A 49,458-nucleotide genomic window follows, 5' to 3' on the forward strand; every position below is an offset into this window, starting at 1 on the left:
ATTTCGATCCGCACTATTTGCACCAAGACGAATTTTTGTTAGCTCACTTTTTAATATGTCATGAAGATTTTTAGAAACAACTTCTGAAATATAATTCAATGACCATTCTGTATTTTTTGATGCTTGATGTTCCATACAAATTTTCGATATGGCATCACCAGGATGTGTAATATTATTCTCCTCCATATACTCTTGAACATAATGATGAACGTTTTCACTCAATGATAACTTCATTCGTACTTTTTCATTCCCCATAATCTACCCCCTTTCGTTTTCATATGCATTTTCCCTTTGCATCCGCTCATAATACTTTTGGTTTTTCCAACTTTCATATTCACTTTTAAAAGCACGCTCCACTTTCTTCATGGAATACTGAATAGATACATTCTGCTGAAATTTTTGAAACGGATTTGATTTTTTCATGTGATGGATTCTCTTTTGTTCTTTATCGTACGCCTTCATTTCTTGTAAAAAGGCATTCCCCATTCTTTTATACAAGTCATTAATTTTATTCGTCTTGTAATTTTCATATTGCTTCTTATCATACTTGCCTTCCCCGTATGCTTCTTTAAAAACTTGCACTTCTTTATCTAACTTTTGGAGAAACTGATCGTAATCTTTTTTATGATGATGTTGAATATATCGCCTGCTTAATTCATCAATTTCTGGCTTCAATGGCTGAATCGTATTGTAGCTATATTGCCACTGTCTTTTATCATTTGGTAACTGTTTATAAATTTGTAAAAACAGTGGCTTCAAATGTTGATTGCGCCACTCAAAAACCGAATCTTCTTTTTTACTTCCCACCATATTGTTTCGAATCAGATCATTAATTTGTTTTTGTTCCTGCTTACGATCTAACAGATTATTTACAACTTTTCCCCTCATCGCATCCAATGTTTTTGGTTTTCTTTTTCCACGTTCTCTCGTTGGAAATGGTTCAACAGTTGCCACATGAATATGAATGTTATCCGTGTTAAAATGAATGGCCGCGGACCAGGTAGAACTTTTTTCTAATCCCTCTCTTTTTTGCATTTCTTTCATCGCAAGCCTGGTTACATCCATTAACTTTTTTTCATCTAAAGTCTTTGTTTTCGAATCATAAATGCCTTGTTCCTCTAGCCAAGGATTATGAAATGAAATGACATCTTGCCACATAATACTTCCATTTTCGTGAGCGGTTTTAAACATTTCCTTTAAGGCTTTTTTCTCACTTTCTGTTAAACGATTTGCGTGTTCCGTAAACAGTGCCGATGTCTTTTCTGGATTCCCCATATATTCTTGATACATTTCAAACATTTTCGGATTTAGTTTCACTTCACTTTGTGCTTCTTCCCGGTCTACATACTCAATATAGTTCTGAAAGGCATCAGAACTCGTTAACACAAATTTTGTTTTTAAAATAACACCAGGTGTGACTGAAGATTGAACAGGAACCCCATTACTCATTTTCAACATCCTGCATCATCATTTGAATAAACTCATTCATTTTTTTCATTTCGCTATAACAATCACTCATCATATGGATGTTCTTTTCAATGAGATTTTCTAATTCCATTTCCCTTTTATTTTGTTGCTGAAAAAATGCCAACATTTCAATTTGAGCTTTCAAAAATTTCTGCCTGGATAATCCTTTCCTTTTTGCGATTTCATCTATTTTTTTTAAGGCAACTGGATCTATATCTCTTATTTTTAGATGCACAATTTTCGCTCCTTTCTGCAATTGTGGATAGGGAACCAAAAATAGTAAGAAGAGCATAAGGGGTTTTTGCCCCCACCGAGGGTGTGGGGCTAGGCGGAGCCTAGCAAAACGATGGGGGCAAGGAAAGAGGTTGAATGTCCCCATTACGTCCCCATATTTTTTGTTAATGTCTCCATCACGTCCCGTTATTTTTTCTAAATGTCCCGTCCGTGTCCCCTTGTTTTCCCTCAATGTCTCCATCATGTCCCTATGTCTTTGTTTAGTTTTTATTAATTTCTTGTGCCTTTTGCTCTAATTTTCGGATCTTATCTCGTGCAATTTTTTGTTCTCCTTTAAACAATTCAACGTTCTTTTCTGATGATTTTATTTTGGACTCTAAAAATGATATTTTCGATTGAGTTTCCGTTTTTTCCGCTTCGGTTTGGTACTTCATTTCATCTTTTAGTTCTTTCACTTTCTCAAAAACTGTCTTCGCATTTTCTTCTTCAAGCTTGATTGCTTTTCCGTAATTTTCAATCTTTGTTTCAATATCTTTTTTGTCTCTATCTATAAAATCTATCTCATATGTTTTTTTATCTTCAGCTAACAATTCATCATTTACTTTCGTTTTTCTTTGATCGGTAAAAATCGTCTGAACAAGTTTATTTGGACTTTTTGTTGATGCATTTTCTTCTTCGTATTCATTAGCATTTTGTGTGAATTTACGAATATCCATTTGTTCTTTTTCACTGTTTTTATTGTAAATATCGAAAGCTAATGCTCCCCAATTTGGAGATAATTCTTTTACTTCAATCACATAATTTCCGTTCTCTTCATACAACACTTTGACAGGTAATTGAACACCCGGCTTTGCTTTTTCTTGTGCCTTAAACGTAAATCCTGTTTCCTCATATCCTTCTATCCGAAAGCGAATTTGTATAAAGTTTTTATGCGGATTGTATTCCCTTTGCTCTACAATCAATTCCCCCATCCCTGACAACTTGATTACTTTATTCGTTTCCGTATGGAATAGTTTTTCATCGTTCGGCATGTAGATTTTAGATGTCAAGAAAGCAAAAAAACCTAAAAATAGAAAGCTGATAATTGCTAGGTAGATCCACGACTTATTTCTTCTCAAATTGATTCTTTCACTCTTCTTACTAATTGCACCTATCACACTCTCACCTCACCTTTTTTGTTATAAAACTTTCATATTGAGCTCTTCTACACTTGTCACTCGCCATGTTTCCTTTTCCTTTTTTATGATGATTCGCAACACATTTTTAACTTTTTCTTCTCGATTTTGCGTTGAATCCGTCGTGACATTTATAAATTCAGCTAACACATTCACTTCCTCTTGATCGGGTTCATTCTCTTGTAAATAAAACTTCATTTCGATTGGTTTCGTTTTATAGGTATCTCCTAACTCATACTTGTCAGTGGGATAGAATTGTTGTAAAAGTTCTTCACTCATAATGGATTTTGCTTTTTCTTTCCGCTCATTATAGCCTTCTTTTTCTCGATGAAAGGATAATTGAATAAACGTTTCGGCTGTCGATAAATACGCTCTTCTTTGTTGTTCTTGTGCGGAAGGAAGTACCTTATCCAGCCGTTTTTTTAAGTCTTCATTCTGTCTTGTTAGTAATTCAGATGATGTATTACGATTAGCTCATTCTATTCGGAAGGGTACTGTATCTGCTTCTCTTATTATGGGAAAGCTCGGTTCTTACGCTCGGCAAAATAGTTTGGCTACAGCACTTCGTGAGATGGGAAGGATTGAAAAAACAATTTTCATCTTAGATTACATCTCAAGTGAAACATTAAGAAGAAAAATTCATCGTGGATTAAATAAAGGTGAAGCTATGAACTCTTTGGCTAGATCTATTTTTTTCGGCAAACGTGGAGAGTTGCGTGAACGTGCGCTGCAGGATCAACTTCAAAGAGCTAGTGCATTAAATATTATTATTAATGCCATTAGTATATGGAATACGGTATATTTAACCAAGGCGATAGAGTATAGAAAAGAGAACGGTGTCTTGCAGGAAGAGCTGTTACATCATATTTCACCGCTTGGATGGGAACATATCAACTTCCTTGGTGAGTATAAGTTTAAATTTAAGCAATCAACTACATTAGAATCATTACGACCACTCCGAAGATAAAACATAAAGGCCGAAATTCCTTAACGTAGGAAAACTGGTTTTTTATCTTCCAAAAAATGTATTAGCGTGGGTTTTATGTCATTTGGTTGGCGGGACCCCAATAAGGAAGAAACAAATCGCTCCCATCTTCTCTGCTTTCTCCAGATAATCCAATTGGTGCTGCGCAATGTTCTTTAAATCAAATCGTGTAGCATTCCCCGTAGACTTCGCTTCAAATGCAATAGCCCTTCCTTTATACACACCGTCATAGTCTACTGTACTTTTAGCTTCATAGAATCCATTTAGTACACGGCCACCTTTACTCTTTAACACCTTCACAGGGGTTGAACGCTTGTTTATAAGCGCCACTCCACCTCTTTGATACATTTCATTCACTAGATTAATAAGCTTTTCAAAAGCCATTCCACGGTTTCCTTGTCCCATTTTTATTCCTCGCTTTCTATTAGTTGCGATAGGTAAGACTTTGAAGTTATCTCCATCTTTTCCCCCGCTTAACACTGTACGTGCGACTTTCATCGCATACAGCGTCCCATCTTATTCTTTTATACTAAAGTAACTAGATTACAAGCTTTACGGAGTTTGTTTATTTTCTTCAATTGTTTATCGTTCAATTGAAGTATTCTCATATACGTTCTAATCGTCTCTTCATTTGTAGCGTGAATCAGTCTGTGGACAAATTCATGTACAATAATTAGGTTATTGAACTCGTCAGTTCCTCCCATACCTTTCGGTACTTTGTGATGACAGTGCGCTTCATCAGCTAACAAAAAGATTCCTGTAACAGCACATTTTCCATTTTGCATAGAATATCTCGACATTCTGTTATCTGTATACTCCACACTCTGCCCTTTAGTGGATGATAGCAACATCTTCTGCATTTCATTGGCAATGTTACCTTTTAGGCTTTTGATGAGTTTTTGTCTTCCTTTTATAGTGTAGTTACATATGTCTTGACTGAAACTTTGAGGGAATCGTGTTTGTATGTCCGCTAGTGGATATACATGATTACCTGCTATTTCAAAGGTTCTATAATTATTCCTGTGAGTTCTTTTGTATAATGCGTTTGCATTGGTAGGAATCTTATATTTCCCTATTGATTTTAGACGATTAAACAAGGTTTTCGAGAGACGAAAGGCTATTTCAGCAAAGTCTATAGATACATGTGTTGCAATTTTGTAATAGTTTTTTATGCCAAGCACGTAAGAGTTATAGTCCTGTACTGTTTTCCCTGATGGATTCTTTTGAATTGCTTTAATCCTTGTTTTTGCTTTTTCAAGGATATCCTTTTTCTTTTTCGCGCTTACATGTGTGTTTGCTACATATCTTTTGCGCTTTTTAACGAATTTAATAGAGAACCCCAGAAAATCCGAAGATTTTCTTTTTAGGTTAGTTATAGTTGATTTTTCATTAGATATGTTAAGGTTTAATTGATTCCCGAGATAACCTTCCACTGCATGGAATATTTTAGTTGCAGATTTGTGATTGTTTGTAAATATTTTAAAATCATCCGCATACCTAACTATATACATTCTCTTCAATTTTGTTTTTGATAGATGATAGTTTTTATTTGGTAGTGTATATGGTTTTCTTGTTTTGATATTATCCCACTGACTAGATATCCACCAATCTAAATCATTCAATACAACATTACTTAGTAATGGGCTTAGAATTCCTCCTTGCGGAGTTCCTTTTGTAGGAATGCCTTCTCCTTTGATTGGTGCTTTTAACATTTTCGAGATGATTGTCAGTACTCTTCTATCAGTTATACCTATGGTATATAGTTGTTTTAGTAATTTGGAGTGGTTTACGTTGTCAAAGAAACCTTGTATATCAATATCAACTACGTGACTATATCCCCCACGATTCATCAAGAATTGACACCTAGCCATCGCATGATGCGTTGACCTATTGGGTCTAAACCCATATGAATGCTTGTAGAATTTCGCTTCGCATATTGGCTCTAGAACTTGCTTGAGCATTTGTTGAATGAATCTATCTCTCATTGTAGGTATTCCTAATGGGCGTTTCTTTCCATTTGGTTTAGGTATTTCTACCCTACGTACCGTGTTTGGCTTGTAGTCTACAAGAGCATTTCTTATGTTATCAACGAAAGAATCTACATCTTCCATTTTATAATGGTCGATTGTGATACCATCTGTTCCTTCAGTTTTAGAGCCAGTGTTAGCCTTTATGTTTCTATATGCCAGTAGAATATTTTCTTTTGATATGATGTGTTTATATAAATTTATACCTTTAGTAGCATTGTTTTTGCTACGTTGATATAAATCATCAAACACTTTTTGTATATCGTAATATTCTGCATGTCGTAATGTTGTACTCACCGATGTGTTAATTCCCCTTTCTTACGAAAAGTCCCATCATCTTACTCGATCCTGTGAGTTACATCTAGTAAGTTTAGTTTTCAAAGAACAAGACTAGGGACTATCCCTCCACATTCGTTACATGTTTCGTCGGTACTGTGTCCCCACCTTCACAAGAATGAAGCAATTTCGGTTCGTTAGAACCTTATATACATCTGTCCGCTAGTAGGCGTTGGTGACAGTTTCTTGCTTACCACGTTCCGATTGACCTAGCTATACATATATCCTTAGGTGCTTGCTGTAAGCCTGTTATCTTTACATCATCATCGTTAGATGTTCCGAATTTCATATCCTTTAATCTTACTTTTCGGTAGATAACATCGTCATTGACGACATACATATTTCTTATGTATTAATAATTTAGACCCGTATATTCGCAAGTTCGCCAGTCCGTTAATTTGGACATTCTCACCATAGATATTTTGTAGCATCCCGACCTATCCATTACCATATGATTTCTCACTTAGGTTTTGTTCAGCCGACTTCACCTAGCTTCATACAATTTGTGACTACTATCACGCCTTGCATGTAGGAGTATTAGATAAGTAGTTTCAGCTCAACCTGACGGCTTTCATTCCTACTTTCAGTCAGTTGTTGTTATCAAATTGATAACCCTCCTATTTCGTGTTTACACACTTATAAGGAAACGTGTCGCGCAAAGGATTATTTTGTTTTAAATCCATTTACTATTTGCTAAAATTCAGTAAAAAAACATCATGTTAATAAAGGAGCAATCATGAAGCACACTATCAACTTATGGTCTTTTATTTTTTCGTTTATTTGTGTTGGTTTACTTATCCTATACTTTGAAAATGAATCTATTAATACAGCGATGAATTGGAGTTCTACCGACCCAATAATTTTTTTACTGATATTAACAGGCTGGACCTTCATTGGTGGCCTTATAGGAATGAATACGCCAACTACTGCGAAAACAACGATTAGAAGTATAATTACAATCACACTTACATTGTTCTTACTTTTTTACTTAATATTAATAGTGTGTTTTAAGTATCTTTAATCGAATCGTAATTATTAAATTCATTTTTTGGATTTAAATGGGATAAAACTCAATATTCCGTCAATACTGTAGACAACCCATTCTCCAATTCCTCTGGAGCAGAGCAGTTAGCTTTTGCTAGCTGCTCTTTATTATGAATACTAATTAATTACCCCAAGCGCATTTCAGAAAAGCTTCATATTCGAAGAACCTTTTGTTCTTCTAGAAAGGGTACGCTGTGCTTTCCCTAACTTTTCTTCTAATGTACGGAAGAATTTAGAATTCTTGTATATTGTGCCATCAGAAAGAATGGCAAAATCTTTTAATCCAACATCGATTCCACAAGTGGATTCAGTTTTAGGCATTTCTTGTACGTTTGTTTCAACAAGGATAGATACAAAGTATTTACCACTTGGGTTACGACGAATCGTTGCATGCAAGATATGCCCTTCTACTTCACGACTTTTAGCAAAGCGAATAAGGACAAGTTTCGGTAATTTTATTGTGTTGCCTACAATTCCAATATTTCCGTTCGTTTGCTTAGTTGTGTAGGATTGAACTGTATTCTTTTTAGACTTGAATCGAGGCATATCATTCTGTTTCTTGAAAAAACGTGAAAAAGCATCTGCGAGATTTTTTAATGTGGATTGAAGAGTGATACTATCTACTTCTTTTAACCAAATCGTATCCTGTTGCTTCTTTAATTGAGTAAGCTTGGCAGAGCAAGAGGTATAGGTTAACCCTTTTCCAGCTTCTTTATAAGTATCATTCCAAAGAGCAAGGAAATGGTAATAAGTGTGTTCTTGTAACTCATATAACACCTTCCTTAGTAAACCAGTTTTTCATAAATATATATAATATTTACAATTATGCAAATATCTAGAAAGTAGATTCCCAAATTTGGGAATCTACTTCAAAAAAGTTCTTCAACAAAAGCGCCCGTTTGTTGAAGATTAATTTTCATTATGCTTTTTGTGCCGAATCCAATGCTTTTTTTAATTCGTCCGGTTTTTGAGTGCCAATTACCACTGTGTTATATTTCAACTTTAACTCAATACCTTTCTTTCCATTCATGTTATAGGCTTTTTCACCCTTAAGGTTAAAACGAATTCCCCATCCTCCAAATCGTTTTAGTGGACTGTAAGTAATACTTTCATAGTGACGTATATTTTTGAAAAGGTACTGCTTATATTGAAAATGAAAAGGAACATAAAGACCTTTTTCACGGACCTCAATGATCAGTTTCAATACCCCAAGCATTAATACAGGAAAGGCAATCCCAAAAAACAACCACAAAACAATTAACACACCATTAGGAGCTGGTTTATCTCCAAACGGGGTATCAAGGATAATTTGTTGAATGAATCCATACCACATCAGTGTGGCGATCCCCAATATGAGTATCCATACCCAAATTTGTTGTGGTCGTTGAACTTCACGAAAGATAACGTGTTCTTGTTGTTTCATTAATGATTGTCACCTCCTAAATGGCTTATTTATTTGATATAATTTCAAGATATTTTTTTCAAAAATCTGGCCCGATGTTTGATTTTCTTTAAATGAAGGCTTGCAGCTTGAAATTAATTATGTTTGAAGGTCTTGTTGAGGTATTTGCCATCCTTGCTTATCTGTTTTTTTATAAGTATTAGGGAACTTCCCTGATCGAAGCCACCTTTTAATGTTGCTTTAAAATAAAGTTTGATCATTTCCTATCTATATTGCTCCACAATCGCGCCCGATTGTGGAGCAACGAAGGTATAAGATAAGATATCAAAAGCTTCTTTAAAAATTATTTTGCCAAAATACGCATTAACACTTCCACATCCGGTAACCCATATTCTTCATCCCCCTGTTCCTGAGTGAGAAGACTGATGACGATGGTAAAATACCAGCTAAGCAGCTTACGTGGTTCTCCTGGGGAAAATTCACCAGATTTTTGTCCTTTAATGAAGACTGGAACCAGCAGATCGGTTAGACCATTAGTAGGAAGATGTTCAAAGATCTGGGTGACCCTTTCTGGGACATCATCATCCTTACGGGCCCGTTCAATGAGCATAAAGGCGTATTTACTATTTTCATCCAGCATGTTTTCAGTTAAATTTTTAATTTGTTCAAAGGGTGTTCCAGGCAAGTGTTGAACATTCTCGAGTTCCCTGCTCGCTTCTTCCATCAATTCTTGTATGAGTGTAATGAACAATGCTTTTTTTGAATTGAAATACCGGTAAATTAGTCCTTCGCTAATACTAGCTTCCTTAGCAATCAAGCTCATTTTTGTTCCTGTGTACCCTCGGCGGGCAAACACTTTAAGTGCTGCTTGCTTTATCTCCTCCCTGCGTTCGTCACGGATTTGATCAAGCCGCTGTCTGTTTAATGGAGACATTCATTCCAACCTCCGAATCTTTGAAAAATGTTATATTCATTGTACCATCAGACTGGTAAAATTATTGCTTCTACAATGAGGAGATAGACGCGGGTGCCAAAGGACAAACTCTCTCTATCAATTCCTCAAGAAACTGATCTGCACGGGCAAAACAAGCGAGATGACCAGCGTTCTTGATTAAAACAAATTCTTTGTACGGAGCTTCAATCTCGTCGTAATATGCTTTAGCCAGCTCAGTAGGTGTTAAAATATCTTTATCTCCTTGAAAGATAAAGATTGGCACCTCAAACCGCAGTCCGAGTTTTTTTAAATCAAAGGCCATTAATTCATCAAATAGCTGGTCAAGAGAAAAATTCATACCTTTAAAGATATCTATTATATCTTTAATTTTATGTTCCGGGGATGAGAGCATTGAGGGCAAAATCAGGTCTGTAATCATATTGGGAACATCCTTTATAGTTTTAACTCTCAATCGATTTATCATGTCGTAGTCTTTACGACTCCACTGGGATATATCCGATCCCATTTTTTCAAGCAATTGAACCCCCTTCGTATTACCTGCTGTACGAAGAGTGTTGACTGTTAACCTGTATAAAAGGTCTTGTTTTTGTGGATCTGAGGCATTCTGATCTGTTCCGACATAGGCATGAAAAAGATCTGGTCGAAGCTTTGCCATCATGATACCAATCAGGCTGCCCACAGAGCTTCCGATGAGAATTACTTTTCGATGACCGAGTTTATCGCGCAAGTATTCTGCTACCTCTATCCCATCCTGCGCGAGGCAGTCGAAAGTGATGGTTCCGCTACCGTCTTTACCGTTTTTTCCAAAAGTCTTTCCTGCTCCACGCTGATCCCATTGAACGATAATAAAGTGCTTCTCCCATGAACGCAACAGTGGACTGAAGATGGAATAGGTCGAAGCCGGACCGCCATGAATCAATAACAAAACGGGGTTGTTCCGATTTTCACCACGAATCGTGATCCACTGATCGATACCGCCAATTTTAACGTAACAGCTTTCTACTATGCTGTTTGCTGTGCTGATTTGAAGTTCTTTGGCATTCTTGCTCTGATTACGCTTCCGCAAAACGATTTCCCGTAGGATATTTGTTTGGCTCATTTGAACATGCCCTCTTCCTTCTTTTAATGAGTGAGCGACTCACTCATTATCATATTGAGGTATTTTATGGAAATAGTCAATAATAAATTTTCATCAAAATATCTGATAAGATTTCTTTATAGATTCTTCACCACAGAAAATTTAATTCAACATCGTCCTCCCACGTTAGTATCCTAACTCCATTAAATGGCCCGATTGTTGAATAACATGACTGGCGTTTTTTAAACAACTTTATTACCTCTGTACAGCTGCGCTTAGAGGAAGGAGATGAATGGCTGAAGTTCGTTAAAATCATTGCAAACAGCTAAAAAAGTGATTGCTGGAATAGAAGTTATGCATATGATCAAAAAAGGACAAACTCTCCAAGGTGAGAAGTTTGTCCAAAACCATGATTTCTTTAGTTTAACAATAGAAAATTCAATTCCGCTAGGAATCTTTCGTTCTTTTTTCATATCCCACTATTTTTGCATGAGAACCAACAATAGTGAATTAGAATAATGACTTAATACTTGCTAGGACAGTAAGGATACCTATAATAATGACAAATACATTGCTCGCTTTCCCTCTATATTTAGCTAGTACTGGCACTTTACGAATTGCATACATTGGTAATAAACATAAGATGGCAGCAACTAACGGACCGCTAAGAGCATCAATGAGTCCAAGAATACTTGGATTTGCATAAGCAACATACCAGCATGTTAATACGACAAAAGTAAGGATCATTGTCTTAACTGTTTTTTCTCCTATATCTTTCCCACGTTTTTTACTGGACTTGATAATCATGTCACGCATTACCTCATATGCTCCTATATAATGGCCAAGGAAGGACTTTGTTATGGCCGTAAAAGCAATGATAGGAGCTGCAATAGTGATTATAGGCGAATTAAGCTCATTCGCAAGATAGGATAGGATTGACAAGTTCTGTTCTTTTGCCATCATAAGATCATTTGGAGTCAAACTCAAGGTACTGCTCCAAACAAAGAACATAACAACAACGAATGTCATGATATAACAAACTTTTTGTATTTGAGCACACTTAGCATCAGTAGCGTCTATTCCATACGTAGCTCTCTGTTTCATAACGAATGACGAAATCATAGGAGAATGATTAAACGAGAACACTATGATTGGTAGTATCATCCATATCGTTCCGAAATATCCTGTTCCTGTTGAAGCAGTAGAAACACTTGAAAAACTAAGCATTGACGTATTCCACTGTGGAATCAAAGATATTGCGATAAAAAGTAGAGAAGCTATGAAAGGATATACTAGCATGCTCATTATCTTTACAGTGATATCTTGACCAAAATTTAGTATAGCGATAAGACCGAGTACTAATACAAGCGATAAAATGGCCCTTGGAGGCTCCTGCATGTGCAATTGATGCACCATAAAACTACTTGCAGTATTTGTAAGTGCAACCGAATACATCAGCACGATCGTATAAATTGAGACGAAATATACTATGTTAAAAATGATACTTGCCTTATTTCCAAAATACTCTCTTATTGTACCTGTAATTCCCTCATCAGCAGAATTTGAAGCGTATATCATTTTAGCAAGCGCCCTATGTGAGTAATACATAACAGGATATGCAAGTATGGTAATTAACAGTAATGATAATAAACCACCTGAACCTGCATTAATAGGTAAAAAGAGTACTCCTGCTCCAATTGCTGTTCCAAAAAGGCTCAATGCCCAGGTAGTATCCTGTTTATGCCACTTTTTAGGGTCTGGATATTTCTCATTTTTTACTGATGTATTTTCAGCTTGAAATTCTATTTTTTTTGCAGTATTTCCATTCATATAATAATTCCTCCTTGTATCCTATTCTTACGTCTCTTTTTAGGGCTTAGGAATAAGACCATTCTTGAAAAACGAATTGCTTACAAGGTGCGCCACATCGTGTGCCCTTCTTCTAAGTTGATCAAAATCGAAAAATTCGCTAGTTATCAACCTGATGGGTTTATTAGCGCTTACAAAACATTTTAATTATATAGTAGTATATTATAGTGATAATGCCTCTCAATATACAGACATCCTTAGGAGAACAATAGAGAATAAAATTGTTAACTATTTCACAATATTGCCGATAACTGTTTATTGATTTGATTGTTTCTCTCCAAAGATTTTATTTTTAATGGCAATCCCTGTAGGTGTGGCCGCAATTCCGCCTAAACCTGTCTCTCTTAATTCGCGAGGCATCTGTCTTCCAACTCTATACATCGCTTCAATAACTTCGTCAGCATTGATGATATTGTTTACGCCGGCTAATGCGATGTCCGCTGCTGCTAGAGCATTTGCCGTTCCAATGGCGTTTCTCTTTACACAAGGAATTTCTACCAAACCAGCGACCGGATCACAAACTAAACCGAGTAAATTTTGTAATGCGGTTGAGAAAGCTTCAGAAGATTGCTGTGGCGTTCCTCCGGCAGCTTCTACCGCTGCTGCAGCCGCCATTGCTGAGGCACTGCCTACTTCAGCTTGACATCCTCCGTACGCTCCTGAAATACAAGCGTTATTTGCGACTATCGTTCCAAATAACGCTGAAGTGAATAGAAAATGGATCATATCTTCATGACTTAACTGCAACGTATCTTTAATACTAAATAGGACTCCCGGGATTGTCCCACTCGCACCTGCTGTTGGAGTTGCACAAATAGCCCCTAATGCAGCATTTACTTCATTAACACCGATGGCACTTTGAATCCCTAACACCATCAAATCTCCAGAAAGAGTTTTCCTATTTTCTCGATAGTTTTTAATTTTAACAGCATCACCTCCGGTTAAACCGGTCGGAGAAAATACCCCGTCGCCTTCGATACTTTTATTTATGGCATTTTCCATAGTCGCTAAATTTCTTTCCATTTTACTCCAAACTTCTTCATAAGACGTTTTAGTTTGTTCGATTTCCTGTTCGATTGCTAATTCATAAATTGGCTTTTGGCTTTTATTAGCTGCATCCACAATTTCTTTTATGATCATATACATATTTTTTCACTCCTTAATGTAACTATAGAATAATGAGATTAGCTATATTGCTTAAATTTCCTAATTCCTTCTGAACATTACCAGGCAATAGAGAATCCAAAGCGAATGCATATAAATATTTTCCGTTTTCTTCTAAACTATGAAAGTTGTTAATTTCCACATCATATTGTTTAAAGATCCTGCGTAAGACAAATTCAAAGTCAGCTCTTTCGGAAATCGCAATAATAACTGGCAATGGCCCCTGCAGATCCAAGCTAAATCCGTCAATTTCAACATGTTTGACTTCAATTAATCCACCGCCGACCGAAATACCCATCGTTCTTATACCTCGGCTTTCATCCTCTAAATATACATCTGCCGTATTTGGATGACCAGCAGGACTATCCCCCGCTTTTTCAATAAAGGTAATGTCAATTCCTTTAGATTCTGCTATTTTAATAGCATCTGGCACTTTGCTGTCATCGGCAGCAAATCCTAATATCCCAGCAATAATTGCAAAATCAGTTCCGTGTCCTTTATGGGTTTCAGCAAATGATTCATAATACCTTACCACGACTTTTTTTGGAAGACCTTGAAATAATTTATTGGCAACTGTTCCAATAGCCAAAGCACCTGCAGTATGTGAACTTGAAGGACCTATCATTACCGGCCCAATCACATCAAAACAACTTTTGTATTTAACAACCTTTTTTTCTTTAATAGATGCTATATTCATGTTCATATAAGCACCCCCATAATTTATTATTTTTAATTGCAGTTGAATCTAAGTTATTAGAATGACCAATTCAAAATAAGATCCAATTGATAACGCTTTCATTTTTCGTGTTAATAAATTTCCCTTCTGATCACACACCTTTCTTAGAGTAATCGTATCAATATGTCCAATTTTAGAAGGTTACTTGCAAGGTCTTTAGAATTTTTGCACTAGAACTAGGTTTGATATTTTCTCTAGAGGTAATAGATTATCTCTCGACGCCCTCATTATAACTTGTATATTTATGAGTTTAATATTTTTTTATTTTCCGAAAGATTGAATAAACAGAATCTTGAATGGATAATAAATTACACTTGGCATGTAGCAATTGTGTCCATTGTTTGAAGCTGTATTAGTTAGTAGAAAAGCAAAAATAACACAGAGTTCCTTTTATTAACACCTTGATTATATTGGAAAATCATTATAAAGATACGTATACTTTCCTTTGTTGAAACATCTTATTTTAGACGTGAAAGCTGTTGCAATAAATGATTAATGTAGATGGAAAGGAATAAATTAATGAAATATAAAATATTTTTCGGATATTTATGATGCATTTTGCATCTATATACATTTTCAGAAAAAAGGAACTTCTTTTTATATTTGAACATACCAAATTGAGTAAGAGTAATAGAACGATATTCTTTAAAACTTTTCCTTTTTGGATAGCCAGCATCCTTTTTAAAGAACTTTTTATAGGCTTTTTCCAAGCGCGCAAACACTTCCTGAAGAGGCTGCGAAGGAACCTCTTTTAAGAAATGATATATCTTTTTATCAAGTTTTTGCTGATCTTGTAATTCATACCGTGTTAAGTCTTTTTTGTTTTGTTTATAATATCGTTGTTTATCTAGCAAAGCCGAGTTATATTGCTGACGACAAATGGAAATCCATCTCTCTAATGTATGTTGTTGTTCTTCTGTAGGATGGATTTCAAACCTGGAGTTCAATTTCATTATGCCGTCACCTCCGAATGTTTGTTCTTATGCCTCTATAATAAACAAATTGTACGATGCTTTACCACCCAGAAGTACTTTTGTTAGGTCGGGCCATTCATCTCCCACCTACGCTGCGCTTAGAGGAAGGAGAATTCTAGCTGAAGTTTGTTAAAATAGTACATGTGTGTTAACTTTTCCTAAAGAAAAAAATGAATACCTTTTTACAAATAATGGAAAATTTCATTACACCTTGATGGAGTAAATCCCCCTTCACTTCCTCTATTTAATTCTTTGGGGAGGATATATTTTCCTGATGATAATCATAACCTATATCAGAATTTCATTTATTATAGGAAAATTCAGAAAGGAGTGATTGTGATGGGTTTCCCACCTCAACAACAAAGTAAACCTGGCATTGAATCATTAATGATACCTAGACCTATATTTGATAACCCCGATTACAAACCAGCTGGTAAACTTATAAATAAGGTAGCGCTTATAACTGGTGGGGATAGTGGAATTGGGAGGGCTGTCGCTGTAGCCTTCGCGAAAGAGGGTGCAGACATAGCAATCTTATACCTAAATGAACATAGTGATGCAAAAGAAACGGAGTTCTATGTCAAAAAGTATGGCCGTAGTTGCATTACCATTCCAGGTGATATTGGGTATGAGCAGCATTGCCAACAAGCAGTAATGCAAACAATTCACCAATTTGGTCGTATTGACATTTTGGTGAATAATGCCGGTGTACTATACATAAAGAACGGTCTACTTGATGTAGATTCAAACCAACGAGCAAGTACTTTTCACACAAATATTTTTTCGCAGTTTATTTTGACGAAAGCTGCTCTTCCATATATGAATTCAGGGAGCTCTATAATAAATACAACATCCCTTAGTGCCTATCATGGAGATCAAGATGCAATTGACTACGCGGCATCTAAAGGAGCCATTGTTTCATTTACACGTTCGCTGTCATTGTCACTGGCATCGCAAGGGATTCGAGTTAATGGTGTGGCCCCAGGACCAATTTGGACTCCATTAATTCCATCTTCTTTGCCTCCAGAATGGCTTGCCACATTTGGAGACCATGTTCCTATGAAGCGAGCCGGCCAACCGTTTGAAGTGGCACCTGCTTATGTATTCTTGGCTTCCGATGATGCATCTTACATATCAGGGCAAATTCTGCACGTGAATGGTGGGGAAATTATAAACGGTTAAATATTTAACAAAAATAATCTTAGTTATTATTATTCGAATAGAGTATTTACCCAACACCTTTGGATGAGTCATTTCTATTTTTTTAGATAGAAAAAGAGAGTCCCTCATTAAACTATTTGAAAAACCACCTTTTACAGAACTGTAGTCAGATTCTTCACTTCCATCCTCTTTTGATATCCAGCGTTCATTCAAAAACACCGAAATGGTACACTTTGTTGCATTCTCACCCCATTTTTCATAAGACACTTGCCATTTATCGATACCAAAGACTTCGTCAAATCGGTCCTGAATGGCGCGAGCGTCAACAAATGGAGCTACATACGCGAAAAATTCCCCTTGGCTTTCGAATGTGTGTGTAATCTTCCATCCCAATTATTCTAATGGAAATTCCGCTTGTAAATTTTCCATCATGTTAGTCATAATAGTCCCCCTACATTATTTAATTTTGTACAATTTATGTGAGATAAATTGCTATTTCGAATTTGAGTGTACCCACTCTTTATTTCGAAATTCATCAATCATTTCACATATGATCCCTTTGTTTTCATGAAGCAGCCACTCCTCATAGGAAGTAATATCCTTTCCTGATTGAATGGATAAGCGCAGATTCAACTCTTCTTTACTTGCACGACTGATATTATGTGCTGCATAAATTAGACTTAGACTCACTTTCAAATCTCTTAAATCAGAAATGGTAATATCCTTAAACATTGTAGCTTTCGCATTGAAATTTTGATTGTGTGCATTTAACATATCGATAGAACTGATCCATAATGGATTAGCTAGTTCTTTAATTTCTTCAATAATGCAATGTAAATAAGCATTGTTCTGTAACTTCTCTTGTGATTTTTCCATGATTGTATTCATGATGTTCCCCCTAAGTAATGAAATAATCGCCTAAAGTGTTGGCTATACAATAAACCTAAACTTAAAGACAACACAAAAGGGCTTCTTCAAGTCGATTAAAAATGTGCATAGCAAAATAAGCTATATATACACTAATCGGCTCAAAGAAGCCCTTTCACAATTGAAACAAGAACACAACTTGCTTCTACAACTCAACCACAACACATAAGGTGTGGGAATAAACGAAATCAAACAAAATATCACTATACCTATATATTATATATTTTAATTTTTATATCAAGATTTTTTTTAAAATATAAAAATAAATGCTTCATTGTTATTAAAGAAATGCTTATTACTATGCGATTTGAACCATAAATCCGTCATAATTCAAACTATAATATTGCCATAAGGTAGAGTTTTTTAGAGGATATCTTTTTAAAAATGAAATATTACTTGTATTAATGAATGTGGTATTTATGATGGTGAACTATACTGTGGCCTCTAATTATAAGATAAATCCGGATTTTTCGTAATTTTTTCACTTAAAAAGGGAAATATTACATATTTTGTAAACTTCCTTTTAATGAGATAATTCCATTATATAATTTGGACATGTTTTTTAAAGCTAGATCTTCAAAGTGAAAGGAGCAGATTTTATAATGAGTCAAGAAATGAACTGTACAACACTAAGAAGCCAAATAGAGAAGAAAAGACAGGAAATGATTCGCTTAACTAAACACTATATGCTCACTTCTCCAGAGATAATATGTGTCAGTCAAGAATTAGATAGATTATTAAATATGTTACAAAAAAAAGAATGTTGTGTAGAAGGAAATATCGCATGAATAAATTAGAATTTTATATTTTTCTCCATGGTTTCAACACTTGCAATAGAATGGAAATTTTGCAAGCGTAGAATCTATCGGACCCATCCTTCTAAAAATAGAAAGCCCTGGTTATATTTAATAGCCAGGGCTTTCTATTTTCAGTATTCTTATAAATGTGATTGTGTGTTTCATCTATATTTCCAACTCGTATGCGTTGACGCTCTTTCGCAAACGTAAATCATTATTGATCATCCACAATAATATATGCTGTTCTGATTGGCCCGTGTACACCTACGACAAGGTTCATTTCAATATCCGCGCTATTTGACGGACCAGAAACGAAATTCACACAAGCCGGTAGTTTTTCTCCCGCTTTATTTTGATTATGAATAAGTTTGGTAGCATGGGTTAATCTTGGTACAATCGTACTTTTAGGAACGATTGCAATATATGACTCTGGAAGAAGACTAACATGTCTTCCTTTTAACCCATCATTAAATAGCACAACGGTTCCCGATTCTGCCAGAGTGATATCACTGAACGTAATGCCAAGGTCAGCAGCTTTCGCAAATTCTATGTCCTCTTCTTTATGATCTAATCCCCATGTACGAAAATGTGTTGTACCTTCATTTCTGAAAAATGGAGTAAGACCATACTCGTTAAAGCGCTCATCATTCGAATACATAACAGATTTGATATTCCATTCTTTTATAAAAGATTGAAACGTTTCAACAAGATTTTCCTTTGTTGTTCGCTTCACCTCTGTATGAATAACTTCGCAGTGCTCCATTAACTTTAATACAAGTTCCTCTTGTGTGAATCCTTCAAAAACAGTCCACTGCGGGGAAAAAGACCAGTTCGGTTTTTTCACTGCTTCTGGACGTTTCCTACCAAGCTTTTCTGATAATTGGAGTAAAAATTCCTCACGATTTTGGATGGCCATCATCGTTCTCCTTTTCGTGTTTTTCAAACCACTCTCGAAACGGTTGTTTTTTCGGAACTGGAAAATCTCTCGCATCCGTCCAAGCTTTTAACGGTCCAATTCCACGCTCGATCTTATCCCCTTTTGCAAGAGGTTTTAATGCATACGGAGCGCTCTTCGCAGCAAAAGAAAATAATCTAGAACTCTTCACCGCTTTTTCAAAACCTTTCATTGCCACGTTCCAAGCTACAGGTGATCGTTTTTCTTCTACAATGCGGCTGCGATGTTTAATTAATAAGTCGTGTAACGGGATTTTCACTGGACACGCTTCAGTACAAGCACCACAAAGGCTAGATGCATAAGGTAAATCCTTATATTCATCATATCCCCCTAAAAGCGGTGTCAACACAGCCCCAATTGGTCCTGGATAAATAGAGCCATATGCATGTCCACCAATATGCCGATATACGGGACACACATTAATACATGCCGCGCAACGAATACACTGAAGAACACTTTGGAATTCTGTTCCTACAATATCGGAACGACCATTATCAACAATGACTAAATGAAATTCCTCAGGTCCATCTGTCCCACCAGGCTCAGTTAACCCTGTAATATAACTTGTTAACTTTTGTCCTACAGAACTTCGGCATAGAAGTGTTACTAAAACATCAAGCTCTTCCCATGTCGGAACAATACGTTCCATCCCCATAACTGTAATCAACGTTTTCGGAAGTGTCGTAGTAAGTCTTGCATTTCCTTCGTTTGCTACGATAGAAATCGATCCAGACTCTGCAACAGCAAAGTTACATCCAGTCACCCCTATATCCGCTGCAAAAAAGTCATCACGTAAATACGATCTTACAAACCTCGCCATTTCCGTAGGATCAGATGTTCCAGTATAATTTAACTTTGTTTTAAATATTTCACAAATATGTTCTTTATCCTTGTGAAGACATGGAACAACAATATGTGACGGAGGATCATGGTCATTCACTTGTAAAATAAATTCAGCAAGATCTGTTTCTAACACTTCCGCTCCAGCTTCTTCAATCGCTTCATTTAAACTAATCTCTTCCGTTACCATAGATTTTGATTTCACAATTTTTTTCGCATTTTTCTTTTTTACAATCTCTTTTACATATTCCCTTGCGTCTTCTGCAGTCTTTGCAAAATAAACAAAACCACCGTTTTTCTCAATATTTTCACTCAGCTCATATAAATAATAATCAAGGTTTTCTAATGTATGCTTTCGAATTTCTTCTCCTAAAGCTCGCCAGTCTTCCCAATTTCCAAGACTCTCAGTAGCTTTTAATTTCTTGCCTCTAAGACCATCTTGCGCTTTCCTGACAGCTTGCCGCATAAATTGATCCCCAATACCTGTTTCAGCACGCTTATGAAAGGGATCATTCCCAATTTTCATTCCCATCTTTATATCCCCCTCCTATTTTCGATCTTCATTCAATACTTCAGCAATATGTTTTACTTCAATTGGATAACCATTGCGAGTTAAACGCCCTTTTATATTCATTAAACAGCTACAATCCATCCCGATTAACACTTCCGCACCGGTTTCCATAATATGCTTTACTTTTTCATCGACCATTTGTTCAGAGATTTCTGGCATTTTCACTGAGAATGTACCACCAAATCCACAGCAATCATAGTTATGTGGTAACGAAACAACTTCCAGTCCCTTTACACATTTTAATAATTTTTGCGGTGGTTCCTTAATTCCCATTAATCGGCTCATATGACAAGATGTATGAACCGTTGCTTTTTTATGAAGCTCCGCACCTAAGTCTTCTTTCCCTAATACTTCAACAAGAAATTGCGTGAACTCATATGTTTTATTTGCAAGTTCAGTCGCTTTTTTCTTCCACTCTGCTTCACTTTCAGAAAATAAGCTCGAAAACTCGTGAACCATCATAGCGCAAGACCCCGACGGTGCCACAACATATTCTGCACCAGTAAAGGCTTCAATCATATGTTTTGCAGCTGTTTTTGTTTCTTTAACATACCCGCTATTATAAGCAGGCTGTCCGCAGCAAGTTTGACTTTTAGGAAAATCAACTTCACACCCTAAATGTTCAAGAATTTCCACAACATCTCTTCCTACTTCCGGATAAAAAATATCTGCAACACAAGTGATAAATATTGATACTTTCATATTTGACACCCCTAAATACAGTAAAGTATGCTCAAGTAACTTTATAACCATTTTTACCTTCCTTGTATATTATTGGTAAAAATTTTAAAAATATGAATAGAAATAACAAAAAAGTGATTGAGGACTATCTCAATCACTTTTTCTTACTAAAATACGATGCAATCGCAAATCTTAAAATAAATGAAATAATGGAACTTACCATCGACATGCCCTTTTCGCCTACATTTCTGCACTATATTCAATAAAGTAAATAAAAACTAAAAAAATGCAGTATTACATATTCTTTTTAGTCCAGATCATGTTAGAATTTCTTATGTTGTTTATTTCATAATCGAATTATGGTTTCATATCTAATTTAGCAACGTGTGAGCTGTATACCAAAAGAAAAGACACCTTTCGGGTGTCTTTTCTTTTTTTATCTAATCAAAATTTTTTCTATATATTTCTAAAAATCCAGTGTATTTCTCTAATTTATATTGCTTATTAAAAGGTATTACGATTAAAGTACTCACCATTTCTCATCTATATAATTAGATGAATATCTCATTTCCAAATCAAATTTCCAGTACTATATTTATTCTCTTAAAAATCTTCTATCTTGTTCTTAAATTCGTCAAAATCTTCATATAACTATACAAAAAATATATGCTATTATGTTTTTAAGAAACTATGTGTTCCCTTAACCCTGTATCCGGCCCTGTATTTTTTACAGGGTCTTTGTTTATTTGATTAACTTTTGTTAAAGTAATATCCTATCATGAATTAAAAGAGAAATTTAGTCATGAAAAATCACAATATTTTACTTACTAAAACCTCTCTATAAAAAGAAATTCCATTTCAAACAAAACGGCTTACTAATGCATTTCTTTTTGAAATTAAGGAGTAAACAACAATGAAAAAAATCTTTTTTACAGGACTTATAATACTAGTTTGCATCAGTAGTTTGTTCTGGTATATGTATCCCTCACCATACCTTGAGAAATTAAATCAAAAAGAACAAAGATTGTACAATCAATTTCACAAAAACAATGATGTTGTCCTACTACAAAACCAAAACCCAGAAACGATTGTAAGATTGTTTCTATATTCTATTAAACAGGAGCATTACGAAACTACCTATCGCTTTTATACAACGCTTAATGATGAAAATGATAAACAAATGTTTTTAAAAAGTGCAAAGTCTCAAAAAGAATTGTTATTTAGGTTTAAATTTGCAAATAAGCCTATTGAAACTAGCCAAAACTATGCATGTATAAAACTACCGTCACTTTTTGATGATGTATACTTCGAAATGACTCAAATAGACGGTATATGGTTAATAAATGAGCCACCTATTCGTATACAGTAATCTATTTATATAATTTTGTTCCTCTGTTGAACAATCTACAACAATTATTAATAGACAATAAAAGGTTAATTTTGGAATGCAGTCTGTTTTTTACAAAAAAATGTAACTATTCTGTATTCCTTCCTCAATCTTATTATTAATAAAACATTAAAAATTCTTTGCCCCTACTATATTCAAAATTAATATGAAAAACTTTCCCTTGAACACTCCTTTAGTTGCTCCATAGCAATCTTTCGCGCATGTTCCTCACTATCTATCAACGAAAATCCTTGTGATATATAACTCCAAAATTCATAACCACAATCCTCCATCCATCTATAAGCTTCTGTTGTATACAAACCATCTTTTCTTTTAATGATTTGAACCTTATAGTTTTTACTTGGAGAAAAAAACTCTTGTATAACCTGCTCCATTTATGTAATATCCCCCTTAAATCTGTTATATGAAAATATATTTTTAAATAAAATCTCTTAAAAAGAAGCCTCTTTTATAAGGATGACTTAATCTAGCTTTTTAATAGGTTGAAATACCTTGCGCAACATGAGAGTGTATCCAATCTACATTCTCAAAATAATAAAAGGTACCATAAGAAACTCGAGGTTATTTAGCCAACTAACCGAGTCAACATCTGAGTCCAATACATTCCTACCGCCTTAATTAAATTATCTATACGTTATCAAGACCTAAATCCAAAAAACACTTAAAATATCATACTCCAAACATATTGTATATGACTAATATGTTTGGAGCTTTTATTTTTGGTAATGAGTTTTGAAACTGAATTTGAATAGTATTTTTCTCTATCTGGATAGAAATAAGTAAAGTACCATAAACGGTCGTTTTTGGAACAGTAACTTCATAAAACTCACATCAATTAGGGGGCAGTGGAGAATTAACGAATTTTAAGAATAACCCTCGAGACACATAAAGCGACTAAATCTTTCGCTTGGTACTTACTGGTTCATTGAACAAAACCAACATCTCTAGCAAAATCTCGTAAGATATTTGGAGATAAAAAGCTTTGAATTTCTTGAGCAAATAATTGTAATTCATCAGATACAGAAATAGGCATACAAAAACGCCACCCTTTCCTATGATTCTACAGAAAGAATAGCGTATTTTTTGTATTTTGTTTTGTTAGCTTGATAGCAATGTGGCTATGCCCCTTCTTAAGGGGTCTTTTTTATGCTGCAGGTTCTGTTGGAGCTGGTTGAACAGGAGTTACTTCCCCGCCATCCATTTTATCATTCCTCATGGATTGATTCATAAATTCACCAATTATTTTTTGCAACTCATCCATTGGAACAATGTTCTTTTCAGAAGTATCGAATGTGAATTTGATTGGTTTATCGATAGATTTGATATCAGAATTAATATTCATATCAAATTTAATTATTTCTTTTTCGTCTTTAGAATTTTTTGCTTCGACATGAATTGCTGCATCCTGTTTTTTAATTGTTTTTCCATCCATTGTATAAGTTAAAGAAATAGAAGATTTATCAAGATTTGCATCTTTCAATTCTTTCTTAAAGTCTGCAATTTCTTGTTTTGTTCCAGTGAAGTTTTTCATTGTAGACATTTCATCAAATACCTTTTCAATCACTGTTTTTAAATCTTTACCTGTTAATTTCACAGTATATACATCTTTTTCTTTTGTAAATTTGTCTTCAGGAAGCGCTTTGATTGCATCTAATAAAGCTTTCTGTACTTTCTCTTGGATTTCCGCAGATTCTTTTGTATCTACTTCTCCTAAATCTTTCATATCCATTTTGATAACTTTTCCTTCTAGAGTAGAAAAACTATCACCAGGAACGCCAGCTAATTGTAATAGTGATTTTACATTATTCGCTTTTACATATAAAGCCTTTTTCCCTTCATCCATAAACATTGGAATCGATATATCCATTTTCATTGCATCTGTTTTAATATTTGCACCAATTGTTATTTCATCTTTTTTTGCATCTTTATCTGTTTTTGAATCAACCGTAATTGATATGTTTTTTAACATATCCATTGCCGCTTTATTTTCTGTTTTCATATCTTTCGCATTAGAATCGAATTTAAAAGAAATTGAACCACTTGATTCCATTTGTTTTGCATTTAAAATGTTTTCTGTTGAAGAAACAACTGTTTCTTTTGCAGATTTTCCACACGCAGATAAAGCGAAAAGACTTAAACTTGCTGCAACCACTAATCCCATTTTCCCAAACTTCATAAAATCACCCTTTCAATTCATTAACCTATCAATCATAGCATAAAAAATAAGAAATAGTAATATATAAATGGAAAAATATAACTGCTCAGCTACCCTCTTGATTTGAGAGTTTCTTATTTTCTGTATCTTTTAGGTTTACCTTCTTTTTTTCTCGTTAACACTTGAATTATCAAGGTTAGGAGGGGAAGGAGATGAAATATCAGGTAAACTAATCGGTCAAAACATGGAGTTGAAAATGCTTGTATCATCCATTGTATTAGAAAAAGAAGGTGCTTTCAGACAGAACCATGTACCAACAATGCGGAACGAAGAAAAACTGCCTACTAATAAACTGATTTCAGAGAAATTACTTTCTTTATTCAATAAAATAAATGATTATAAGCGGATAAAAGAAAAATTAATAGGCAAAACATTAACATTTGTACCCGACCATCCCATAGTCATCAAGCTAAGATTTTAAAGTATCCCCTAAATAGAAATTTTGTGTTTTTTATAGCACCTAAGTTCATTTTTATCGTTTTGGGGAAGAATGTGTTTCTTAACTCTTCTTCTTTTATATTGGCTCCTCTAAAATCCATTTCTACATACTCATTGTTTATATATTGAGTCATGTTCTAGCCTCATATATTGTTACAATTATTTTTTTTAGCTTTAAGATAAAAAGAAAAAGGTAATCCGAGCATAGTGATAACAGTAGATATTATAAATACATCATGAATACTAAGTGTAAAGGCTTGTTGTTGAATTGATATAACACTTCCACTTAGCTTTTCTGTATGTACAATCATACGTGCAGCTACTATAGAAGTGAATACGCCGATAGCAAGGGAACCAAAACTTTGTCTCGTCCAATTATAAATAGAAGATGCATGTCCAGATAAGTTTAAAGGAACTTCTTCCATTCCAGTGTTACTAGTATGAAACCTATTATTGTCCACTGAACAGAGTCAAGATCAGTTTGGAAATATCACATTATTTCAGGAATCGAAACATTAATTGTGCTCATATTTAAAATTGATAAAAATAACCCTAAAAATAGAATTTATAATTAGGATAAATGAATCCGTGGTACTTTTTTGTTTGTTCATGTTTGTTTTCTACCTAATGATTTTTGGAATATGAGATTCAACTGCTTTACTTCTTCAGAAGATAAGTCCCACCAAAGTGTTTTGATGATGTTTTTCCCCGCCTAATCCATCACATTTAAGAAATGTAGTCCCTTTTGAGTAATTTGTAAAATGACAATAAAGTTATTTAATTTTAAAAGCTCAAACAAGCATAACCCCGTTCTAAATATAGGACGGGGTTAGAAATATAGTTGTTTAATCTTGATGTAAGAAACTTTACTACAAGAAAAAATATAACAATAAAGTCGTTTAAAAATCTAAGTTTTATTCAAAAAAAGCACCTGATTGCGGAAGACCGTTCTGTACATCTGTGATTGTGCAATATTGCAGAAATGTTCGCGTTTGCTTAAAACACCTCGTAGGCTCTCATGGGTTGATTCTTTGTCCGATAATTTGAGCACATTCTTCTGGCGATGTCTTTGTTGTGTCAACATTGATGTTATAATGTATGCCAATGTGAACTGCAGTCGCTTGCGAAACTGCCATTCCTGCAACTCGGTCTCCTCGTGCGCTTTCACGAGTGGATGCCACGATGGGATCACAGAAAACACCAACCCACAATACCTGCAACCCTTCCAAGGCAGCTTCCCAGCGATTGCAAGCATCTACTCCGCTAATGAAAACATCATCGATAATCACCTGGGCTCCTCTACGGGCCATCTCGCCAATACCGTTCATCCATGCAGATTCTAATTTGCGAAATTCCGTACCTGGACTGACAGACCCATGGTCACCAAATTTAATTCCGCTGTCTGCTTTCAACATTGCATCAGGCATAGCGTCGATTAAATCGTCGATACTGAACCTTAACCATGACGTTGGCAATAAATTCTGGAGACACTTTGCGATAGTGGTCTTCCCGGAACTCGATCCACCATTCAGAATAATTACGTCTACCATACCTTTAACCCCTCTTTGGGACATAAGCTTAAATGCTTCTTATGTCGATATGATGTTCTTTAACTTAATAACAATTATGTCAAATTAACATCACTTTCACAATAAATCATTCCAGATTATGGCCCAATTGTTGAATAGAATGACCCGCATTTTTTCAACAACTTTATTGTTTTTCAAACGACTTTTTTGTAAATTTAACAACTTTATTATCACTCTACACTATATGGCTTATACCAAAAGTTTAATTAAAGAGAAAGAACGCCATCCCTGAAAATTTGCGTTCTTTTTTCTAAATTTAACCCTCTAAGGCACTTTATATTTACAACATATTGTATTCAACTTCAAACTCAATCTTCTGCTTTACTATTACTTATGATACGATACGCACCTATACAGTTTCTACTACCGCTTCAAGCATTGTTCCATTTTTAGCATAATTCGTATGCCAAGAAAAAGCTTTTTCTAAAACATGAGGAGTTTGTCCACCCCTTGTTAGTGCTTCTTGGTAATAAGCTCGTAGTTGGTCACGATACATTGGATGTACACAATTCTCAATAATCAGTTCCACTCTTTCCCTTGGCGCCAGTCCCCTTAGGTCAGCGTACCCCTGTTCAGTGACGATAACATCTACATCGTGTTCAGTATGGTCTACATGAGAGACGAAAGGAACGATACTTGAAATGTTACCACCTTTCGCAATGGATTTAGTAACAAAGATAGCTAGGCGTGCATTTCTTGCAAAATCACCAGAACCACCAATACCGTTCATCATTTTTGTACCTAAAACGTGAGTGGAGTTGACATTTCCGTATATATCTAATTCTAAAGCAGTATTAATCGAGATTAATCCAAGGCGGCGAATGATTTCAGGATGATTAGAAATCTCTTGCGGGCGCATCATTAATTTGTTGCGATATTTTTCAAAGTTGGAAAATACTTGTTGCATTTTCTCTTCAGAAAGCGTGATAGAGCAGCAGGAAGCAAAATGTACTTTCCCAGCATCCATAAGATCAAAGACCGCATCCTGTAATACCTCGGAATACACTTCTAAATCTTCAAACTCCGAATCTAACATGCCATGCAGGACTGCATTGGCTACTGAACCAATTCCCGATTGTAACGGCGCTAAACGATTCGTTAATCGGCCTACCTTTACTTCTTTTCGAAGGAACTCTATTAAATGCTGTGCCATAATAACAGTTTCTTCATCTGGAGGAACAATTGTCGATGGCGAATCAAGTTGGTTCGTAAACACAATCCCTTTCACTTTTTCAACATCAATTGGAATACCGATTGTTCCAATTCGGTCATCCGATTTCACGAGCGGAATTGGAAGCCTTTCCCCTTGTTTTCCTGGTTCATATAAATCATGCAGCCCCTCTAGTTGTGTAGATTGAGCCATATTCATTTCAATAATAATGGACTTCGCATTTAGGGAAAACGCTAAGGAATTTCCAATTGAAGTGGTTGGAATAATCATTCCTTCCTCAGTTATTGCAACCGCTTCCAAGATAGCGACATCTATATCCATAACGTCAGCACGGAGTAGCTCTGCTGTATGAGACAAGTGCTGATCCACAAATAAAAAGTCTCCATTATTAATTCCTTTTCGCATAGTCGTATCAGCTTGGAAAGGCAATCTTTTTCCTAAAATTCCTGCCTCAGCAAATAATTTATCTACATCCGAACCTAAGGAGGCTCCAGTATAAACATTTACTTTAAAAGATTTATCATGCTTAACTCGGTTCACCAGCGCAAATGGGACTGCTTTCACATCTCCTGCACGTGTAAACCCACTTAAGCCTAAAGTCATTCCACTTTGAATCCAGGAAGCCGCTTCTTCAGGTGTAACTACCCGGTCCTTCAGACGATGGTCCCTGATTCTATCCAAATTATTCTCCATATGTAATCCCTCTCTTAATGAATATTCATAATTATTTTACACTTTAACACTATCAAAATAGGGATTTTGGTATACAATATGAAAAATTCAGATAAAGTAGCGAATCTAGGTTCTAAAGCAGAAAGTCTAGAATCCTAGAAGCTTTCGAAAATAACTGGCATATGATTGACTAACTGGTACCCGCTCACCATTATTCATCGAAAGTAAAAAAGTAGAATGGGTATCAGGATAAATCGCTTTAATATGATTAACATTTACAATAAATGAACGGTGGCATCTAATAAATGAATCCTTCGGAAGCAAGTATTCAAATTCTTGCAGAGAGTATTTATGTGTTCCTGATAACTCTTCCGAATTCACATACGTCTTTTTATCTTTAGCCTCTAAATACAGGACCTTTGAAAAAGGAACCGGAATCCAGCCGTCTGTTGTTTTTAAGGTAACGACCGATTTTCCATCCGTTAAAGCTGGATAAATCGCCGTCACGCAACCCTCAAGCTTTCCATTATTTAAAAATGGTACGGCCATTCCATGATAAGGAATACCAAAAACATCCCGGTTAATAAACTCAGAGGCCTTTTGCTTCGTCACCATTGCTTTATGGGCAATCGTTCCTTCCTTTATAGGATCTCCAACGCTAATCTTTAAATCAATTCGTTTACTTGGCCTATAGTAGATATATTCTTTTGTATTTGAAACGGCAATTGAAATTTCATCTGAAAATAATTCACCAACGACATCTAGTAGTAAGCCTAATGTTATATCTTCCATACTATTAACACCTCATCCACTATTATACTACTATTATTAAAATGCACCCTTTCTTTTTATAAACATTGCAACTTCATTCAAAACTTCGCGCCTTTCTTACAAGCACAGTGACTCTACTTCAAAATCGTACAAATTATAAGATCAAACCCTCCTTCAGCAAAAAGGGGCGTCCATATGATAATTCTTGAATGAAATCATTTCATGTCACTTTAAAGAAAGAAGAATAAGAAAAACAACAAAAATACATCGGAGATATTAAAATTTTGTATTAGTAATTCTAAATTAAGTACTTGAAAAACAGATATGAAATTCCCTAACAAGAAACAACCTATTGCAATGGTAATGCAAACCCAGAAGATTCCTAACTTAATTTTTCTGGATAATATAGAATAAAATAATGAGATAACACAATAGTCTCATTAACTAAGGATGATAGTCGTATATTAAAATCTGATACAAAATAATGATTCGGAAAAACAAAAATAAAGCAAAAGCTTAAATAAGCTATTAGGGCTATAAATAATAAATAAAAGTACACATATGATTTTTGATGCAATAGATTTACCTTCTTGAGTTTTTCTATACCTTTATTAAAAAATATCATTATGGCCGAACAACCCATATGAATTAAAATGGGTGCTGCCTATTATCTCTATTATGACCTTTTTAAAAGATTTCTTTCTACATACTACAGTCTTATTTAATATCTGTAGATGTTTACTATTTTTTATACCAAGGATTCCAAAAAGAATAAGATGAAAAATGTGGTTTCTTTAAAGTATTTGCACACCGTAAATTTGAATGATACAGCTTAACTCCCCTTGAATATGAGATAGAATCTAAGCTTCCATTGGATCATAGTTAGCCGCTTTATGTAACTATTGTAGTTACATTAGAGGTGATGTCAATTTCAAATAACTCCCCTTTTAATGGACAAAAGACGTGACATTTTGAACAAAAATGCGATGTTTAGAATAATGATGCTATGTTTTATCTCCCTAATCGAAGAATTTTAAATGATTTAGGATTAGGTGAAGGAGATATTGCATCTCCTAAAAAAGAATGTTACTCTAAAAATAGAATTATGAAAGGAATGATGGATGAATAATGATTAACTAATTTATATTTTAAGTTGAAATTTATAACTTCACACTACAAAATATAGGGTTAGTCTATCCATTTTTTATAATTCAGTTCATACTTTATTTGTCATGATTCAAATGATTAATAAGTACTTATTAAGTACTTATTAAGTACAAGCGAAAGACTAATCCTTCCAATTACAAATTGGAGGTTTTTTTTATTCCCTTATATGTACGCTGGTATTTATTAATCAGTAAATTTACCTAACAAATAAAGGAGAGAGAAAAATGAGTAATTCAGACACTATTGTTACACATGTAATCCTCTATATAAGTCGTTAATATCCATCAAACTTATATAGAGGAATTAAAAAATGGATGGATATTCCGACTTTATATGAAAAGTTTCGATATATAAAGGAGGAATTATTATGTCAATGATAAAAGTTCAAGACTTAACTTTTTCATACCCAGGTAGCTTTGATAATATTTTTGAAGGTGTAAACTTTCAAATAGATACAGATTGGAAACTGGGATTTATCGGTAGAAACGGACGAGGTAAAACGACATTTTTTAATTTATTATTAGGGAATTATGAGTACAGTGGGAAGATCCTTGCTTCGGTAGAATTCAATTATTTCCCCTACCCTGTTTCAGATAAGAACAATTTTACTCATGAAATCCTTGAAGAAATTTGTCCCCAAGCAGAAGATTGGGAATTTCTACGTGAAATATCCTATTTAAATGTTGATGCCGAGGTCATGTACAGACCCTTTAAAACATTATCAAATGGAGAACAAACAAAGGTGTTGCTTGCTGCATTGTTTTTGAATGAGGGGCAATTTCTATTAATTGATGAGCCAACAAATCATCTAGACACTGATGCACGAAAGATGGTCTCTGATTATCTAAGGAAGAAAAAAGGGTTTATTTTAATTTCACATGACAGAATCTTTTTAGATGGATGCGTTGACCATATCTTATCTATAAATAGAGCAAATATTGAAGTTCAAAGTGGGAACTATTCTTCTTGGAAGTTAAATTTTGATAGACAGCAGGAACACGAAGAGGCTACAAATGAACGTTTGCAAAAAGACATAGGAAGATTAAAACAGTCTTCCAAACGTTCAGCAGGTTGGTCTCATGATGTGGAGGCTTCAAAAAACGGAACGAGGAATTCAGGCTCTAAGTTGGATAAGGGGTTTGTAGGGCATAAAGCAGCCAAGATGATGAAAAGAGCAAAAAACCTAGAATCAAGGCAACAAAAAGCTATTGAAGAAAAGTCAAAATTACTAAAAAATGTAGAGAAAACTGAGTCATTAAAATTAGAAGCATTGAAGTTTAAGTCAAATGAATTGGTTACTTTGGCGGACGTGTCTGTTAAGTACGATGACCAATTCGTGAATGAGCCGATTAGCTTCATAGTCGAACAAGGTGACCGGATTGTGCTTGATGGAAAGAATGGGAGCGGGAAAAGTAGTATCCTAAAACTAATTCTAGGACATCCGATACAGCATACAGGCTCAGTTACTTTAGGTACAGGACTCATCATTTCCTATGTCCAACAAGATACTTCTCATTTGAAGGGATTGCTATCAGACTTTATTGAAGAGCACAAGATTGATGAGACGTTATTTAAATCCATCCTACGAAAGATGGATTTTGACCGAATTCAATTTGAGAAAGATATATCTCATTATTCTGGTGGACAAAAGAAAAAACTGCTTATCGCTAAAAGTTTATGTGAAAAAGCTCATTTATATATATGGGATGAGCCATTAAACTTTATAGATATTTATTCGCGTATGCAGATTGAAGAGCTTATTCAACAATTTAATCCTACAATGGTTATTGTTGAGCATGATAAGGCATTTCAACAAACAGTTGCAACAAAAACTATATCTATGTAGCTCAACTCGAATAATTAAAGATATAATTAATAAATCAAGTCATTAATCTATAAAGCACTTTAATGATGTGATGAAAAAAGCCTAATTTCTCTACAAAGAATTGAGAAATTAGGCTTTTTAATAGGAAATTTAGTGTCGTCAAGAACACGACGCTAAAACATACGAACACACAACGATCTGTACGGTATGGTTATAGTACCGTAGCTCACGAACCTATATGGTCTGTCGTGGGAGTGGTGATGGCACACCGCAATCTTGCACGTCAGCGATACCAGAAATGGACTTCGCCTTTGGTAGCAAGAATCCCACTGACGTTAGTCAGCTTGCCCCTTTAGGGGTGGGAGTGTCAAAGAGCACTTACTTATTTTACATCAAGCTTATAAACTTAATGAATTCATCTTCATTAACAGGTTTACTGTAGTAATAACCCTGAATTAGATAGCATGCATTTCGTTGTAATACTTCTAATTGTTCCTTCGTTTCTACCCCTTCTGCGATCACTTTCATGTTTAAAGTATGTGCGAGTGAAATAATGGTATGAATAATTTCATCTCCATCCGTAGAAGTTCCGATCCTATTAACAAATTCTCTTGGAATTTTCAAGGTATCAATTGGATACAAAGGGAGATATGCTAATGAAGAATATCCTGTACCAAAATCATCAATTGATAAATGTACACCATATGATTTTAATACTTTTAACTTCGCTAACGTTTCCTTTTCATCTACCATTGCGATCCGCTCCGTTAACTCTAAATCAATCGAACTAGCAGGTACCCCTACTTCTTCTATGGTAGATATGATTGTTTGAACACAGTCCTTCTGTTCAAACTCTATAGCTGATAAATTTATCCCCATTTTTAGATTTGCATAGCCCGTAGAATGCCACTTTTTCAATTGTTGACACGCTTCCTGTAACGTCCATTTTCCGATTGGAATAATTTGCGAGGTTTCTTCCGCAATAGGTATGAACTCAAAAGGTGAAATAAGTCCCAGCTCTGGATGTTGCCAACGAATTAAAGCCTCTGCACCAATAACCATACCAGTCTTACTGTCAACTTGTGGTTGATACAATAAATACAACTCATTATTTTCTAATGCATTCGGTAAATCCTGTTCTAATCGTAATCGTCTTGTTATTTTTTTTGATAATGTCTCGTCATACATGCAAACAGCATTGTTACCTTTTTCCTTTGCACTATACATAGCAATATCAGCATGTTGTAAAAGTGTAGTAGTATTTATTCCTCCAAACGGATACACTGCTATTCCTATACTAAGAGATAAGTAAAAACTATGCTGATTTACTACAAATGGTTCTTCAGTTATACGAAATAGAGTTTCACACAAATCCAATAGCTGTTGCTCTGTGTGGTTATGGACTATGATTGCAAACTCATCTCCCCCTATTCTCGCTAGAGGAATAGCCGGTGACAGACATGTCCTAAAACGTTTAGCAACTTCTTTTAAAACACTGTCACCAATTGAATGTCCCAGTGTATCATTAATGGTCTTAAAACGATTTAAATCTATATACAAGAGTCCAAATTCAACCTGCGTTTTTTGTGCACGCTCAATGGATTTTTCTAATTCTTGTTGGAAGAATATTCGATTTCCAATCTTCGTCACTGTATCATGGAATGCTAGATAGTTTATCTCATCTTGTTGTTGCTTCATTCTCGTAATGTCTTTTACCATTACATAACTCCCAAAAGTTTGTCCTTCTATCATAATAGGAACAATGGTGACGTACCAAAAATGAATGTTCTTCTCATTATTATTTTTTACACGTAATTGTAACGAAGCCGAACTGCATCGTTTACCTTCTTGTAGAGCTACTTCCAATTCAGATCTATCTTCATCTAAAAAAATTGAGAAGCACTCTTTACCTATTAATTCATCACTGTTTTTTCCTAGTAACATACTTCCAGCCTGGTTTATATTTAACACCGTACCATTTGAATCAATCGTTAAAATAGGATCTGGATGATACTCATATAATGACTTAAATCTCTCTTGATTTTTGACCAAATCATTGGATTTGTTTATTAAATCTGCTGTTCTTTGAGATACTTTTTGTTCTAATTGATTATTAAACACTTTTAACATTTCGGTTAAATCTCTGTTTTGCATTCGTACGATTGTATGACGTATCAGCACAAATACAAATGCAATACAATTTCCAGTAATAAGTGTAGCCGAGGAAGTTTGCTCTTTAAAAGTAAAACCAATTAAGACTGCAACTGCAAGATAAGGAAATATAACAAGAAGTTTCTTTCCGAATGTGGGATCGATAATGAAATAATTCCTTCTAGAAGATGCATTCTTTGGTATAGTAGCAGCAATGGCGATAAATAATAGGAAAACTCTATACAAACACCTTAATAATATAACTGAACGATCTGACAAATCATCTTGCAAGTAAAAATACAAATAGTCCGTAATGGCCAATCCAGTTAATACTAGGATAAAAATAAATAATTTACTTTTCGCATTGAAAATAGCTGGTCGAAAGATCAGACTAACTCCTAATAAAAGAAGTAATAAATCTATAATCGGAAAAATAAACGAGAGAAAAACATCTCCAATTGATAAGAATAAGATATTTGCAGAAGGTTTATTAAATAGATACCACTCTAATGTAAAAATGGCAGTAACAACAATACATAAATCACAAAGTAAATACGCTTTTTCCCACTTGTTACATTCCATAATGATTTTATAAAAGAACGCAAAAAGAAAGAAGAATAAGAAAAACAACAAAAATACATCGGAGATATTAAAATTTTGTATTGGTAATTCTAGATTAAGTACTTGAAATGCAGATATGAAATTCCCTATCAAGAAACAACCTATTGCAATGGTAATGCAAACCCAGAAGACTTCTAACTTAATTTTTCTGGATAATATAGAATAAAGTAATGAGATAAATACAGTAATCTCAATAACTAAGGATGATAGTCGTATATTAAAATCTGATACAAAATAATGATTCGGAAAAATAAATAAAAAGATAAAGCAAAAGCTTAAATAAGCTATTAGAGCCAATATCAATACATAAAATTGCACATGTGAATGTTTACGCAATGGATTCACCTTCTTGAGTCTTTCTATACTTTTATTAAAAAATGTCTTTATGGTGGAACAACTCATATTAATTAAATTAGTTTCCGCCTATTATCCATATTATGACCTTTTTAAAAGATTTCTTTCTAAATAATGCAGTCTTATTTAATATCTGTAGATGTTTACTATTTTTTATATCGAGGATTACAAAAAGAATAAGATGAACACAGTGGTTTCTTTAAAGGATTTACACACTGTAAATTTGAATGATACAGCTAACTACTCTTTGAATGTGAGATTTAATATAAGCTTTCATTAGAACATAGTTAGTTGATAACTATCACACTTAGAAGAAATAAAAATACACAATCATGAACTTTGAAATGCAAAGGAATTCACCAAACTCACTGTAACTATTTTAGTTACAGTGAGAAGTGATGTCAATTACAAAAACTATTGCTTTAAAATAAAGTTTAATAAAAAGTTGCAGTGAACATTCATTTCATCATAAAAAGAATCCCTTATATTTTGAACAAAGATTGTTCTAAATATAAGGGATTTATAACTTACCTCTCAAAAATTTCATAAAAAAGATTGATCGTTTTGGTAGGCGAATAACTTATAACAACCACCTTTTCTTTATAAACTTACAAATTCACTTTCTATATTATCTTATTCGCAACGAATGGTAGTAAGTCGCTATTAATGTCATTAACATTGGAATGGTAATGACAAGTGAAAATAAGAAAACTGTTTCAAATATTGTACTTAATAGCCCTGAACTAATTGAATAAACAATATAGCTTACAATAAGTAGAGCCGTACTAATCGCAACTGTTACTTTAACTGGCTTTCTAAGATTTTTTATTTTTTCCTGTTTTGTTGCTTTGTCTGTATAAATTGGTTTTGTACCAGGTTTCGCTTTAAATAGGTGCATATTATAACTTGAACAAATATATTCCCAACCTGCCAATTCAAACATCTCGATATATTCTTCTAATTCATTCTCTCCTAGTTCTCTTATGTCAAGACTAAAAATAACATCTTCAGCAATGCTCTTTTCTAATTCATATCCCAGTCTTTTAAAGCGTTTCACAATCCATCCTTTTGCAGCATACTTTCTTAACTTTTTTAAATCCTTTTCTTCAGAAAAAGCAATCCCATTTGACATTATGTATTTAGTTTTCCCCATTTTAGTTCTCCCCTTTTAATCCATTTTCAGCAAAATCAAGCATCGTTTTACGTCTCAAGATATCTTGCTTCAACACGTCTCTGCCTTTATCTGTCAAAACATAAACTTTTCTACGTGAATCTGAATCATCAAATAATTCAATGTAGGATTCGGTTATTAACTTTTTAATAATTGTGTATAGTGATGCAGGCCCAATTACTACTTGCCCATTCGTTAATTCTTCAATCAAACTCATCACTGCATAGCCATGTCTTGGTTTTGTAAACCCTGCCATTATATAAAATACAGAATCGGTTAATTGTTCTAATGACTTCATTTTATCCCCACCTTTTATATCACTAAATGATATATCTAAAAATAATATATCATTTAGTGATATATTAAGCAATAACAAATGGAATGAATATTCAACTTCATTCCATCTTGAAATAAATTTCTTATCAATCTGTATTAATAATTATCAATCTTTTTTATAAACAATCCAACTATGTTTCAAATCCACAACAAGTAAACAACTTTATAAAAACTATCCGTCCTATATTAGGATGGACCATAACCGATAAGATGGGCAATTATAACCGCTATTAAACCGATTGAGTATTCAATTAGAATCAAAGGGAGAATCCACCTTGCCCACTTTGTCCAGGAAATCCCTGCAATTGCCAACCCAGCCATTAACGTACCACCTGTCGGAAAAATAATATTTCCAATACCATCCGCGAATGAAAAGGATAATACTGCTGTTTGGCGTGTAATGTGCAATAAATCTGCAAGCGGTGCCATTATAGGCATTGTCAACATCGCATGACCACTACCTGATGCTAAAATAAAATGAATAGCTACTTGGAAGTTGTACATTCCAACAACACTTAAAAAAGGAGAAATATGTTTCATTCCTTCCGATACTTGATAAAGTAATGGGTCTATAATATGCCCCTGATTCAATACGACTAGAATGGCACGTGATACACCAATAATTAAAGCTCCGCTAATTAAAGATGCCGATCCCTGTGTAAAAGATTCTACGGTTTCATCAATAGATATCTTGCCAAGGATTGCAATTATTATAGTTAAGATAATAAATAAGGATGCAATTTCTGTTATATACCATTTGTACTTAATAACACCGAATACAAGAACAATATAATTGATTAAAAATGCCGTTAATATCCATTTATGTCTTTTTGTTAACTCTACTTTCGCTGTTAATATGTCATCTGAATTGTTTGTATCGAATTTTCCGTAAATTCCAATTGAAGGATCTCTCTTTACTTTCATAGCATGACGATAGACGAATGTAACAGCAATTACATATATGACTACGAATAATACTAGGCGGAACCCCATCCCCGAATACATAGGAAGACCTGCTATCCCTTGCGCAAGCCCCACTGTAAACGGATTCATAATTGCGGTTGTAAATCCGACGGACGCCCCTACCAATACCATCGCAGTTCCTGTTATCGTATCAAATCCAATCGCAAGAGCCAGTGGAATAAAGAGAGGTACATAAACCAAAGTTTCCTCGGCCATCCCCATTAATGATCCGCCAAGTGCAAAGAATAGCATTATAAGAGGAATCATTAACTTTTCACGATTCGCGAGTTTTTTTGCCATCGTTGAAACAAGAGCCTCAACTGTACCTGATGCCTTTAATACACCAAAAAATCCTCCGATAATAAGAATAAAAAAGATAATATTAGCCGCTTCTACTAACCCTGTAGGAATCGTTTTTATCATATCAAAGAATCCAAGTGGCGTTGATTCGATCCATTTGAATGAATTTGGATCTACTGTCGTATACCCATTTTTTTCAACATGTGCATATTCTCCAGCTGGTAATATATGTGTAATCACGGTTGCAATGACTAAGAGGACAAGTAACATTGCAAATACGTTTATTTTCCATTCTCTTTTTTCCTTTTTTTCTTCTGGCTTGAATAAAACTGTTTTTTCTGATACTTGACTCATATACCAATCCCCTTTTCATTAAATCTTTGGCAACCGACAGTCTGGTTACCTCAACTACTGAGCGTACCAGGCTGTCCTATTACAAATAACTCTTTATATTTTTAAAAGGTTACGAAATGCCATTGATTCTTTTACTTATAACATTTTAGGATGTAACCACCTTTTTACTAATTTCATTCACAAAGTGGTTAAATAAACGCTGCTGTAGAGCATCCCTTTCCGACATCATTTCTGGATGCCATTGAACTGCTGCTACATAGTGATGAGCTTTGGATTCAATGGCCTCTATCACACCATCGAAGGACCGAGCGCTCACTTCAAAATCCCTTCCCAGCATTTTCACTGCTTGGTGATGAAAAGAATTCACCATTAAGGATTTTTGACCAATAGCCTCATAAATTTTTCCCTCTTCAAGAAGATCTACGGAATGAGAGCCTTGCCATTTACGGAACTGTTCCCGAGCATGGAAATATTCGGGGCCCATCTCATGTTCTAAATCTTGATAAAGAGACCCACCAGCTGCAACATTCAACACCTGTAATCCTCGGCAAATTCCTAAAATCGGAATATCTCTTTCTAAAGCCTGTTTTGCCAGATTTAATTCAAAGTTATCTCGTTCTTCCTCTACAGTGCCTATATACGATTTTGGAATATCACCGTAATAAAATGGATTGACGTCCGCGCCACCAGCCAATAACAATCCATCTAATTGGTTAAGTGTAGAATCGATTTGATCAACTTCTTCAATTGGAAGTAGAACAACTGTTGCACCTGCTCTTTGAAGGGAACGGATGTAGTCATAAGAAAAAATAGCCATATCTTGACCTGGTAGCCCTCGCAAGCCCTCCTTCCCTATTTCACTATGATCAACATAATACCCAGTAACACCAATTAGTGGTTTCATTTCCTCTCACCTCATACTTAAAATGGTTTCGTTGTCTTTCTTTGTTGGAATTGTATATTCTTACCCTCCCTTTTCTAGCAAATGGTAAAGAATCGGATATGTAAATTACTACTCTACTAATTTCATCATTTCTTTACGCAACATTTATACAAGCAATTATCGTGCCAATATTAAAATTCGAATGATTATTTACATAATTTTAAATAATTTGTCGTTTTTCAGTGCTCACTATGTTGATATGTATTATAATTGGTTATTAATTGGTTATATAATAACCAATTAATAACCAACTTTAGACCAATTACATTCAACTAAGAGGTGTTCTATGAGCGAATTTGAAAACAATCACATTGTATTGATTACCGTTTTAAAAGAAACACGAAAAGCCCTACATCAACAACTAACGGAGATGGTAGGTGATCTCATAGATATAGAAAGTTTTTCTGTAGAAGAAAATATTCCAAAAGTATTTCATTCAACATTAATCGTATTACCTAATAAATTTACTATAGAAACGGTCAAAGACTTTATAGGGGAAAACTGCGAAGTAATAATAGCAAAACGAACATTAAATTATGAAAACGTGGACCAACTTTTATTTTTGCCGGAAGGAACACAAGCACTATATGTGAATGATAATCACGAAACAGTATATGAATCTATTGAAACTATGCGTCAATTAGGGCTGAACCATATTGAATATATCCCATACTATCCTGGAAAAACGAATACACAAATGATCAAGCTTGCAATCACACCTGGCGAACTTGAAATTATCCCCGACTTTGTAGAAAAAGTGATTAATATCGGTCATAGATTAATAGATATTACTACAATCATGTCCATTCTAGATCGATTTCATTTAATGGAGGAATCAGGTAACCATGTTTCTGAGAGATACTATCGAAAAATAGTAGATTTAACGAAGAATCTAGCTAAAGCTCATCTACAACTTCATCAAGTTATTGATGGTGTTGGTGATGGAATATTAGCTATTGATCATAAAGGAAGGATTGTTGTCTTTAATGAATTGCTGGAAAACATGCTTAAAATAAAAAGCAAAAATGCTATTGGCCATCCTATCGATGCCATTATTGATAATATTGATTTGGTAAATTTCATCCTTTCAAATAAGCAACAAGAAAGCGGTATATTTGTTGTAAACGGCTTAGATGTCATAGTGGAACGTCTGCATATAAATGATCAATCGATTATTGTTACTTTTAGAAATGCCCTTAAGACCATTGGATTTGAACGTAAATTGAGAAAAGAATTTATCAAAAAAGGATACGTAGCAAAATACAACTTTCATGATATCGTTGGGATTAGCTCTCCTATCCAAGAAACGAAACAAATTGCCAAAAGGTTAGCTAAGACTGATTTAGCTGTTTTGATTGAAGGTGAAAGTGGTACCGGAAAAGAGTTGTTTGCAAGCGCCATTCATAATGCTTCCCTTCGAAATAGCGGCCCTTTTCTTGCCGTTAACTTTAGTGCTTTATCGGATGATTTAGTCGAGAGTGAATTATTCGGTTATGAGGACGGAGCGTTTACCGGAGCAAAAAAGGGCGGAAAAATGGGATTATTTGAGCAAGCAAATGGTGGCACTATTTTTTTAGATGAGATTGGAGATATTAGTCTTAAACTTCAAGCACGACTACTTCGAGTATTACAGGAAAAAGAGATCATGCGTGTTGGTGGAAGCCAAATCATCCCCATAGATGTGCGGATTATTGCAGCAACCAATAAGGATCTACTGAAAATGATTCGAGAAAATGTGTTTAGAGAGGACTTATACCATAGACTTAAGGTACTCTTTATACACCTTCCCGAATTAAGGGTTCGTCGAAATGATATTGAATTATTAGCTAAACATTTTGTTTCCCTATCGAACCCTAAAGTCAAAATTGAACAAGAATTAATTGAAAAACTTCAAGAATATCCATGGTATGGAAATGTAAGAGAACTTAAAAATACCATAGATTATATGCTTGCTGTTCGTACCGGAAACCAAATAACAAAAAATGATTTGCCTAATCAACATTATTTTCAAAAGCCCCCACATAGGAAAACAGATAGCGACCAGGTCGAGAATAGACAGCCCCTTTATTCAAGTTCAACCGCTCTTGATGAAGAATCATTTTTCATCCTTAACCTCATCATGGATTATGAAGAAAAAGGAAAGGCAATCGGAAGAAGGATTATTTCTGAAAAGAGCCAAGAAGTTGAAATTAAATTATCTGAGGCACAGGTTAGGCACCGATTAAATTCCCTGAAAATCAGAGGGTATTTGCAAACAAAAAGAGGGAGGGCAGGAATTAATATAACAAGAAAGGGTTTGGAGATTCTAACCACAAACTTAGAACGTAACCTTTGATTACTTATCATCGGTGTAGTACAATTCTAAGTTTTTTTGTTTATAACTGCCTTCTTACATGAATTTTAAACATATGCACATACCATTAACGGAATGCTTGAATCATTGTCATTAAAAATGTTCAGCACTTCCGCTCCTTAAGAGAACAGTCTACGCAACTGTTCTTTTTTTAATTCCCTTGTTATACCTTGCAATAAAAATCCCAACAAAAAAATGCGATAAAACAGCCTATTTCTTAAATGGCAGCATGTCTTTCGGGGATTTTTAAACAATGATTTTTGTGCTTTAAGTAGAGATATTTCCACAGTGATGTGAGATCTAAAAAAAGTGAAACTTACTACTATAAAAACCTTACCAAGCGATATAAGTCCTTATTTCAAATACGTAGTTATAATCGTCTGCATCTCCGTAGATATTGAAAACAAGCGTTACCCCACTATCTACGAAGATGCAGATGGCACAATATTTTTACTTCATATTAATTCCCCAGCTTACGCTAATAAACCCAAAGAGTCATTCGTCTATTACGGTCGATCTGTTTGTTCTTTTTTGTATCTAGGCTTTCTTCATAAATATGTCAAGGTGTAATTGACAACCTTACTATCAACAGCCTTACAATATTCTCAACGTTTCTGCAACAATTTCTCAATATTTTACATGGACAATAGCACACTTCCTTAACAGTTTTAATATCTTAATATTAAATACTGGAAGGAGGTGTTGGAAATGACTTGGTTAGTTATTTTAGGGCTTATGCTTATTGTTTTTATAAGCGGTTTTAAGTTTCCTAGTATTCATATAATTTTCAAAATAGATTCAAATACAAAAGCTATGCCAAGTTGGTCTTTTGTTAATAGAATAAACTTCCAAACATTTAAAGAATTAATAAAAAGATCAAATAGGAATAAACTCAAAAGCCTTACAATAGGAGAACTTTTTATTCCTTTAAGTTTATTTAATAAATTATTCGGCAAAACATTAATTTTTCTATTACTATTCTTTTACTCTCAATACTTAAACTAAACGCAATATGAGGTGATTTAAAAAATAGCAGTTGCCAAGTCTAGCAAACAACAGATCGCCTATTACGGGCGATCTGTTTTAAATTAAATCGATCATATCAATAAATTCCAACGTATTCTTATGATAAAAAACTGAAGATATGAGAAGCTTTGGAAGTAATTATTACAGATGCCTCAAGATATGCGTAGCGAAAACAACACTTCTCACCGCTAAATATTATGTTGTGATTGTGTAGGTTACGATGCGCGTTTTTCATGCATGGAAGAGAGTATTCAGGCCGTGTTGAAGTTCTGAGGGTGAGCTCTTACTTACAGCGATCGACTGATAATAAATAATATAGCGTATACTATTGTGGATAACGTCAGATGTTAAGTTTTGTTCAACATACGTGTACGTACTCGCATTTAGCACGACAATTGTGGTGACATAATGCCTGTCCGAATAAAATTGCAACATCAATGTACGTTTTGATTGTCGCAAATAATATATTTTAAACCAGAAAAAATGTGAATGTAAAAGGTACAAGATTCTTCTTTAAGTTTTTCAATAATTTTAATGTTTACTTTCATTTGCTACCTTTTTTCCTTTCTTTAGATTTAAAAATTGCTTTCAAAATTTATTCAACAAAAAAACAGTGAAAATGATTGTTTTTTGTTAAGATTTTAGTCAAAAAAAAGAGAAAAAGTAAAGTAGAAAAGTAGTGTACAAGCAATACATTCAATATATTCACCGCCCCCGCCAATCTGCTTTTTTATTTTAATTTATACCTAGATTTAAAAAACATATAAATCACCGGTATACAGAACAAAACATGACCTGCTCTCTCCCCTAAAAGTTGCATCATATCTTCATATAGTCATAAAATTAATCTGTAGTCGAAAATACGTAAAGAGCTGCTAGAATGAATTACTGAGAATACGAAGAATAAAGGAGTGAAACGGAGTAAAAACTAAAAAAATTAGACAAGGAAAATGGAGAGATGAATTAAATGTTAAAGATCATCAAACATTTAAAACCATTTGTTGCTTCCATCATTGCAGTTGTATGTCTTTTAACTGTGCAGGCAGTATGTGATCTATCACTGCCAGACTATATGTCTAACATTGTCAATGTAGGGATTCAACAAAAAGGTGTAGAAAATGCAGTACCTGAGGTTATTCGTAAAAGTGAAATGGATAAACTTACGCTCTTTATGAATGAAAATGAGAAGAAAAAAGTAGCTGACAACTATGCGCTTTTAGATAAGAACAACCTCTCTCAAAGTGAACTGAAAAATGACTTAAAAGATTATCCGCAGCTTGATAAAGAACCACTTTATAAGCTACATACAGAAGATAAAAATACAATTAACGAACTTAACGATATCTTTGGGAAACCAATGTTAATTACACAAGGAATTGAAAAAGGCGGCCCATCTGCTCTCCCTCCTGCTGCGACAGGTGACAACAAAACACCAGCGAAGCTTCCGCCAAATACAGATCCTTTTGCAGTCATTGCGAAACTTCCCCAAGATCAAATCAATGTAATGAAAGAAAAGGCAGATGAAAAGTTTAAGAATATGCCAGGTAGTATGGTAACACAATCAGCCGTTTCATTCATTGAGAATGAGTATAAAAAGATCGGTATCAATATAGATAAGCTTCAATCTAATTATATTCTTACTTCCGGCGGGAAAATGCTGCTTTTATCCTTAGTAAGTATGGCAGCTACCGTTATCGTGAGTTTACTTGCTGCAAAAGTAGCTGCTGGATTAGGTAGAGACCTTAGAAAGAAAGTCTTCCGGAAAGTTACAAACTTCTCGAATGCGGAGTTTGATAAGTTTTCCACTGCATCTCTAATCACAAGAAGTACAAATGATATCCAGCAAGTGCAAACACTTATGGTTATGATGCTTCGGATCGTATTCTATGCACCGATTTTAGGTATAGGCGGCATTATTAAGGTACTAACTACAGACGTTTCAATGGGATGGATTATCGGAGTTGCGGTAATCGCAATTTTAAGCTTAGTCATTGGTTTATTTAGCATCGCGATTCCTAAGTTTAAGAGTATCCAAAAGTTAGTAGATAAAATTAACTTAATCACTCGTGAATCTTTAACAGGTATGCTCGTTATTCGTGCTTTTAATAATCAAAAACATGAAGAAAAGAAATTTGAAAAAGGAAATCAAGATTTAACAAAAACAAATTTATTTGTAAGCCGTTTAATGTCATTTATGATGCCAATGATGATGTTTATCATGAATGCCGTTACTGTACTTATTATTTGGGTTGGATCACACCAAGTGGATATGGGACATATGCAAGTTGGTGATTTGATGGCATTTATGCAATATACAATGCAAATCATCATGGCCTTCTTAATGATTTCAATGGTATCTATTATGGTTCCACGTGCTTCAGTTTCCGCACAACGTATCGCAGAAGTTTTAGATACTGACGTTACCATTAGTGATGTAAAAGAGCCGAAAACATTTGCTTCAGACAAGAAAGGTTACGTTGAATTTAAAAATGTTAGCTTTAGATATCCAGGTGCAGAAGAAAATGTGCTTTCTAATATCACCTTTACTGCAAAACCTGGTGAAACGACAGCTTTCATCGGAAGTACAGGTAGTGGTAAATCAACATTAATCAACTTAATTCCACGCTTTTACGATGTCACAAGCGGCCAAATATTAATAGATGGCACGGATATTAGAGAAGTATCTCAGAAGGAATTAAGAGAGAAAATTGGTTATGTACCGCAAAAAGGAGTTCTATTCTCAGGTACAATCGAGAGTAATTTGAAATACGGCAAGAAAGAAGCAACTGAAGAAGAACTCGCAAAAGCGGCAGAAATCGCGCAAGCTATGGAGTTTATTAAAGCGAAACCTGAAAACTTCCGTACAGAAATATCACAAGGTGGTACGAACGTTTCCGGTGGTCAAAAACAAAGACTTTCTATTGCGCGTGCTCTTACGAAAAAATCGGAAATCTTCATATTCGATGATAGTTTCTCAGCTCTTGACTTTAAGACAGACGCAGCATTGCGCAGAGCTTTAAACAATGAGATTACAGGAAGTACAGTTTTACTTATTGCCCAAAGAATCAGTACAATCATGAATGCCGATAAGATCATAGTACTTGACGAAGGAAAAATAGTTGGAACTGGTACTCATGAAGAGCTTATGGAAAACTGTGAAGTTTATAAGCAAATTGCTTTATCACAACTTTCAAGAGAGGAGTTGTCATCATGAGTGATAGAAAAATAGAAAACAGAAGACAAGGCGGCTCTGGTCCTGGTGGTGGCGGTCATATGGGCGGCGGCATGAGAAAGATTGAGAAGGCAAAAAACTTCAAAGGAACGATGAATAAACTCCTACAATACTTGAAGCCCTATAAATTATCAATCTTAGTCGTTATCCTTTTCGCAATCGGTAGTGCAGCCTTTACAATCGTTGGTCCAAAAATTTTAGGTAATGCGACAACAAAACTTTTCGAAGGACTCGTAAGCAAAGTATCAGGAGCACCCGGTGCGGCTATTGACTTTACCTATATCGGAAACATTGTCATTTTACTCCTTGGATTATATTTACTGAGCACTGCGTTTGGTATTATCCAGGGGTACATTATTTCTGGAGTAGCCCAAAAAGTATCTTATAACTTCAGAAAAGAAATCGATGAAAAAATTAACCGTATGCCGCTAAAGTACTTTGATAAAACAACGCACGGAGAAGTATTATCGAGAATTACGAATGACGTAGATACGGTGAGCCAAACTTTAAACCAAAGTATGTCGCAAATCATCACATCCGTTATTACAATCATCGGTGTACTTATCATGATGTTATCAATCAGCTGGCAAATGACATTAGTGGCGCTTTTAATATTACCAGTATCCATGATTCTTATCATGGGAGTCGTAAAGAGATCACAAAAATACTTCAAATCTCAGCAAGAATATTTAGGACACGTAAACGGTCAGGTCGAAGAAATTTATAGTGGTCACAATATCGTAAAAGCCTTTAACAAAGAAGAAGAAGAAGTAAAAAAATTCGAAGAGGTAAATGATACCCTTTACCACTCCGCATGGAAATCTCAATTTTTATCTGGAATGATGATGCCGATTATGACATTTATCGGTAATATCGGTTACGTCGCTGTATCTATTTTAGGCGGATGGCTTGCGGTAAAAAGAACCATCGCAGTTGGAGACATTTTAGCCTTTGTGCAATATGTTAGAAGTTTTACGCAACCAATCGCTCAAGTAGCGCAAATCGCGAATGTACTTCAATCCACTGCAGCTGCTGCAGAAAGAGTCTTCGAATTTTTAGAAGAAGAAGAGGAAGTACCAGAAGCAGAAAATCCAGTGAAGCTGCAAAAAGTTCAAGGAGAAGTTACCTTCCAAGATGTTCAATTTGGATACAATCCAGATAAGATTATCATCAATAATTTCTCAGCTAACATTAAGCCAGGACAAAAAGTAGCAATCGTCGGACCAACCGGAGCTGGTAAAACAACGATCGTAAAACTGTTAATGCGTTTCTATGACGTAAACAGCGGTGCAATATGTATCGACGGTCACGATATAAAAGACTTCACGCGAGAAGACCTGCGCAACATGTTTGGTATGGTACTGCAAGACACTTGGCTATTTAACGGCTCCATCATGGAAAATATACGTTACGGTAGACTGAACGCTACCGACGAAGAAGTAATTGAAGCAGCGAAAGCAGCTCACGTTCACAGCTTCGTAAAAACATTACCAAATAAATATCAAATGGAACTAAACGAAGAAGCAAGCAACGTATCCCAAGGACAAAAGCAACTACTAACAATTGCCCGCGCCCTTCTAGCAGATCCGAAAATATTAATACTCGACGAAGCAACAAGCTCCATTGACACTCGTACAGAAGTACTCATCCAAAAAGCGATGGAAAACCTCATGGAAGGCAGAACAAGCTTTATCATCGCTCACAGATTATCAACAATCCGTGATGCAGACTTAATTCTTGTCATGAAAGACGGGGATATTGTAGAACAAGGTAATCATGAAGAGTTATTGAAGGCTGATGGTTTTTATGCTTCGCTTTATAATAGTCAATTTGAAGGTGCGGATGCTTCTTAATGTAGGTTTCGAATAAAGTTTGATCAAATTAATGCTATTAACCGTGATAAAAGAACGAAAGAAAAGAGCGTGTTTTGAAAAAAAGATTAATCAAAACATGCTCTTATAGTATTTAATCGAATTATTCTTTTATAAAAAAAATTGATTTTTTTGTAATCCTTCTTCAAATAAAAACCTAATTGTCTCTTATCTTTAACTATACTTCTCTTCTAATTTTATTAGGTTTTTCTTCTGATTCGATAAACCTATTGTAAAACTATTTGCTTTAATTATAATATCTCCCCTGTTACCTGTTGAAGTGACAGTTATCTTAGTCCTAAACAAACCTTTCTTAATTTTCACACTTTCTATATCTTTCATGTCTATACACTTTATATTACCAGTGAACTTACCACTCATTGATATTTCTAATACCATAAGTCTTTTATCGGTAAAACATATGATTAAATGCTCAAGGTCTGCCAATGCTCCAAGGCCGTATTTAAAATACTCTGATGCTGATGGTGTTACATAGGAGTAGAAATAGTAAAAGTAAGTTTCACCTTCTATTTTTAATTCTTCGAATAAATCGTCTAAGTACTTGTTTGTTAACATCTTAATCCCCCCTCTTATTTGAGCCTAACCGTTACATTAGAAGTCTTTCATAGGAACACATCTTTTCTGTCACAATTATAAACATATCATCTGTAAACTCGCTCTTCCACAATAAACCAATATTTTGATTTACCTTTTTTATAAACGGTACGGGTTTGTTTGAAAGTTACAGTAAGTCATTATGATTATAGTGGTTCCTCATATTAATTCATCTTGTAATCCTTCAATATTTCTGATATCAGGAATAATTGCATGAACTTCAATAACTTTAACCAAAAAACATTCCATTTTATACAAAGTTTGTTTGAAGCTTTCTTAGAATTCTTTAATTGAAAGAGGCGAAGTTTCGCAACTTTTTTCAAAGGTAAGGGGTTAGTTTTATACTTTCTCGAGAAAAATACTTCATTTAATTTCTCAAAATATTCCTTTTCTCCTCTCTCATTATAAGATAATGTTAAATAGATCATCAAAAAACTTAACCTCATGAATATTAAAATTCTGTTTGGAAAATTTCATGTGTGTATTCACAGTTTTCTTTTACTCCCCTCCAAAAAATACAAAAAAGACATACCA

At 34.6% G+C, this 49,458-nt stretch carries 36 protein-coding genes and 8 pseudogenes; 10 read left to right on the forward strand and 34 right to left on the reverse strand.

Going from position 1 to position 49,458, the window contains the following annotated elements:
* The 5 genes and pseudogenes from MR109_RS25325 to MR109_RS25345 all read right to left on the reverse strand — a co-directional run.
* Positions 1-255, reverse strand: a pseudogene (locus tag MR109_RS25325) (hypothetical protein); the annotation flags it as partial.
* 3 nt (positions 256-258) lie between these two features.
* The gene (mobP2, locus tag MR109_RS25330) at positions 259-1,449 is read right to left on the reverse strand and encodes a MobP2 family relaxase (protein WP_242274334.1); all 1,191 of its coding nucleotides are present in this window, start codon (positions 1,447-1,449) and stop codon (positions 259-261) included.
* Positions 1,442-1,702, reverse strand: a complete 261-nt coding sequence (locus MR109_RS25335) for a hypothetical protein (RefSeq protein ID WP_242274336.1) — start codon at positions 1,700-1,702, stop codon at positions 1,442-1,444. The genes mobP2 and MR109_RS25335 overlap by 8 nt, the downstream gene beginning before the upstream one ends.
* 259 nt (positions 1,703-1,961) lie before the next feature.
* A complete protein-coding gene (locus MR109_RS25340) occupies positions 1,962-2,858 on the reverse strand; it encodes a hypothetical protein (RefSeq protein ID WP_242274338.1) in 897 nt (298 codons plus the stop codon).
* Positions 2,859-2,879: 21 nt separating this feature from the next.
* A pseudogene (locus MR109_RS25345) lies at positions 2,880-3,335 on the reverse strand (MerR family transcriptional regulator); the annotation flags it as partial.
* Here MR109_RS25345 and MR109_RS25350 point away from each other — a divergent pair.
* Positions 3,325-3,843 (forward strand): annotated as a pseudogene (locus MR109_RS25350) (Tn3 family transposase); the annotation flags it as partial. The pseudogenes MR109_RS25345 and MR109_RS25350 overlap by 11 nt on opposite strands.
* Positions 3,844-3,942: 99 nt before the next feature.
* Here MR109_RS25350 and MR109_RS25355 read toward each other — a convergent pair.
* The 6 genes and pseudogenes from MR109_RS25355 to MR109_RS25380 form a co-directional block, all read right to left on the reverse strand.
* Positions 3,943-4,266: pseudogene (locus MR109_RS25355) on the reverse strand (Holliday junction resolvase RecU); the annotation flags it as partial.
* A gap of 119 nt (positions 4,267-4,385) precedes the next feature.
* Positions 4,386-6,185: a group II intron reverse transcriptase/maturase gene (gene ltrA, locus MR109_RS25360; protein WP_098307491.1), complete on the reverse strand. Its 1,800-nt coding sequence runs from the start codon at positions 6,183-6,185 to the stop codon at positions 4,386-4,388.
* 1,239 nt (positions 6,186-7,424) lie between these two features.
* Positions 7,425-8,045 (reverse strand): annotated as a pseudogene (locus MR109_RS25365) (RNA-guided endonuclease TnpB family protein); the annotation flags it as partial.
* 142 nt (positions 8,046-8,187) lie between these two features.
* Entirely contained in the window at positions 8,188-8,691 is a 504-nt protein-coding gene (locus MR109_RS25370) for a DUF6141 family protein (protein WP_242274340.1), read from the reverse strand.
* Between the two features lie 322 nt (positions 8,692-9,013).
* On the reverse strand, positions 9,014-9,604 hold the full coding sequence (locus MR109_RS25375; protein ID WP_098307496.1) for a TetR/AcrR family transcriptional regulator: 591 nt from the start codon (positions 9,602-9,604) through the stop codon (positions 9,014-9,016).
* A 70-nt stretch (positions 9,605-9,674) separates the two neighbouring features.
* A complete protein-coding gene (locus MR109_RS25380) occupies positions 9,675-10,724 on the reverse strand; it encodes an alpha/beta fold hydrolase (protein WP_098307498.1) in 1,050 nt (349 codons plus the stop codon).
* 285 nt (positions 10,725-11,009) lie between these two features.
* Here MR109_RS25380 and MR109_RS25385 point away from each other — a divergent pair.
* Positions 11,010-11,132: pseudogene (locus MR109_RS25385) on the forward strand (IS6 family transposase); the annotation flags it as partial.
* 81 nt (positions 11,133-11,213) lie between these two features.
* Here MR109_RS25385 and MR109_RS25390 read toward each other — a convergent pair.
* The 4 genes from MR109_RS25390 to MR109_RS25405 form a co-directional block, all read right to left on the reverse strand.
* Positions 11,214-12,533, reverse strand: a complete 1,320-nt coding sequence (locus tag MR109_RS25390) for an aromatic amino acid transport family protein (RefSeq protein WP_242274342.1) — start codon at positions 12,531-12,533, stop codon at positions 11,214-11,216.
* Between the two features lie 294 nt (positions 12,534-12,827).
* Entirely contained in the window at positions 12,828-13,718 is an 891-nt protein-coding gene (sdaAA, locus tag MR109_RS25395; RefSeq protein ID WP_025147696.1) for an L-serine ammonia-lyase, iron-sulfur-dependent, subunit alpha, read from the reverse strand.
* A gap of 22 nt (positions 13,719-13,740) precedes the next feature.
* Positions 13,741-14,439, reverse strand: coding sequence for an L-serine ammonia-lyase, iron-sulfur-dependent subunit beta (gene sdaAB, locus MR109_RS25400; protein WP_242274343.1), 699 nt, complete (start codon positions 14,437-14,439; stop codon positions 13,741-13,743).
* A gap of 491 nt (positions 14,440-14,930) precedes the next feature.
* Positions 14,931-15,425: a helix-turn-helix domain-containing protein gene (locus MR109_RS25405; RefSeq protein ID WP_242274345.1), complete on the reverse strand. Its 495-nt coding sequence runs from the start codon at positions 15,423-15,425 to the stop codon at positions 14,931-14,933.
* Between the two features lie 360 nt (positions 15,426-15,785).
* Here MR109_RS25405 and MR109_RS25410 point away from each other — a divergent pair, with 360 nt between their 5' ends.
* The gene (locus MR109_RS25410; RefSeq protein ID WP_242274347.1) at positions 15,786-16,628 is read left to right on the forward strand and encodes an SDR family oxidoreductase; all 843 of its coding nucleotides are present in this window, start codon (positions 15,786-15,788) and stop codon (positions 16,626-16,628) included.
* 102 nt (positions 16,629-16,730) lie between these two features.
* Here the strand turns inward: MR109_RS25410 and MR109_RS30290 are convergent.
* Together MR109_RS30290 and MR109_RS25415 are read right to left on the reverse strand one after the other, a co-directional pair.
* Positions 16,731-17,000, reverse strand: a pseudogene (locus tag MR109_RS30290) (RAD52 family DNA repair protein); the annotation flags it as partial.
* Between the two features lie 99 nt (positions 17,001-17,099).
* Positions 17,100-17,495, reverse strand: coding sequence for a hypothetical protein (locus tag MR109_RS25415; RefSeq protein ID WP_242274348.1), 396 nt, complete (start codon positions 17,493-17,495; stop codon positions 17,100-17,102).
* Between the two features lie 641 nt (positions 17,496-18,136).
* Between MR109_RS25415 and MR109_RS25420 the strand changes: the two genes are divergently transcribed.
* A complete protein-coding gene (locus MR109_RS25420) occupies positions 18,137-18,322 on the forward strand; it encodes an aspartyl-phosphate phosphatase Spo0E family protein (RefSeq protein ID WP_002175056.1) in 186 nt (61 codons plus the stop codon).
* A 223-nt stretch (positions 18,323-18,545) separates the two neighbouring features.
* On the opposite strand, the gene MR109_RS25425 is transcribed toward MR109_RS25420, so the two are convergent.
* From MR109_RS25425 to MR109_RS25435, 3 genes are read right to left on the reverse strand one after another with little or no spacing between them, the layout of a single operon-like run.
* Positions 18,546-19,247, reverse strand: coding sequence for a LutC/YkgG family protein (locus MR109_RS25425; RefSeq protein WP_048374238.1), 702 nt, complete (start codon positions 19,245-19,247; stop codon positions 18,546-18,548).
* The gene (locus MR109_RS25430) at positions 19,228-20,658 is read right to left on the reverse strand and encodes a LutB/LldF family L-lactate oxidation iron-sulfur protein (RefSeq protein ID WP_071721384.1); all 1,431 of its coding nucleotides are present in this window, start codon (positions 20,656-20,658) and stop codon (positions 19,228-19,230) included. Before MR109_RS25430 ends, MR109_RS25425 begins: the two co-directional genes overlap by 20 nt.
* A gap of 15 nt (positions 20,659-20,673) precedes the next feature.
* On the reverse strand, positions 20,674-21,399 hold the full coding sequence (locus MR109_RS25435) for a (Fe-S)-binding protein (protein WP_242274350.1): 726 nt from the start codon (positions 21,397-21,399) through the stop codon (positions 20,674-20,676).
* A gap of 892 nt (positions 21,400-22,291) precedes the next feature.
* Here MR109_RS25435 and MR109_RS25440 point away from each other — a divergent pair.
* Entirely contained in the window at positions 22,292-22,747 is a 456-nt protein-coding gene (locus MR109_RS25440) for a hypothetical protein (RefSeq protein WP_144572350.1), read from the forward strand.
* Between the two features lie 179 nt (positions 22,748-22,926).
* Here MR109_RS25440 and MR109_RS25445 read toward each other — a convergent pair whose 3' ends face one another.
* From MR109_RS25445 to MR109_RS25480, 8 genes and pseudogenes are all read right to left on the reverse strand, one after another.
* Positions 22,927-23,160 (reverse strand): hypothetical protein, encoded by a 234-nt coding sequence (locus MR109_RS25445; protein ID WP_025147688.1) that lies wholly within the window; start codon positions 23,158-23,160, stop codon positions 22,927-22,929.
* A gap of 770 nt (positions 23,161-23,930) precedes the next feature.
* Entirely contained in the window at positions 23,931-24,962 is a 1,032-nt protein-coding gene (locus MR109_RS25450; RefSeq protein ID WP_048374243.1) for a hypothetical protein, read from the reverse strand.
* 443 nt (positions 24,963-25,405) lie between these two features.
* A complete protein-coding gene (locus tag MR109_RS25455) occupies positions 25,406-25,573 on the reverse strand; it encodes a hypothetical protein (RefSeq protein ID WP_242274352.1) in 168 nt (55 codons plus the stop codon).
* Positions 25,574-25,582: 9 nt separating this feature from the next.
* The gene (locus tag MR109_RS25460) at positions 25,583-25,864 is read right to left on the reverse strand and encodes an MFS transporter (RefSeq protein ID WP_242274354.1); all 282 of its coding nucleotides are present in this window, start codon (positions 25,862-25,864) and stop codon (positions 25,583-25,585) included.
* A 591-nt stretch (positions 25,865-26,455) separates the two neighbouring features.
* On the reverse strand, positions 26,456-26,989 hold the full coding sequence (locus MR109_RS25465; RefSeq protein WP_242274356.1) for a chloramphenicol phosphotransferase CPT family protein: 534 nt from the start codon (positions 26,987-26,989) through the stop codon (positions 26,456-26,458).
* Positions 26,990-27,377: 388 nt separating this feature from the next.
* Positions 27,378-28,892: an acetyl-CoA hydrolase/transferase family protein gene (locus MR109_RS25470; RefSeq protein ID WP_242274358.1), complete on the reverse strand. Its 1,515-nt coding sequence runs from the start codon at positions 28,890-28,892 to the stop codon at positions 27,378-27,380.
* 126 nt (positions 28,893-29,018) lie between these two features.
* On the reverse strand, positions 29,019-29,663 hold the full coding sequence (locus MR109_RS25475; RefSeq protein ID WP_002175050.1) for a LytTR family DNA-binding domain-containing protein: 645 nt from the start codon (positions 29,661-29,663) through the stop codon (positions 29,019-29,021).
* Between the two features lie 212 nt (positions 29,664-29,875).
* Positions 29,876-30,267: pseudogene (locus MR109_RS25480) on the reverse strand (hypothetical protein); the annotation flags it as partial.
* 909 nt (positions 30,268-31,176) lie between these two features.
* Here MR109_RS25480 and MR109_RS25485 point away from each other — a divergent pair.
* Complete coding sequence (locus MR109_RS25485) at positions 31,177-32,655, forward strand: Lsa family ABC-F type ribosomal protection protein (RefSeq protein WP_242274359.1); 1,479 nt, start codon at positions 31,177-31,179, stop codon at positions 32,653-32,655.
* Positions 32,656-33,021: 366 nt separating this feature from the next.
* Here MR109_RS25485 and MR109_RS25490 read toward each other — a convergent pair whose 3' ends face one another.
* From MR109_RS25490 to MR109_RS25510, 5 genes are all read right to left on the reverse strand, one after another.
* Positions 33,022-35,742, reverse strand: a complete 2,721-nt coding sequence (locus tag MR109_RS25490; RefSeq protein ID WP_242274362.1) for a sensor domain-containing protein — start codon at positions 35,740-35,742, stop codon at positions 33,022-33,024.
* A gap of 646 nt (positions 35,743-36,388) precedes the next feature.
* Complete coding sequence (locus tag MR109_RS25495) at positions 36,389-36,913, reverse strand: DUF2812 domain-containing protein (RefSeq protein WP_098474930.1); 525 nt, start codon at positions 36,911-36,913, stop codon at positions 36,389-36,391.
* Between the two features lies 1 nt (position 36,914).
* The gene (locus tag MR109_RS25500) at positions 36,915-37,229 is read right to left on the reverse strand and encodes a PadR family transcriptional regulator (protein WP_098474929.1); all 315 of its coding nucleotides are present in this window, start codon (positions 37,227-37,229) and stop codon (positions 36,915-36,917) included.
* 224 nt (positions 37,230-37,453) lie between these two features.
* Positions 37,454-38,884 carry a YfcC family protein gene (locus MR109_RS25505; protein ID WP_242274363.1) on the reverse strand — a complete coding sequence of 477 codons (1,431 nt, stop codon included), beginning with the start codon at positions 38,882-38,884 and terminating at the stop codon, positions 37,454-37,456.
* Between the two features lie 145 nt (positions 38,885-39,029).
* Complete coding sequence (locus tag MR109_RS25510) at positions 39,030-39,788, reverse strand: gamma-glutamyl-gamma-aminobutyrate hydrolase family protein (RefSeq protein ID WP_048374250.1); 759 nt, start codon at positions 39,786-39,788, stop codon at positions 39,030-39,032.
* Positions 39,789-40,113: 325 nt separating this feature from the next.
* On the opposite strand from MR109_RS25510, the gene MR109_RS25515 reads away from it, so the two are divergent.
* The 4 genes from MR109_RS25515 (at position 40,114) to MR109_RS25530 (ending at position 48,291) form a co-directional block, all read left to right on the forward strand.
* Positions 40,114-42,162 carry a sigma 54-interacting transcriptional regulator gene (locus MR109_RS25515; protein WP_242274365.1) on the forward strand — a complete coding sequence of 683 codons (2,049 nt, stop codon included), beginning with the start codon at positions 40,114-40,116 and terminating at the stop codon, positions 42,160-42,162.
* Positions 42,163-42,888: 726 nt separating this feature from the next.
* The gene (locus MR109_RS25520) at positions 42,889-43,185 is read left to right on the forward strand and encodes a hypothetical protein (protein ID WP_025147668.1); all 297 of its coding nucleotides are present in this window, start codon (positions 42,889-42,891) and stop codon (positions 43,183-43,185) included.
* Between the two features lie 988 nt (positions 43,186-44,173).
* Entirely contained in the window at positions 44,174-46,420 is a 2,247-nt protein-coding gene (locus MR109_RS25525; RefSeq protein WP_242274367.1) for an ABC transporter ATP-binding protein, read from the forward strand.
* Positions 46,417-48,291 (forward strand): ABC transporter ATP-binding protein, encoded by a 1,875-nt coding sequence (locus MR109_RS25530; protein ID WP_242274369.1) that lies wholly within the window; start codon positions 46,417-46,419, stop codon positions 48,289-48,291. Before MR109_RS25525 ends, MR109_RS25530 begins: the two co-directional genes overlap by 4 nt.
* Positions 48,292-48,483: 192 nt before the next feature.
* Here the strand turns inward: MR109_RS25530 and MR109_RS25535 are convergent, their stop codons facing one another.
* Positions 48,484-48,885 carry a PH domain-containing protein gene (locus MR109_RS25535; protein WP_242274371.1) on the reverse strand — a complete coding sequence of 134 codons (402 nt, stop codon included), beginning with the start codon at positions 48,883-48,885 and terminating at the stop codon, positions 48,484-48,486.
* Positions 48,886-49,458: the final 573 nt, after the last annotated feature.

The sequence above is a fragment of the Bacillus cereus group sp. BfR-BA-01310 genome (genome assembly GCF_022664325.1).
GTDB lineage: Bacteria > Bacillota > Bacilli > Bacillales > Bacillaceae_G > Bacillus_A > Bacillus_A paramycoides.

What these genes read in the sequence shown, in the direction of transcription:
- MR109_RS25380 (WP_098307498.1), bottom strand. Translation starts at nt 10,724, where the DNA reads ATGAGCCAAACAAATATCCTACGGGAAATCGTTTTGCGGAAGCGTAAT.
- MR109_RS25515 (WP_242274365.1), top strand. Translation starts at nt 40,114, where the DNA reads ATGAGCGAATTTGAAAACAATCACATTGTATTGATTACCGTTTTAAAA.
- MR109_RS25530 (WP_242274369.1), top strand. Translation starts at nt 46,417, where the DNA reads ATGAGTGATAGAAAAATAGAAAACAGAAGACAAGGCGGCTCTGGTCCT.
- MR109_RS25475 (WP_002175050.1), bottom strand. Translation starts at nt 29,663, where the DNA reads ATGGAAGATATAACATTAGGCTTACTACTAGATGTCGTTGGTGAATTA.
- MR109_RS25405 (WP_242274345.1), bottom strand. Translation starts at nt 15,425, where the DNA reads ATGAAATTGAACTCCAGGTTTGAAATCCATCCTACAGAAGAACAACAA.
- MR109_RS25450 (WP_048374243.1), bottom strand. Translation starts at nt 24,962, where the DNA reads ATGAAGTTTGGGAAAATGGGATTAGTGGTTGCAGCAAGTTTAAGTCTT.
- MR109_RS25500 (WP_098474929.1), bottom strand. Translation starts at nt 37,229, where the DNA reads ATGAAGTCATTAGAACAATTAACCGATTCTGTATTTTATATAATGGCA.
- MR109_RS25420 (WP_002175056.1), top strand. Translation starts at nt 18,137, where the DNA reads ATGAGTCAAGAAATGAACTGTACAACACTAAGAAGCCAAATAGAGAAG.
- mobP2 (WP_242274334.1), bottom strand. Translation starts at nt 1,449, where the DNA reads ATGAGTAATGGGGTTCCTGTTCAATCTTCAGTCACACCTGGTGTTATT.
- sdaAA (WP_025147696.1), bottom strand. Translation starts at nt 13,718, where the DNA reads ATGTATATGATCATAAAAGAAATTGTGGATGCAGCTAATAAAAGCCAA.
- MR109_RS25430 (WP_071721384.1), bottom strand. Translation starts at nt 20,658, where the DNA reads ATGGGAATGAAAATTGGGAATGATCCCTTTCATAAGCGTGCTGAAACA.
- MR109_RS25440 (WP_144572350.1), top strand. Translation starts at nt 22,292, where the DNA reads ATGAAAAAAATCTTTTTTACAGGACTTATAATACTAGTTTGCATCAGT.
- MR109_RS25415 (WP_242274348.1), bottom strand. Translation starts at nt 17,495, where the DNA reads ATGAATACAATCATGGAAAAATCACAAGAGAAGTTACAGAACAATGCT.
- MR109_RS25455 (WP_242274352.1), bottom strand. Translation starts at nt 25,573, where the DNA reads ATGACTCAATATATAAACAATGAGTATGTAGAAATGGATTTTAGAGGA.
- MR109_RS25485 (WP_242274359.1), top strand. Translation starts at nt 31,177, where the DNA reads ATGTCAATGATAAAAGTTCAAGACTTAACTTTTTCATACCCAGGTAGC.
- MR109_RS25370 (WP_242274340.1), bottom strand. Translation starts at nt 8,691, where the DNA reads ATGAAACAACAAGAACACGTTATCTTTCGTGAAGTTCAACGACCACAA.
- MR109_RS25425 (WP_048374238.1), bottom strand. Translation starts at nt 19,247, where the DNA reads ATGGCCATCCAAAATCGTGAGGAATTTTTACTCCAATTATCAGAAAAG.
- MR109_RS25520 (WP_025147668.1), top strand. Translation starts at nt 42,889, where the DNA reads ATGACTTGGTTAGTTATTTTAGGGCTTATGCTTATTGTTTTTATAAGC.
- sdaAB (WP_242274343.1), bottom strand. Translation starts at nt 14,439, where the DNA reads ATGAACATGAATATAGCATCTATTAAAGAAAAAAAGGTTGTTAAATAC.
- MR109_RS25495 (WP_098474930.1), bottom strand. Translation starts at nt 36,913, where the DNA reads ATGGGGAAAACTAAATACATAATGTCAAATGGGATTGCTTTTTCTGAA.
- MR109_RS25525 (WP_242274367.1), top strand. Translation starts at nt 44,174, where the DNA reads ATGTTAAAGATCATCAAACATTTAAAACCATTTGTTGCTTCCATCATT.
- MR109_RS25410 (WP_242274347.1), top strand. Translation starts at nt 15,786, where the DNA reads ATGGGTTTCCCACCTCAACAACAAAGTAAACCTGGCATTGAATCATTA.
- MR109_RS25460 (WP_242274354.1), bottom strand. Translation starts at nt 25,864, where the DNA reads ATGGAAGAAGTTCCTTTAAACTTATCTGGACATGCATCTTCTATTTAT.
- MR109_RS25435 (WP_242274350.1), bottom strand. Translation starts at nt 21,399, where the DNA reads ATGAAAGTATCAATATTTATCACTTGTGTTGCAGATATTTTTTATCCG.
- MR109_RS25470 (WP_242274358.1), bottom strand. Translation starts at nt 28,892, where the DNA reads ATGGAGAATAATTTGGATAGAATCAGGGACCATCGTCTGAAGGACCGG.
- MR109_RS25445 (WP_025147688.1), bottom strand. Translation starts at nt 23,160, where the DNA reads ATGGAGCAGGTTATACAAGAGTTTTTTTCTCCAAGTAAAAACTATAAG.
- MR109_RS25375 (WP_098307496.1), bottom strand. Translation starts at nt 9,604, where the DNA reads ATGTCTCCATTAAACAGACAGCGGCTTGATCAAATCCGTGACGAACGC.
- MR109_RS25465 (WP_242274356.1), bottom strand. Translation starts at nt 26,989, where the DNA reads ATGGTAGACGTAATTATTCTGAATGGTGGATCGAGTTCCGGGAAGACC.
- MR109_RS25510 (WP_048374250.1), bottom strand. Translation starts at nt 39,788, where the DNA reads ATGAAACCACTAATTGGTGTTACTGGGTATTATGTTGATCATAGTGAA.
- MR109_RS25535 (WP_242274371.1), bottom strand. Translation starts at nt 48,885, where the DNA reads ATGTTAACAAACAAGTACTTAGACGATTTATTCGAAGAATTAAAAATA.
- MR109_RS25505 (WP_242274363.1), bottom strand. Translation starts at nt 38,884, where the DNA reads ATGAGTCAAGTATCAGAAAAAACAGTTTTATTCAAGCCAGAAGAAAAA.
- MR109_RS25390 (WP_242274342.1), bottom strand. Translation starts at nt 12,533, where the DNA reads ATGAATGGAAATACTGCAAAAAAAATAGAATTTCAAGCTGAAAATACA.